The sequence below is a fragment of the Prosthecodimorpha hirschii genome (genome assembly GCF_001305515.1).
Taxonomy (GTDB): domain Bacteria; phylum Pseudomonadota; class Alphaproteobacteria; order Rhizobiales; family Ancalomicrobiaceae; genus Prosthecodimorpha; species Prosthecodimorpha hirschii.
This window is the reverse complement of the sequence record NZ_LJYW01000001.1, coordinates 4,346,948-4,402,428: the sequence shown is the minus strand read 5'-3', so window position 1 is coordinate 4,402,428 and position 55,481 is coordinate 4,346,948. Positions and strand designations below refer to the sequence as shown.

Here is a 55,481-nt window from a genome sequence, read left to right as displayed (position 1 = left end):
ACGCGCAGCGCCTGGATATTGAGCGACGAAGAGGTCGAGCTGCCGATCGAGAAGGAGCCTTCCGAGGTCGGCTCGGAGACTTCGGTGTTGACCTTCACGCTGATGCGGCCTTCGGCCAGGACGACCGGCACGAAGCTGAGCGCGATGCCGTATTTCTTGAACTCGACCGTGATCGAGCCGTTCTGCTGCGAGACCGGGATCGGGAACTCGCCGCCGACCAGGAAGGTCGCCTCCTCGCCCGAGATGGCGGTCAGCGTCGGCTCGGCCAGGGTCCGCATCAGGCCGTTCTGCTCCAGGGCCTGGACGGTCGCCGAGAAGCGGTTGTTGCCGTTGACGTTGGAGAAGGTCGGCGTGCCGCTCGAATAGGGCACCAGGCCGGCGCCGGAGGAGCCGTTGACCGCGAAGGGATTGGAGGTCGCGAAGGCGGTCGTGAAGCTGCCGCCGGTGGCGACGGCGGCCAGATCGATGCCGAGCTGCTTGACGACCGAGCGCTGCACTTCGGCGATGGTCACCTTGAGCATCACCTGGTCCTTGCCGCGGATGGTCAGCGCATTGACCACTTGCAGCGAATCGCCGGTCGAACTGGCCGAACCGCCGCCGCCCGCCGCGGCCGTCGAGCCCGTGGTGCCGCCGCCGACCGGCGCACCGACGAAGCGGCTGGCGACTTCGAGCGCCTGCATGGCGTCGGACGGGCTGCGCACGGACCCGCTCAGCACGACCGTGCCGGCGACCGCCTCGACCTTGATATCCCCGGTCGGCACCAGCCGGCGCAGCAGGCCTTCCAGCGTCGCGGTATCGGGCTGGACCTGGAGTTCGTAATTGGCGATCTGGCGGCCGTTGCCGCCGAACACGACCACGTTGGTGGTGCCGAACTTGTTGCCGAGCAGATAGAGGCGCCGGTTGGTGCGCACCACCGCATCGGCGATCTGCGGGTTGGAGACCAGCACGTCGCGGATCTCCTCGTCGAAGTCGATGATGGTCGACTTCGAGACGGCGAGCTTGAGGGGCCGCGGCGCGGCATTCTGTCCGCGCCAGGCGCCGCCGGTCTCCGCCGCCAGGACGGTTCCGCCTGTCAGGCCCGGGCCGGCGGCCAGCGCGGCCACTGCCAGGAAAGCCGCTGAAAGGAATGTGCGAACCATGATTTCCTCTCGGATCGTAGCGGACCGGACCGTCGGCCTCAGCGCGTCGTCACCCGGCTGGTGACGCCGTAGCGCACCACCCGGACGGCGCTCGTCGCCTCGTTTCGGTTGCCGTCATCGGCGATCGGCGTGTCGGCATCCCGGATCGAGCGCAGGACCAGCGAGATGGTGCCGAGCTGCTGGGCCTGCGCGACGATCTCGACCTGGCGCGGGGTCAGTTCGAGCGTCGCGGTATCGCGCGCCACCACCGCCGGCTCGCCCTTCTCGATCACCTGCTGGTCGATGGCGAGCACGCGGATATTGGTCAGCAGGGTCTCGGAGACGAACGGGTCGCCGCCCGAGGACCCTGCGGTCTTCGGCGCGGCGCGGGTCAGGATGATGTCGACATGGTCGTTCGGCAGGACGAAGCCGCCGGCCGTGGAGACGGCCTTGACCTCGACCGCCAGGGCACGCATGCCCGGCGACAGGATCACCGACATGTAGCCGCGATCCGACTTGATCAGCCGGCCCTCGCGCACCGGCTCGCCGGCCGCGATCGGCTGGCGGGCGATGGTGCCGACCAGTTCGAGCGTCGCGTTGGGGCGGTTGGCCTTGGCGATATAGGCCTCGCTCATGCCGCTCTTCGGCCAGGGCTGCCAGATGAGATCGGCCGCCGCGACCTTGCCGCCCATCGGGATGTCGCGGCCGAGCACCAGGACGTCGACCGTATCCATCCGCGGCGCGGGGGCGTCGGCGACCGGCGTGGACGGCGGGGCCTCGTTGGTTCCGATCATGCTGGTCGCCACCATGGCGGCGGCCAGCCCTGCGCCGATGGCGACGGTCAATACCAGGAGACGCGCGACTTTCATGGCTTCGACTCTTCGGGCGACAATTCGGGACCCATGCCCCTTTCGCCCGTGAGTTTCGATCAGCAATGGTTCAAGTATGGTTAATGAGACGTTTTGAAGTTTACCTAAGCAATCGTGAACCGCCCGTCATGCACAGGTTCGTCCGCAGCGCTGCGGCTCAGTGGCGACGGTCGTCGGGTCGTCAGATGATGCTCTGCACCCAGATCGACTTCGGGTAGACCGTCAGGGCGGCCGCCGCGAGGGCAATTCCGTACGGAACAGTCCGCTTCTCGGCGAACTTGGCCAGGAAGCCCAGTTGCAGCACCGGCAGCGGCTCCAGATGCTTCGAGATCACCAGCACGAACAGGGTCAGCGCGCCGCCGTAGAGCGAGAACAGGATCATGAATTCGAGCAGGTGCGGCATGCCCAGCCAGAGCGCCACCGCGGCGCCGAACTTCACGTCGCCGCCGCCCATCCAGCCGCACACGAAACAGATGTAGCCGGCCGCGAAGACCGCGAAGGCCGCAGCGAAATGCAGCCCGAAGGCCGCCGGCGTCATGCCGACGAAGGGCGCGAGCAGCAGGAAGAAGGCGACGAGCAGGATCGAGACCCGGTTCGCGATGGTCATGGTCAGGAAGTCCGTCACCGCCGCATAGGCGACGAGCAGCGGGAAGACCACGGCAACAGCCGGCTCGAGCATGGCTCCACTCCATACGATCACGCGGGCGATCATCGCCCCGGGCGGCTGAAGGCCGGGTTAACCCGACCGGACCGATGCGCCGATGCGGTCGCGCAGCAGGCCGTAGGCATCGGACAGGCTGGTCGACAGGGCCGTCACTGCGACCACGATCGCGACCGCGATCAGGGCGCCGACCAGACTGTATTCGACGGCGGTCGCCGCCCGGTCGTCGGCGAGGCAGCGCAAGAGCTTGCGTGTCATGGCCACTCCGCCGGCAGGAAGACGATCCGAAGGCTCGCGACCCTGGCAGCCTGATCGAAATCGGTTGCGCATTGGTAACGGCCTTCGCGAAGACTTGAACCGTTGCCGATATCGCCGACTTCGGCAGTCAAAGAGACGTTGGTTTGGACCGACGCGACGGACGGATGACTTCCGTCCCGATCGCCCCCCGGAGACGCAAACGGCGGCAGGTTGCCCTGCCGCCGCTTGTCGAGGGCCCGATCGCCCCTCGGATTACGAGGTCTTGATCTTGCTCTTGATGTAGTTGAACGAGTCGTTCAGCGTGGTGCCGAGGGCGGTCGCACCAGCGATGATCGCGATGGCGATCAGCGAAGCGATCAGGCCGTACTCGATCGCGGTGGCGCCCGACTCGTCCTTCAGGAAGTGAGCGAACTTGGTCATGACATGCTCCTAGTACACGGTTTGCTCGACTTTTTCGGGGAGAGCCGCCGTCGGGCCCGTTCTCCGGAAGTCATCGTGACCATACCGGCCAGCTTCTAAGCCTCGGTAAAGACGATTGGTTATTTTTTCCCTCCAGAATGTCTCACCACCACGACCCCCAACAGGGTATTCGAATTGTTAATTCGATCGAATTTTTTAGATTTTCGCGGATATTAACTCGAACAATATGGCCGCATTCATTCGTCTCAACTTTGCTTGCAGCCGTGACGGCAATCCAGTCCGCCCGGCCGGCGCGGTGACGGGCGACTAGACGGGCATGGCGGGGCGCCCAAGACCGGGCCGGGCCTCGGAACCGGCCGGAGCGGCCGGGACTAGACATCGCTGCCGATGAATACCCGCCCGCCTCACCTTGGGGCACCCACGGCAGCCTGCAGCCTCAGATCGTCCCGCATTCTGACCGGCACCGAACGCGAGCCGAAAGCTCGACACACCCCGTTAGTCCTTCATTCACCAAGGCGCCGGATGATGGGGGCCGTTCCAAGACGGATCCCGATCGCCATGCGTACCGCCCTGGCCGTTCTCCTGGCCGCACTCCCGTTCCTCGCCGGACCCGCCGGCGCGAAGGATCCGATCCTGGTCACCATGGATCGTGCCAAGGTGATGCGCATCTCCACGCCGGCCGACACCGTGATCGTCGGCAATCCGGGCATCGCCGATGCGGTCGTGCACGACCGGCAGACCCTGATCATCACCGGCCGCATGGTCGGCGTCACCAATCTGGTCATCCTGGACAAGAAGGGCGAGCCGATCGCCGACGAGACCATCACGGTCGAGAAGATCCAGCAGAACCTGGTCACGGTTCAGCGCGGCAACCAGCGCTCCAGCTATTTCTGCACGCCCCATTGCGCGTCCATGATGGAAGTCGGCGACTCGCCGGAATCCTTCGGCACCGCGCAGGCCCAGATCAGCCAGCGCAACTCCCTCGGCGCCCAGTTCACCGGCGGCCCTCCCGGCCAGCAATGACCCGCGCCCGCCCTACGGGCTGAACCGGATGGCAGGGGCCGCCGCCGTGACAGGGCGCGATTCGCTTCGGTGCCTGGCCAGATTCATTGCCGGAACGTTAACCGATCGGCGAAATTTGTCCCTGTCCAAAAACTTTTCCTCAAGCCTTCCGAATTAGTCTTCGGATCGAACGCGAATTGCGGCTCTTTCGGAGGACTGCATGCAGACCCCGCACCCATCGGCCCGAGCCGGACGCTGGCGCCTTCTGCGCCGTCTGGCGCGCGACCGCGACGGCGCCGCGGCGGTCGAGTTCGCCTTCGTGGCCCTGCCCTTCTTTGCCCTGATCGGCGCGATCATCGAAACCTCGATGGTGTTCCTGGCCAACCAGGTGCTCGAGACGGCCGTCTACGACGCCTCGCGGCTGATCCGCACCGGCCAGGCGCAGCAGTCCGGCTATGACTCCGCCGCCTTCAAGACGCAGGTCTGCAACCGGCTCTACATCCTGGTCGACTGCGCCGGCGTCTCCGTCGACGTGCGCACCGTGTCGACCTTCAGCGCGGTGACGACCACCGCGCCGGTCGACGAGAAGGGCAACTTCGTCAACACGAGCTTCACCTACAGCGCCGGCAAGGCCTCCGAACTGGTCATGGTCCGGGCCTACTACCAATATCCGCTGATCTTCAGCAGCCTGGGTCTCGACCTGTCCGACCTGTCCAACGGCAAGCGGCTGATCGGCACGGTCACGGCCTTCCGCAACGAGCCCTTCCCGTGGTGATGCCCATGCGCGCCCGCCTCGCCGCGGCGATCCGCCGTCTCGGCCGAAAATCCGGTCTCGCCGCCCTCGGCCGCGACCGGCGCGGCGTCTCGGCGGTCGAATTCGCCATCCTGCTGCCGCTGATGATCACCCTGTTCTTCGGCGGCACCGAGCTCAGCCAGGCGATCACGATCTATCGCAAGGTCGGCCACACGGCGACCGTGCTCGGCGATCTGGTCACCCAGTCGAGCACGATGAACACGACCGACATGAACAACATCTTCGACGCCGCCAAGGCGATCATGTCGCCCTATTCCAGCTCCGACGCCAAGCTCCTGGTCGCGGCCCTGAGCTGGAGCGGTTCGGCCTGGAAGATCGAGTGGGTCAAGAGCCAGGGCACGGGTGCTTCGACCGGCTGGACCGCCGGCTCTGCCCCGCCGACCAGCGGCACGCCGCCATCGAACCTGCAGAGCACGGCCCAGTGGGTGATCGTCTCGAAGGTCGACTACACCTATACCAGCGCCTTCTCGGCGGTCTGGAACACCACCTCGATCGCGCTCGGCGACATCGCCTATCTGCGGCCGCGCCTGTCCGCGACCATCCCGTTCACCTGATCGACCCGGCGACGGCGGCCGCGCCGCGGCAGGGCGCGGCGATCAGCCCTGCCAGGGCACCGTCGGCAGGCCGCGACCCAGCCAGCCCGGGCCGGCGGGCGAGCCCATCATGCCCTCGTCGACATTGTGGACGGTAGAAAAGCCATGCGCCGAGAGTGCGCGGGCGACCTGCGCGGAGCGGCCGCCGGCCGCGCAGACGATCGCCAGCGGGCGGTCCCGGTCGCCGTCGACGAGGTCCAAGAGCGTGTCCAGGAAGGCCGGATCCTGCATCGACAGCGGGTGGGCGCCCTCGCCGATGCCGGTCCGCAGCCATTCGTCGGGATTGCGCACGTCGATCAGGACGACACTGCCGTCGAGGGCGGCACGGCGGGCGGTCTCGCTATCCATCGGTCGGTTCCTTCAGGGGGTCGAAAGGGTCGGGAAGCCCGGGCCGTCGGGGTCCTCGGGGCCCCCGGGGTCGTGCGGGCGGCGGGCCGAGGTCCGTCTCAGCCCGGCGGCTTCGGTGTCGCCGGCGGCCTGGCTTCGCCGTCCGGCGGGGTCACGAGCACCAGCAGGGGCTGATAGGCGGCGTGGTCGATGGTCGCGAAGCCGCCGCCCATGACCGGCTCGACGGCGTCGTAGGCGTCGGGATCGTCCTGGCGCAGGTGGGTCAGGACCTCGCGGATGCGGTTGCGCATCTGCGCAGGCAGATCGGTCCGGACGGCGTGCGGGCCGTGCGGGATCGGCGCGGAGGTCCAGACGATGCGCACGTCGGTCATCGCGAAGGCCTTGCGGTCGACCATGTCGCGCAGGGTGCCGCGCGAATAGCCCGCCTCCATCGCGCCGTCGAGGCTCGACCAGGCGAGCGCGGCGTCGACCTTGCCGGCCAGCATCAGGCGCACCGCCGCCTCCGGCCCGGTCGTGGTCTCGATCCGGCCGAAATGCGCCGAGGGCGGCAGGCCGGCGGCGGCGAGTTCGGCGAAGGGCAGCAGGCGGCCGGCGACCGAGCGACCGTCCGAGGTCGCGATGCTGGCGCCCTTCAGGTCCTCGACCCGTTCGGCCTTGGCGCCGCTCTTGACCAGCATCACGGCCCGGAACGACAGCGTGCCGTCGGCCGAGCGCGGTGCCGCCGCCGGCTCGATGCACTGGCACAACTTCCAGGCCATCGCATAGGCGCTCGCCGACAGGATCGCATAGTCGACCCGCTTGGTGGCGATGGCGTCGATCAGCGTCTGGCCGTCCTTCATCGGTACGATCTGGACCGAGGTGCCGACATCGTCCGAAAGCCGGCGCCGGAACGGCTCCAGCCGGGTGCGCAGGACCTGCGGCCGCTCCGCGCCGACCACGCCGATCTTGATGCCCGGAATGATCACGACCGAATTCTGCGCCAGGGCATGCGCCGCACCGGCCAGCGAAAGGCCCCAGGCGAGGAGGACGGTGCGGGCCGCCGGACCGGCTCGAAACCGGGCGCGCCGGACTATCTTGGGGATCATGGCTCCGGTTCCGGGCTCGAACATGCGGGAGCGCACGGAACCGGACCGCCCGCCATCCGTCAAGAGGAAGCTCGCGCCAGCGCCGCATCGGCGCCAGGGCCGCACCGGCTTCAGGTCTGGACGCAATCGTCGGACGCCCGCCGCCTCATTCGACCAGCAGCAGCCGGTCGCCGCGCATCTCGACCTTGCCGAGCCGCTTGATGAAGCTCATGCCGAGCAGGTTGGTGGTCAGAGCGCGCGCCGGCACCACCAGGGCCTCGACCTTGGACACGCGCACGTCGCCGATTCGCACCTCGCCGAGCGTCACCCGGGCCGCCTTGGTGGTGCCGTTCGCGGTCGCGATCGGCACGTCGAATTCGGAGGGCAGCGGACGCAGGCCGAGCCGCACGGCATCCTCGTAGCGCAGGGCCACCGAGGTCGCCCCGGTATCGACCATGACCGGCACCGGCGTGCCGTTGATGCGCGCATCGACCTCGAAATGGCCGCGGATATCCGCCCTCAGCGATACGCTGCGGCCCCGCCCGGCCGGGGCCGGGGCGCGGTCCGGCGCGGCGGTTTCCTCGGCCCGGTAGCCGACCGCGGTCGGGATGCTGCCGTCGGGCCGGTCGGCGATCCATGACAGCGCGTCGACCAGATACGGGACCGCCGCAGGCGCCAGGAGGATGGCGAAGCAGCCGACGAGGATGGAGCGGAGCACGACCTGCAGCATGGCGATCCCGGATGCGATGCGCCGAGGCTACGGAACGGCTCCTAACGAGTGCTGAAACCATTCGGCCGAATTCGACCGTCCGGACGGACCGTGGCCGGAATGCATCAACCGGGCGGCCTCAGAGCGGCCGCAGCACGATGCCCGCCGCCAGGGCGCGGATCTCGGCGAGATCGCGGAAGCTGGTCTGCGCGCCGCTTTCCCGGCAGGCGAGGCTGCCGGCGGCCACCGCCTGGCGCAGGGCCGTCTCGCTGGTCTCGCCGCGGTCGAGCGCGGCGGCGAGCGATCCGCAGAAGGCATCGCCGGCGCCGGTCGTGTCGACCACGGTCACCGCCGGCGGGGCCGCAGCCAACGCCCGCCCGTCGACCACGCCGACGATCCCCTGCGCACCCAGGGTCGCGACCACGTTGCGGCCGAATCGGGCGGCGGCGGCGCGGCAGAAGGCCTCCGGCTCGCCCGGCAGGTCGGTCAGCTCGCCGTAGCGGCGCGCCTCGTGCTCGTTGACGATGATCCAGTCGGCCGCCGCGAAGGTCGCCTCGGCGACCGGCTCGGCCGGGGCGGCATTGTAGACGATGCGGGCGCCGGCCGCCCGGGCCATCGCGATGGCGGCCTCGACCTCCACGGTGCCGAGCGAATTCTGCGTCACGAAGGTCACGCCGGGGCCGAACAGGCCGTCGAGCCAGGCGGCCCGGGCGGTGTCATTGGCCGCATTGGCGCCGATCATCAGGTTCTCGCCGCCCGGGCCGATCGCGATCATGTAGAGGCCGGTCGGCGAGGTCGAGGTCCGGACGCGCGAACAGTCGACGCAGGCCGCCTTCAGATTGGCGAGCGCGGGTTCGGCGAAGCCGTCGCGCCCGACTGCCCCGACCAGGACGGCGCGGGCGCCGGCCCGCGCCGCGGCGAGCACCTGGTTGGCGCCCTTGCCGCCGGCGAAAAGCTGGTAGTCGCGCCCCTTCACGGTCTCGCCGGGCACCGGGAAGCGCGCCACCACGGTGACCAGGTCGACATTGATGGTGCCGAAGCCGACGATCACCGGCCGCCCCGTCCGCCGCCGGTCACTTGGTGCCGTACATGCGGTCGCCGGCATCGCCGAGGCCGGGCATGATGTAGCCCTTCTCGTTCAGCCGCTCGTCGATCGCCGCGCAATAGATGTGCACGTCCGGATGCGCGTCGCGCATATGGGCGATGCCCTCCGGGGCGGCGAGCAGGCAGACGAAGCGGATGTTCCGGGCGCCGCGCTCCTTCAGCCGCTCGACCGCGGCGACGGCCGAATTGGCGGTCGCCAGCATCGGGTCGAGCACGATGACCAGCCGGTCGCCGATATCCTCCGGCGCCTTGAAATAGTATTCGACCGCGACCAGCGTCTTCGGATCGCGGTAGAGGCCGATATGGGCGATGCGGGCCGACGGCACCAGCTCCAGCATGCCTTCGAGGAGCCCCATGCCGGCGCGCAGGATCGGCACGAAGACGAGCTTCTTGCCGGCGATCTTGGGCGCCATCATCTTGGTCAGCGGCGTCTCGATCTCGACCAGGGTCAGTTCGAGATCGCGGGTCGCCTCGTAGCAGAGCAGCAGCGCGATCTCGCGCAGCAGCTGGCGGAAGCTCTTGGTCGAGGTCTCCTTGTCGCGCATCAGCGTCAGCTTGTGGCTGACCAGCGGATGGTCGATGACGGTCACGCCGTCCTGGTGCATGCCTCGCTCCTCGCGCCCGATTGTCCTGCCGCCGACCCTAAACGACGCCACGGCCTGCGCAATCGCGAATCGTCGGCAATCCACCGCGCCTGCCGCGTCGCCGGGCGCTGCGCCGGCCCGGTCCGGTGCGTCGTCTTCAGGAACTGGCATAGTTGACGGCAGCCCGGCGGGCAATCGATCGGCGCCGGATACTGCCGCTCTCTTGGCACCGGCACCGGGTGCTCGCCGCGCGACCCAGGCTCCGGCCGTCGTGATCAATCGTCATGGAAAGTTGTTTGATCCTTAACCTTGATGGTGCAATCTGGTCGTTTCCTCAGGAGAGCCCCATCCCGGGGTCGGTCGCGACGATGAACACGCCGAACAAGCCCTCCCACATCCGCCTCACCTCCCATCCCGGCGCCGGCGCGCCGCAGCGCTTTCCGATCCACTGGGGCGCGGCCGATCCGCGCGAGCGCGGGCCGGTGATCGGCACGCTGAGCCGCCCGAACGAGCGCAACGTGATCGGCACCCATGGCGGCGCCTATGCGCTCTACCGCGCGCTCGCCGTCGCCTCCGGCGCGCTCAACCCGATCCAGCGGCCCGACCTGACCAACACCTCGCCGACCACCGAGATCGGTCCCCATCCGCAATGGTCGGATCCGGGCCGGATCGTCTCGCTCGATCCGTTCGGCCACCGGGCGGCGCAGATCTTCGGCCGCGAGATCGCCGAGGGCCACGACATCCGCCCGACCATCGCGATCACCAAGGCGCGGCTGACCGTGCCGGAACTGCGCATCGGCACGCCGGAGAGCCGCCTGCCGATCGACGGCCAGATCGTGCGGCAGCAGGGCGACATCGCCGTCACCAAGGCGGCGGTCGATCCGGTCTGGTACCTGCCCGGCATCGCCGAGCGCTTCGGCACCAGCGAGGATGCGCTGCGCCGGACGCTGTTCGAGCAGACCGGCGGCATCTATCCGGAACTGGTCACCCGGCCCGACCTGCAGGTCTTCCTGCCGCCGATCGGCAACATCACGCTCTACATCTTCGGCGATCCCGCCTCGCTCGCCGACCGGCGCAAGACGCTGGCCTGCCGCGTCCACGACGAGTGCAACGGCTCGGACGTGTTCGGCTCGGACATCTGCACCTGCCGGCCCTATCTGGTCCACGGCATCGAGGAATGCGTGCGCGAGGCCCAGGCCGGCGGCGCGGGCCTGATCGTCTACAACCGCAAGGAAGGCCGCGCGCTCGGCGAGGTGACCAAGTTCCTGGTCTACAACGCGCGCAAGCGCCAGGAGGGCGGCGACCAGGCGGCGACCTATTTCGAGCGCACCGAATGCGTCGCCGGCGTCCAGGACGCCCGCTTCCAGCAGCTCATGCCGGACGTGCTGCATTGGCTCGGCATCACCCGGATCGACCGCTTCGTCTCCATGTCGAACATGAAATACGACGCGCTGGTCGACAGCGGCATCGAGATCGTCGAGCGCGTGCCGATCCCGGACGGGCTGATCCCCGACGATGCCAAGGTGGAGATGGAGGCCAAGAAGGCGGCCGGCTACTTCACCCCGACCGGCGCGCCGAGCGCCGAGCAGCTGAACGCCACCGTCGGCCGCCCGCTCGACCGCTATTGACCGACCGCGGGACGCGCAGGCGACGAGCGCTGCGCGCCCCGATCCGCCGCTGGGCCACGCTGCAGCCTTGATCGCATGGCTGTCTCGCCGCCTCGATCCGCGCCCGTCCCGGCGCGCCGCCGTCTCTCCGCCCGTCAGTTGTCCGACCCTCATCCGTCAGCCGCCGCCGTCCCGCGTATCGCGTCCAGGAACCGTTCATGACCAATACGAAGATCACGTCTTCGATCCCCAAGGAGCGGCTCAATATCGTCGGCCGCAAGCTGCTCTCCGCCCGCGCCGTGCGCGAACGCGCCGCCCAGCTCCTCTCCTACGGTCAATCCGATCGGTTGGACAATTTCACCGTCGACATGAGCCGGCTCGACCCGACCTCGGACTTCGTCCTCAGGGTGATCCGCTCCAACTACCCCAATCTCGGCGTGCCGCCGCATTCGCGCTGGCGGCATTTCGAGCTCGGCGAGTTCGACCGCTGGGGCATGATCGCCGGCACGCGCGACTGGCGCGATCCGGTCGAGCTCGGCCGCGCCGCCTTCGATCTGGCCTTCGTCTCGGTGCTGCTCGATGCCGGCGCCGGCACCAAATGGGCCTATGCGGAATCGGCGACCGGCGAGACCTTCTCGCGCTCCGAGGGCCTGGCCATCGCCAGCCTGGTGATGTTCACCAGCGGCGCCTTCTCGAGCGACCCCTACGATCCGCTGCGCGCCGACGCCCGCGCGCTCGCCGGCCTGACCTACGAGGAACTGGCCGACGGCTTCCAGGTCTCCAACGGCAACCCGCTGATCGGGCTGGAAGGCCGGCTCGGCCTCCTGAACCGGCTCGGCAACGCCATGCAGGAGCGGCCGGACGTGTTCTCCGCGCCCGACGGCATCCGCCCCGGCGGCATGGTCGACATGCTGATCCGCCAGGCCACCGGCACCGGCAAGATCGGCGCGCCGGTGATCCTGGAGGTGCTGCTCGAATCGCTCGGCTCGATCTGGCCGGGCCGCTACATGATGGGCGACGTGGCGCTCGGCGACACCTGGAAGCACCCGAAGGTGATCGCCGGCGACGCCTCCGACGGCCTGCTGCCGCTGCACAAGCTGTCGCAATGGCTGGCCTATTCGCTGATCGAGCCGCTGGTCTGGTCGGGCATGACGGTGACCGATCTCGACGGGCTGACGGGCCTCGCCGAATACCGCAACGGCGGCCTGTTCATCGACATGGGGCTCCTGAAGCCGCGCGACCCGACCGCTTTGCGCCGGCCGCAGAAGCCGGAATCCGAATTCGTGGTCGAATGGCGCGGGCTGACCGTGGCGCTGCTCGACCAGATCGCCGAGGGCGTGCGCAAGCGCCTGTCGCGCACCGCGCAGACCTTCCCGCTCGCCTGCGTGCTGGAAGGCGGCACCTGGTCGGCCGGCCGCCGCATCGCGCGCGAGAAGCGCCCGGACGGCAGCCCGCCGATCATCATCGACAGCGACGGCACGGTGTTCTGAGCCGTTTCTTAGGAGACCGACCCGCGCGCGGCGGCGAGGCCCGCGCCGGGGCGATCACCACATCGCCGCGCCGTGCCGGCCGGGCGCCAGTCCCAGATGGGCGGCAAGCGTCTCGCCGACATCGGCGAAGCCGCGGCGGCCGTAGCCCTCGGGCGTGAGGCCGGGACCATAGGCCAGCACCGGGACCTGCTCGCGGGTGTGGTCGGTGCCGGGCCAGGTCGGGTCGCAGCCGTGGTCGGCGGTCAGCACCAGGAGATCGCCGGCGGCCATCCGGTCGAGGAAGGCCGGCAGCTTCGCGTCGAAGGCCTCCAGCGCCGCCGCATAGCCGGCGACATCGCGGCGGTGGCCGTAGAGCGTGTCGAAATCGACGAAATTGACCAACACAAAGTCGCCGTCGCGCGCGGTCTCCAGCGTGCCGAGCGCGGCTTCGAACAGGGCGTCGTGGCCGGAGGCCTTGACGGCGCGGGTGACGCCCGAGCCGGCGAAGATGTCCGAGATCTTGCCGACCGCGATCACCTGCCGGCCGGCGGCCGCGGCGCGGTCGAGCAGGGTGGGTTCCGGCGGCGGCACGGCATAGTCGCGCCGGTTGCCGGTGCGCGTGAAATGTCCGGCCGTCTCGCCGACGAAGGGCCGTGCGATGACCCGGCCGATGCCGAGCGGATCGCACAGGCCGCGGGCGATCCGGCACAGGTCGTAGAGCCGGTCGAGCCCGAAATGGGTCTCGTGCGCGGCGATCTGCAGGACGGAATCGGCCGAGGTGTAGACGATCGGCCGGCCTGTGCGCAGATGCTCTTCGCCGAGCCGGTCGAGGATTGCGGTGCCCGAGGCGTGGCAGTCGCCGAGGATGCCCGGCAGGCCGCCGCGGCGGATCAGGTCGGCGACCAGCTCCGGCGGGAAGGCCGGCACGGTCGTCGGGAAATAGCCCCAGTCGAAGGTGACCGGCACGCCGGCCAACTCCCAATGGCCCGACGGCGTGTCCTTGCCCTTCGAGCTTTCGACGCCGACCGCCCAGCGGCCGAGATCGGCGCTCCCGTCGAGCCCAGGCGGCCGGCGCCCGGTCGAGGCCTCCGCCGCCGCGCCGAGGCCGAGCCGGTCGAGCCGCGGCAGGCGCAGCGGCCCGGCGCGCAGGTCCGGCCGGTCGGCCGCGCCGCGGGCGGCGGCCTCGGCGATATGGCCGAGCGTGTCGGCGCCGGCATCGCCATAGGCCGCGGCGTCGGGTGCCCCGCCGATGCCGAAGGAATCCAGGATGAACAGGAAGGCGCGGGCCATCACGGCGCCCCGATGCGCGCGGCGACGACCGGATCGGCGGCCGGCGCCTCCGTGCCGACGCGGTAGGCGGCCCGCACGGCGGCGGCCGCGCGTGCGGCGGCGGCGGCGTCACGGGCATGGACGCGCGCCAGCGGCTGGCCGGGCCCGACGGACGCGCCGAGGCCGGCCAGTTCGGTGAAGCCGACCGTCGGGTCGATGGCATCGGCGGCGCGCATCCGGCCGCCGCCGAGTTCGATCACGGCGACGCCGACCGCGCGGGTGTCGATCGCCGCGACGATGCCGGCCTCCGGCGCCTCGACGGCGATCTCGACCGCGGCCCGGGCGAGATGGTCGCCGGGGCGCTCGACCAGATCGCTCGGTCCGCCGAGCGCGGCGACCATGCGGGCGAAGCGCTCCGCCGCGCTGCCGTCGTCGAGCGTGCGGACGAGACGCGCCTGCGCGGCATCCCGGTCGGTCGCAAGGCCGCCGGTCATCAGCATCTCGATGCCGAGTTCGACCGTGACCGCCTCGACGCGCGCGTCGCGCCGGCGCCGGGTCAGGAAGTCGATCGCGTGGCGGACCTCGACCGCATTGCCGGCGGCCGGGGCGAGCGGCTGGTTCATGTCGGTCAGCAGCGCCGTGGTGGCGAGGCCGGCACCGTTGGCGACCGCGACGAGGCTCTCGGCGAGCCCCCCAGCCGCCGCGAAGCTCGCCATGAAGGCGCCGTTGCCCCATTTCACGTCGAGCACCAGGCCCTCGAGGCCGGCGGCGAGCTTCTTCGACAGGATCGAGGCGGTGATCAGGTCGATCGATTCGACCGTCGCGGTCACGTCGCGGATGGCGTAGAAGCGCCGGTCCGCCGGGGCGAGGTCGGGGGTCTGGCCGATGATCGCGGTGCCGACCGTGCGCACAGTTCGGGTGAAGGTGGCGCTGTCGGGCTGGCTGACATAGCCCGGGATGGCGTCGAGCTTGTCGAGCGTGCCGCCGGTATGGCCGAGGCCGCGCCCCGAAATCATCGGCACGAAGCCGCCGCAGGCGGCGACCATCGGGGCCAGCATCAGCGAGACATTGTCGCCGACGCCGCCGGAGGAATGCTTGTCGAGCACCGGCCCGGGCAGGTCCCAGGCCAGCACGGTGCCCGATCCGGTCATGGCGCGGGTCAGCGCGACGCGCTCGGGAAGGGTCATGCCGCGGAAGAACACCGCCATCGCGAAGGCCGCGATCTGGCCCTCCGTGATCGAGCCGTCGGTCAGGCCGGCGACCATGAAGGCGATCTCGGCCTCGCTCAGCGTGGCGCCCTCGCGCTTCTTTCGGATCACTTCCTGCGGCAGCATGGCGGCGACCTCAATAGGAGGCAGGCTGGCCGGCCGCGGCGGCAGTGCCGCCGAGCCGGGCGAGGAGATCGTCGAGCAGGCCGCTCGCCCCGAAGCGGAAGGTGGCCGGCGCGACCCAGTCGGGGCCGAGGATGCGGTCGGCGATGTCCAGATAGTGACCGGCATCTTCCGTTGTGCGGATGCCGCCCGCCGCCTTGAAGCCGCAGGGCCGGCCGGCGTCCCAGATCGCCTGCAGCATGATCTCGGCGGCCTCCGGCGTCGCGTTGACGTCGACCTTGCCGGTCGAGGTCTTGATGAAGTCGGCCCCGGCCGCGATGGCAAGGTCGGCGGCCTGGCGGATCAGCGCCGGGTCGACGAGCCGGCCGGTCTCCAGGATCACCTTGAGCCGGACCGGCGGCGGCGGAAACAGCGCGCGCACGGCCGCGATCATCGCCTCGGCGGCCGCCACATCGCCGGCCATCAGCGCGCGATAGGGCAGCACCAGATCGATCTCGTCGGCGCCGTCGCGCAGCGCCGCCTCGGTCTCGGCGACGACTGCGGCCCGGTCGGTGCCGCCGTCCGGGAAATTGACCACCGTGGCGATTTTGATCGGGCTCGCCGCATCGAGCCGCGCCCGGGCGCGGGCGACGAAGCGCGGCCAGAGGCAGACCGCCGCGACCGGCCCGAACGGCGTCGAGGCCCGGTCGACGAGCGCGTCGACGGCGGCCGGCGTTGAGGCCTCGCCGAGGTCGGTCAGGTCCACGAGCGGCAGGGCGCGGGCCGCGATGGCGGCGAGGCGGACGGTTTCGGGCATGTCAGGCGCCTCCGGTCGGGCCGGCCAGATCGGCCAGGATGGCGAGAAGGAGCGTGCGGAACCGGTCCGCGCCACGCGCCGCCTCGGCCTTGGTCTCCTCGTGGGAGAGCGGGCGGCCGGTCATCCCGGCCCCGAGATTGGTGATCATCGAGAGGCCGAGCAGCCTGAGACCATGATAGCGGGCAAGGATCGCCTCCGGAACCGTCGACATGCCGACCGCGTCGGCGCCGAGCCGGCGCGCCATGCGGATCTCGGCCGGGGTCTCGAAGGACGGGCCGGTGAACCACAGATAGACGCCCTCGCCGAGCGGAATGTCGAGCGCCTTCGCCCGGGCATGGGCGAGCGCGCGCAGTTCGGGATCCCAGGCGTCGACCATGTTGACGAAGCGCGCGTCGCCCTCCCGGCCGATCAGCGGGTTGGGACCGAGCGCGATATGGTCGGCGATCAGCATCGGCGTGCCGGGCGGCATGGCCTCGTCGAGCGAGCCGGCCGCATTGGTCAGGATCAGCGTGTCGGCGCCGAGCGCCTTCAGGGTCGCGATCGCCGGTTCCATCACGTCCGCCCGGCCGGATTCGTAATAGTGCGCCCGACCGGCCATGACGGCGACCGGCACGCCGGCGAGCCGGCCGAGCACCAGTGCGCCGCTATGGCCGGAGACGCCGGTGCGCGGAAAGCCCGGCAGGTCGGCATAGGCGATGCGGGCGGCATCCGCGACCGCGTCGGCGAGGCCCGACAGGCCGGATCCGAGCACGATCGCGACCTTCGGTGCGGGCGCGGCGGGCGCCCAGTCTCGGATGACGGCGGCGAGTTCGTGCGGGGTCATGGCTGAACCGGTGCGGGGTGGAGCGTCACAGATGCTCGGGTCCGAAGGAGATCGGCAACAGTTCGTCGAGGGTCAAGGTCCGGATCCGGCCATCGGCCTCGCGCAGATGGACCCGGGCGGTCAGCCCGCCGAATTCCCGGATCTTCTGCCGGCAGCCGCCGCAGGGCGGGCAGAGCAGTTCCGCGCCGTGCTCGGGGCCGCCGACCACGGCGATCTCGGCGATCTCGGTCGCGCCGGCCAGCACCATGGCGGCGATGGCGCCGGCCTCCGCGCAGGTGCCGAGCGGATAGGCGGCGTTCTCGACATTGCAGCCGGCATGGATGCGGCCGTCGCCGTCGCGGATGGCGGCGCCGACCAGGAAGCGCGAATAGGGCGCATAGGCACGGGCACGCGCGGCGGCGGCGGCGGCGAACAGGGCCTCGAGCGCGACGGCCGATTGCGGCATGATCAGCGGTCCTTCGTGTAGGGGACGCCGGAGGCCCGCGGCGGGATGGCGCGGCCGATGAAGCCGGCCAGCAGCACCACCGTTAGCACATAGGGCAGCGCCTGGAACACCTGCACGGGCACCGGGCCGACCACCGGCAGCGGCGTGCCCTGCAGGCGGATGGCGACGGCATCGAGCAGACCGAACAGCAGGCAGGTCAGCATCGCCGGCACCGGGCGCCATTTGGCGAAGACCAGCGCGGCGAGCGCGATGAAGCCCTTGCCGGCGGTCATGTCGCGGATGAAGCCGGCCGACTGGGCGATCGCCAGATAGGTTCCGGCCAGGCCGCACAGCAGGCCGGCGATCACCACCGCGGCATAGCGCAGGCCGGCGACCGAGATGCCGGCGGTATCGACCGCGTGCGGGTTCTCGCCGACGGCTCTGAGACGCAGGCCGAAGCGGGTCCGGCCGAGCGCGTACCAGGTCACCGGCACCGCCAGGAAGGCGAGATAGACCAGGATGTTGTGGCCGGAGACGACCTCCGACCAGAGCCGCCCGAAGCCGCCGGCCGCGCGCGCGGCGACCTCGCCGGGCAGATCGATCGGCTGGAAGCGGGCGTCGCCCTGCACCGGCGGCGTGCGTCCGCCCTGGGCGAACCAGGCCTGTCCGAGCAGCGCGGTCAGCCCGGCGGCGACGAAATTGATCGCCACGCCGGAGACGATCTGGTTGCCGCGCTGGCTGATCGAGGCGAAGCCATGGACCAGCGAGAAGGCGATCGCGGTCAGGATGGCGGCGAGGAGGCCGAGCCAGGCCGAGCCGGTCACAGCCGCGGCGGCCCCGGCCGCGAAGGCGGCGGCGAGCATCTTGCCTTCGAGACCGATGTCGACGACGCCCGAGCGCTCCGACCACAGCCCGGCCAGACAGGCGAGCAGCAGCGGCACGCTCAGCCGGACGGCGGAACCGAGGACCAGGGCCGCGCTCTCGACGAACTCCATCGCGGGTCCCCTCAGGCTTCGGCGGCGAGCCGCGTGCGGCGGAACAGCCGGACGAGCGGCGGTCGGGCGAGATGTTCGAGCGCGCCGGCGAACAGGATCACCAGCCCCTGGATGACCACCACCATGTCGCGGCTGATCTTCGGCCGCTCGAAGGAGAGTTCCGCCCCGCCCTGGTAGAGCACGCCGAACAGGAAGGCGGCGAGCACGATGCCGAGCGGATGGGCCCGCCCCATCAGCGCCACCGCGATGCCGACGAAGCCCGCCCCGCCGACGAATTCGAGCAGCAGCCGGTTCTGCACGCCCATCACCTCGTTGACCGCGAGCAGGCCGGCGAGCGCGCCGGAAATCATCATGGCGATCATCACCACCCGGGCCGGGTCGATGCCGGCATAGACCGCCGCCGTCGGATTGAAGCCGAAGACGCGCATCTCGTAGCCGAGCCGGGAATGCCAGATCAGCAGCCAGACCAGGAGCGCGGCGAGGCAGGCGAGGAAGAAGGACGGGTTCAGCGGCGAGGTGCCGACATCGAAGCCGAGCGGCAGCAGCATGTCGCGGATCGGCGGCAGCCGGGTCGCCTCCGCGAAGGTGCGCGTCTCCGGGTTCATGGCGCCGGGTTTGCCGAGCACGTTGACCAGCAGATAGACCATCACGGTGGCGGCGATGAAATTGAACATGATCGTCGTGATGACGATGTGGCTGCCGCGCCGGGCCTGCGCCCAGCCGGGCACGAAGGCCCAGCCGGCGCCGAACAGCGCGGCGGCGGCGACCGCGAAGGGCAATACCAGCCACCAGGGCGCACCGTCGAAGGCCAGGCACACGACGGCGACGCCGAGCCCGGCCATGGTCGCCTGCCCCTCCGCGCCGATGTTGAACAGTCCGGCATGGAAGGCGACCGCCACGGCGAGGCCGGTGAAGATGAAGTTGGTCGTGTAGTAGAGCGTGTAGCCGACGCCTTCGGCATAGCCGAGGGCGCCGGAGAGCATGATCCGGACCGCGGCGAGCGGGTTCTCGCCGATCGCCAGCACGACCAGGCCGGAGACCAGGAAGGCGAGCGTCAGATTGACGGCCGGAACCACCAGATAGTCGACCAGCGGGGGCAGTTCGCCGCGGGACCCGCTCATGCCGCCACCCCCGCCATCATCAGGCCGATATCGGCCTCCGGGGTCTCGGGCCGGCATTCGCCGACGATCCGCCCGCCGCACATGCACAGCACCCGGTCGGCGAGGCTGCGGATCTCGTCGAGTTCGGCGGAGACCAGCAGGATCGCCTTGCCGCGGTCGCGCAGCGCGATCAGCCGGCGGTGGATGAACTCGATCGCCCCGATATCGACGCCGCGGGTCGGCTGGCCGACCAGCAGCACGTCCGGATCGCGCTCCATCTCGCGGCCGATGACGATCTTCTGCTGGTTGCCGCCGGAGAAGAGGCCGGTGCGCAGGCGGATGTCCGGCGGGCGCACGTCGTAGCCGCGGAAGCGGTCGGTCGCAGCCGCCCGCACCGCCCGGCCGTCGATCAGGACGCCGGCCTGATAGGCCGGGTCGTCCTGGTAGCCGAGCATGACATTCTCCCAGGCCTCGAGCGCCAGGACGAGGCCCATCCGATGGCGGTCCTCCGGCACATGGGCGAGACCGAGGGCGCGGATCGCGGCCGGATCGAGCCCGCCGATCGCCTCCGCACCGAGCCGGATGCTGCCCGCCGACGGGCGCCGGATGCCGGCGATCGTCTCCAGAAGCTCCGACTGGCCGTTGCCCGCGACGCCCGCGATGCCGACGATCTCGCCGGCGCGGACGTCGAACGTCACCCCCTCGACCAGCCGCGCGCCGCGGCCGTCGCGCACGTCGAGCCCCTCGACGGCGAGCAGCGTGCGGCCGGGCACGGACGACGCCTTGGGCACATGCAGCAGCACGCGCCGGCCGACCATGGCCTCGGCGATCCGCTCCACCGTGGTGGCGGCGGTCGGCCAGGTCGCCACCACCTCGCCGCGGCGCATGACCGAGACGGTGTCGGTGACCGCCATGATCTCGCGCAGCTTGTGGGTGATGATCACCACGGTCTTTCCCTCCGCCTGGAGGCGCCGGAGGATGCGGAACAGGTGATCGGCCTCGGCGGGGGTCAGGACGGCGGTCGGCTCGTCGAGGATCAGCGTCTCGGCGCCGCGGAACAGGGCCTTCAGGATCTCGACGCGCTGCTGCTCGCCGACCGAAAGCTCGCCGACGATCCGGTCCGGATCGACCGTCAGACCGTAGTCGCGGGCGAGCCGCTCGATCAGGCCGCGCGCCCGCGACTCGGCGGCGGCGAGCCGGGGCGCACCCTCCGCGCCCAGGATGACGTTCTCCAGCACCGTGAAGGTCTCGACCAGCATGAATTGCTGGTGGACCATGCCGATGCCGAGCCCGATCGCGTCGGCGCTCGAGCGGATGCGCACCTCGCGCCCGTCGACCAGGATGCGGCCGTGATCGGCCTGGTAGAAGCCGTAGAGGATCGACATCAGCGTCGACTTGCCGGCGCCGTTCTCGCCGACGATGCCGTGGATCGAGCCCTTGTCGACGGTCAGATGGATGTCGCGGTTCGCGTGAACGCCGCCGAAGCGCTTGTCGATGCCGACGAGTTCGATCGCCGGCGGCAGGGCCGGAACCTGGGCATCGGGGATCGGGGCGATCGGCATGCGGCAGGCGGCCTCTCGGCAGGAAACGCGGCCGGCAACCGGTCCGGCATCCGGACCGTCCGGCCCTTCGGTCAGGGTAGCGCCGTTCCGATCTCGATCGTCAAGCCGTCATGGGCCATCTCGTGGCGGATATCCTCCGGGTGATCGAGCATGTCGCGGCTCATATGGGTGAGCACGACGCGCCGGGCGCCGATCTCGGGGAGCTTCGCGGCGAGCGTCGCATAGTCCATGTGGACCGCCATCGGCCGCGCCCGCGTGTAGCATTCGACCGCGAACAGGTCGGCGCCCTGCGCCAGCGGGATCAGGGTGTCGGTCCAGGTCGTGTCGCCGGAATAGACGAAGGTGACGCCGTCCGCGGCGATCCGGTAGCCGTAGCAGCAGGCGAGGTTAGGGTCGTGCTTGACCGGGCGGGCCGTGACGGTCGCCCCGGCGATCGCTGTCGGCTCGGCCGCGGCGATCTCGACGAACCGGATCTCGTAGACGCGCGGCGCAGCCATGAAGCCCGGATAGCAGGCCTCCAGCAGCCGGAGCACGGCCGCCTCCACGCCGGGCGGGCCGGCGATCAGCAGGGGCGCCTTGCGGTTTGAGACGTAGTGCGCGTCGAGGATGAAATAGGGCAGCCCGCCGAAATGGTCGCCGTGAAAATGGGTCAGCAGGATCGCGCCGATCCGGTTCAGGTCGAGGCCGGACGCCTTCAGCCCGTGGAACGCGCTGGCGCCGAGATCGACCAGCATGTCGGTCGCCGCGGTGGCGACATGGATGCAGGTATGGAACCGGCCGCCGGAACCGAAGGCGTCGCCGGAGCCGATGAAGCGGATGTGCATGGGACGTCCTGGATGGGGGAGGCGGAGAGACTTTACGCAGCGGGCAGCGGGCAGCGGGCTGTGGGCCGTGGGCCGTGGGGGAGCCGGGCGCGGGGCGGCGGGCAGGTGCTTAGGCACCGGATGCGAGAAGACGGCGCCCGAACCGGACGCCTCTCCGCTGCCGACTGCCTATTGCCCACGGCCTTCTGATCGGCCGAACCGCCCGCTCCTGTCCTCGCTACCCGATCAGAACGGGCACTTCTTGTCGGCCATGTAGTCGTGCACCTTGATGGTGCCGGCGACGATGTCGGCGGCGGCCTTGTCGGCGGCGGCCTTCATGGCGGCGGTGACCAGCGGCGCGTTGTTGTCGTCCATGGCGTAGCCGACGCCGCCTTCGGCGAGGCCGAGCACCTTGACGCCGGCCGAGAAGGTGCCGGACTTGGCATCCTTGAGGCTGTCATAGACCGCCACGTCGACGCGCTTCAGCATCGAGGTCAGCACCTTGCCGGGATGCAGGCCGTTCTGGTTGGAATCGACGCCGATGCCGAGCTTGCCGGCATCCGCCGCCGCCTGCAGCACGCCGATGCCGGTGCCGCCGGCCGCGTGATAGACCACGTCGGCGCCGCGATCGATCTGCGAACGGGCCAGTTCGCCGCCCTTGACCGGGTCGCTCCAGGCCGCCCCGGTGGTGCCGGTCATGTTCTGGTAGACCTCGATCTTGCCGTTGGTCGCCTTGGCGCCCTGCACGTAGCCGCAGGCGAAGCGGCTGATCAGCGGGATGTCCATGCCGCCGACGAAGCCGATCTTGCCGGACTTGGAGGCCATCGCGGCGAGCACGCCGACCAGATAGGAACCCTCCTGCTCGCGGAACAGGATCGAGCGGACATTGGGCAGGTCGACCACCATGTCGACAATCGCGAACTTGATGTCCGGGAACTCCTTGGCGACCTTCTCGACCGCCTGCGCCTGGCTGAAGCCGATGGCGATGATCGGGTTCTGGCCGCGGCGCGCGAAATTGCGCAGGGCCTGTTCGCGCTGGGCGTCGTTCTGGATTTCGAAGTCGCGATACTCGGCGCCGGCGTCCTTCTTGAACTTCTCGGCGCCCATGAAGGCGGCCTCGTTGAAGGATTTGTCGTTGCGGCCGCCGAGGTCGTAGAGGATCGCGGGCTGGAACTGCTGCGCCGCCGCCGGAGCCGACAGCGCCGCCATGGCCAGGAACAGCGCGGTGACGAATTTCGACATGTCTCACTCCCTCATGCAGCGGCCCGTTACCGCCCGGATGGGCAATGTTGGCATGAAGCGCCGACGCTTGGCGAGCCCCCAGCATGCCGTAGCGGCGTCGCCGGCCGGCCGGCCGAACCGCGCCCGCCGTTAAGAAATGTTGCACGATTGCCACCCAGACTCGGTGAGCCGTCTCAGGGATCAGGAGTTGCTTGAACAGAATCGAGGCATGAGGAAAGATTGTGCAGGTGAAACGACGTGACCCGATCCAGGCCGGCCCGCCGAGGTCTTCCGCCAAGGATCGGATCGAAAGGCGGTGCCGAGTACCGGTCCGGTCCTGACGCCAGACCCGTGCCTTGCATCGTCCGGGAGGAATAGCCGGGAGCCCTCGCAGCCAATGGAGGCTTGCCGTGCATGCTCTCGTCTCTTCGTCGACCCGCCTCATGTCGTGGTCGCACCTCGCGTCTCGGCTCCGCTCCGGATACGCCGCCACCATCGGGCCCCGGACCGTCCTCGCCGTCCTGCTTGCGGCCCTCGCCGCCGGTCCGGCCGCCGCCCAGCGCGGCTATGCCGGCATCGCGCCGGTCGAAGTCGATGTCGCCCTGGTGCTGGCCGTCGACGCCTCGCAAAGCATGGACGAGGACGAACAGCACCTGCAGCGCGACGGCTATGTCGACGCCCTGACCGCCCCGGAGGTCATCCAGGCGATCCGGTTCGGCCGCCATCACCGCATCGCGGTCGCCTATTTCGAATGGGGCAGCATGGACCAGCAGGTCCTGATCGCCCCCTGGACGATCATCGACGGCGAGGACGCCGCGCGCGACTTCGCGGCACGCATCCGCGCCGCCCCGCTCAACAACCTGCAGCGCACCTCGATCAGCGCCGCCCTCGATTTTTCCGGCCAGCTGTTCGCCCGCGCCGGCTTCCGCGCCACCCGCAAGGTGGTCGACGTCTCCGGCGACGGCCCGAACAACCAGGGTCTGGTGGTCTCGGACGCCCGCGACGCGCTGGTCGCGCAGGGCGTGACCATCAACGGCCTGCCGATCGTGATGAAGGACACCACCCTCGACTGGTCGCCGGCCCCGCAGCTCGATCGCTACTACGAGGACTGCGTGATCGGCGGCGAGGGCTCGTTCATGATCCCGGTCCGCGGCATGGAGAATTTCGGCAAGGCGCTGAAGATGAAGCTGATCATCGAGATCGCCGGGCTGCAGCCGGCCCTGCGGGTCGTGCCGGCGGCGGCGACGGGCGCGCCCGCCTGCCGGTTCTATGAGTAGGATCACGCATGCGTGACGGCGCAGGCGGCTGCACGGGCCGCCACGCCCTTCGCGATGCGACCGTTCCGTGACACAGTTTCGATGGCGCCGCCGAAGGACGGGTCCCGGAAGGGTCCGCCGCTTCGCGACGATCCGCCTGGAATTGCGCCGGTTTCGGGGAGGTCCGCCTTGCCAGTCCGCGTCTTCGCCTTGCTTGCCGCCCTCCTCCCGGCCCTGGCCGGGCTTGCCGTCGCGCCGGCCCGCGCCGAGACCCGGGTCGATGTCGAACTGGTTCTGGCGGTCGACATTTCCTATTCGATGGACGAGGACGAGCAGCGCCTGCAGCGTGCCGGCTATGTCGAGGCGATCACCTCCCCGGAGGTCCTGGAGGCGATCCGGCGCGGCCCGAACCAGCGCATCGCGGTCGCCTATGTCGAGTGGGCCGGCGCCGGCGAACAGCGGCTGACCGTCGACTGGACGCTGATCGACGGCAAGGCGACCGCCGAGGCCTTCGTCGCCAAGCTGATGGCCCAGCCGATCCGGCGCGCCTACCGCACGTCGATCTCCGGCGCGCTCGGCTTCTCGGCGCCGCTCTTCGACCGCAACGGCTATGACGGCCTGCGCCAGGTGATCGATGTCTCCGGCGACGGGCCGAACAACCAGGGCCTGCCGGTCGAGGAGGTCCGGCGCGAGGTGCTGGACCGCGGCATCGTCATCAACGGCCTGCCGATCCTGATCAAGCGGCCGAATTTCGGCACCATGGACATCACCGATCTCGACACCTACTACAGCGAGTGCGTGGTCGGCGGCGAGGGCTCCTTCATGGTGCCGATCAAGACGCGCGAGGCCTTCTCGGCGGCCACCCGCATGAAGCTCCTGATGGAGATCGCCGGCGATTTTCCGGCACCTGGGCCGAGCCCGCCCCCCGGCGCGCCGCGCGTCATTCTCGCAGCCGAAAAGCTGAACCCGCTCTGCATGGTCGGCGAGAAGCTGTGGATGGAACGCCAGGACTGGATGCGCAACTGACGGCGCGCCGGCGCCGGCCGGCCCGGACCCACGGTCGTCGACCGCCCGCCGTCGCCGCCTCCGGCGACCGTCCTGCGGAAACCGCCCTCCATCGACCGACATCCGCAGGCCGCCGATCGTCGATGACCCGAGGATGCGGACGGCGCGGCTTCGGTGCATCATAGCGACGGTTCGGGGGGACCGGTCGGCATCGCGGCCGGGCCAGGCCGGATCGCTCCCGCAACTCCGAAGGAATCGGCCGGCCGTGCCCTCTCCCGACCTCTCCCGCGACAGTTTCCCCTTCCCGGTCCTCGTCGCCGATATCGGCGGCACCAATGCCCGCTTCGCGCTGATCGCCGATCGCGGCGCCGACATCGCCGGCTTTCGGACGGTCCACACGGCCGATTTCGCCGACCCGATCGCCGCCATCGAGAGCCTCGGCCATGTCGATCCGGCGCCGCGCAGCGCCGTGATGGCGCTGGCCGCGCCGGTCACCGGCGACGAGGTCGCGCTGACCAACTGTCCCTGGGTGATCCGCCCGCGCGCGATGATCGAGCGCCTCGGTCTCGACGACGTGCTCCTGATCAACGATTTCGAGGCCCAGGCGCTCGCCCTGCCCTCGCTGAAGCTCGACGGGGCCGACCTGATCCAAATCGGCGGCGGAACGGAGCGTGCTTCGGCGACCAAGGTGGTGGTCGGACCCGGCACGGGGCTCGGCGTCGCCACGCTGGTCCACGCGCTCGGGCTCTGGATTCCGGTGCCGGGCGAAGGCGGCCATGTCAGCCTGGGGCCGGAGGCGCCGGACGAGACGCCGGTCTGGGCCGCGATCGAGCGGATCGGCGGGCGCGTCACCGGGGAGACCATCCTGTCCGGCTCCGGCATGCTGCGGCTCGCCCGCGCGGTCGCCGCCGCCCGCGGCCTGCCCTGCCCGTACCGGCATCCGGAAGAGGTCACCGCCGGCGCCGAGGCCGGCGAGGCGATCGGTGTCGAAACGCTGCGCCTGTTCGCCCGCTCGCTCGGCCGCATCGCCGGGGATTTCGCGCTTTCGAGCCTCGCCCGCGGCGGCGTCTACATCGCCGGCGGCATCCCTCAGAAGATCGAACGCTTCCTGACCGACGGCACCTTCCGCGCCGCCTTCGAGGCCAAGGCGCCGCATGCCGCGCTGGTCGCCGGCATCCCGACCTATCTGGTCCGCCATCCGCGTGCCGCCCTGGTCGGCCTCGCCGCCTATGCGGCCCATCCGGAGCGCTACGGCCTCGACCTCGAAGGCCGGCACTGGCGGCGCGGAGGGTGAGCCGGCGGGCGGCGCGGCGACCGCGAGCGCGCCGGTACCGCAACCGGAAGGGCCACAGTCCCCAGCTTTATGCGCCGCGATGGGTTTCGGGGCTGCGGCTGGTCCGCCTCTTGCTTGACGTGACCGGGAAGTCAGGCATTGCGTGACGGCAGCAGCCGGCTCACCATGCCGGTCCGGGCGGATGGGGACGATCGACGATGGCCTTCGTGGAACTCAAGGACATCTGGCTGCGCTACGGCGGCGCGGAGGGCACGCTCGCGCTCAAGAACGCCTCGATGTCGGTGCGCGACGGAGAGTTCGTCGCCGTGGTCGGCCCGTCCGGCTGCGGCAAGTCGACCCTGATGAAGGCGGTGACGGGCCTCTGGCCGCCGACCCGGGGCGAGGTCACGGTGGCCGGCAAGGCGGTCAAGGGACCGGTCGGCATCGTCGGCATGGCGTTCCAGAACTCGGTCCAGCTGCCCTGGCGCAACACGCTCGACAACATCATGCTGCCGCTCGAGATCGTCGAGCCGCACGCCTCCCGGCTCCACGCCCACAAGTCCGACTATGTCGCCAAGGCACGCGAGCTGATGGGTCTGGTCGGGCTGACCGGCTTCGAGAAGCGCTATCCCTGGCAGCTGTCCGGCGGCATGCAGCAGCGCGCCTCGCTGTGCCGCGCCCTGATCCACGATCCCAAGCTCCTGATGCTCGACGAGCCGTTCGGGGCGCTCGACATGTTCACCCGCGAGGAATTGTGGGGCGTCCTGCAGGATCTCTGGATGGCCCGGAAGCCGACCGTGATCCTGGTCACCCACGACCTGCGCGAGGCGGTGTTCCTGGCCGACCGCATCCTGGTCATGAGCGCGCGCCCGGGCCGCTTCGTCGCCGAATACAACGTGCCCTTCCCGCGCCCGCGCACGCTGGAGACCACCTACCTGCCCGATTTCATCGAGATCACCCACATGCTGCGCAGCCTGATCCAGTCGGCGCGGCAGGATGCGGCCTGAGGAGACGATCATGAGCGCCACCGACGGCCCAACCCGCGTCGCCGCCCGCCGCATCCGACGAGATCGATCTCGACCGGGTCGCCCCGCGGCCGTTCTGGAAGCGACCGAAGGTGATCGAGCGGGCGATGCCCTGGATGGTCATCACCGGCTTCATCCTGGTCTGGGAGCTGATCTGCCTGATCTTCCCGATCAAGACCTTCATCCTGCCGGCGCCGCACGTCATCGTGCAGTCGATGATCACTTGGTGGCCGCAGATCCTGGAGAATTCCGGCCAGACCCTGTTCACCACCGTGGTCGGCTTCCTGATCGCGGTCGCGTTCGGGCTCGCCGGCGGCGTGGTGATCGGCTCCTCGACGCTGATCTACAACGGCTTCTATCCGCTGCTGATCGGCTTCAACGCCATCCCGAAGGTCGCCATCGTGCCGATCCTGGTGCTGTGGTTCGGCATCGGCACCGTGCCGGCGATCATCACCGCCTTCATCATCTCCTTCTTCCCGATCCTGGTGAACGTGGCGACCGGCATCGCCACCGTCGAGCCGGAACTGAAGGACGTGCTGCGCGCGCTCGGCGCCTCCAATCGGCAGATCATCATGAAGGTCGGCCTGCCGCGCTCGATGCCCTATTTCTTCGCCAGCCTGAAGGTCGCCATCACGGTCGCCTTCGTCGGCTCGATCATGTCGGAGACGGTCGCCGCGAATGTGGGCATCGGCGCGCTCATGATGGCGGCACAGGGCCGCTTCGAGGTGCCGCTGGTCTTCGCCGGGCTGATCGCCACGGCGGTGATGGGCATCATGCTCTATGTGATCGCCGAGACGATCGAGCGGCGGGTGATCGGCTGGGCGACCCGCGGCATCAACGGCCCCGGCAGCGTGTGAACGGCATCCGATGACACTCAATCCCGACATCCGGCGGATCGAGACCGCCCGCACCATCCTGCGCCCGCATGCGCCGGACGATTTCGACGCCTATGCGGCGCTGTGGGCCGACCCTGAGGTGACCCGCTTCATCGGCGGCAAGCCGTTCACGCGCGAGGCCGCCTGGTCGCGCTTCCTCAACCGGACCGGCCTCTGGCCGCTGCTCGGCTTCGGCTTCTTCGCGGTCACCGACCGGGAGACCGGCGCCTTCCTGGGCGAGGCCGGCTTCCACGACATGAAGCGCGACCTGACGCCCTCGATCGAGGGCAGCCTGGAATGCGGCTGGGGGCTGAGCTCGGCCGTCGCCGGCAAGGGCCTCGCCACCGAGATCGTCACCGCGCTGGTCGGCTGGGCCGGCGAGCATTTCCCGGGCCGGCGGCTGACCGCGATGATCGAGGTCGGCCATGTCCGCTCGGTCCGCGTCGCCGAAAAGAGCGGCTTCACGGCCTTCGCCGAGACCACCTATCTCGGCAAGCCGGTGACCCTGTTCGAGCGCCGACCGTAAGGCGCGGCGCCCGGGGGATCTAACGGCGGTGCCCGTGCGGCCATGGCGGCGGGTGACCGGCGGGGCAATTCGCGGCATCAGCGGCCCCGGCGAAAACGAGGCCGCCGTCGGCGTCTGCGCCGCGTCACTGTCGTCTGGATATCGCCGTGGTTGCAACCTGTCGCGGCGGCGCCGGCCCTGTGCTAGGCTTGTTTCGAGGAGCATCGCCATGAACAAGCGCGTCACCGTCGACCTCGCCGACGACGAAGCCCGGGCCATCGAAGCCGCCGTCGCGGACGGTCGCTTCGCCAGCGAGGCCGAGGCGGTCAGGGCCGCGGTCGCCGCCTGGGCGGCGAACGAAGCCGACGACGCGGATATGCGCGAGGCGGACATCCCGCGCCTGCGCCGGATGGTGGAAGAAGGGCTGGCGAGCGGGCCTTCGCTCGATGCCGACGCCGTTTTCTCGCGGCTGCGCGAGCGCGTTGCCCTCAGGACGTCCGGCCAGTGAGGCTCCGCGTCTCGCCGCGGGCCGCGGACGACCTGGACGCCATAGTCGACTATCTGGCCGAGAACAGTCCCGCTGCGGCCGCCCGCGTTCTGCAGAGGATCGAAGCGCAGGCCCGACAGTTGCTCGAACAGCCCTTCGCCGGGCGCGCACGCCCAGAGCTTGGTGCCGGTCTGCGACACCGGCCCGTCGGCGCCTATCTCATCCTTTACCGCGTCGCCGGCGACGGCGTCGAAATCGTCCGCGTCGTCCATGGCCGGCGCGATCTTGGCGACCTGTCGCTCACCGAAGAGCGCGAATGAGCCGCTGCGCGCGATGGACCCGCAAACCAAGCCACCGCTGCGCTGCCTGCTCCTCCCCGGCCTCGACGGTAGCGGCCTGCTTTTCGAGCCCCTTCTCGGCGTGCTGCCGCCCGATCTCGCGCCGGAGGTCGTCGCCTATCCGGCCGACCGCCCGCTTGGCTATGACGACCTGACACCGTGGGTCGAGGCGCGGCTGCCGCGGGACGAACCCTTCGCCATCATCGCCGAATCCTTCTCCGGGCCGCTGGCAATCCGTATCGCCGCGCGCCGGCCGCCCGGCTTGGTCGCGCTGGTCCTCGTCGCCACCTTCGTCCATCGCCCGGTGCCTTGGCTGCCGGCGGTTCTCGCCCCGCTCGCCCGCCCGCTCCTGTTCCGCCTGCCGCCCTTCGCCGCAGCGGTCCGCTGGTTCCTCGCCGGCGACGACGGCGACGAACTCGCCGCCAAGGTCGCCCGTGTCGTCCGGCGGATCGCGCCCGCGGTGATCGCCTGCCGCGTCCGCGCGGCGCTGACGGTCGACGCCCGCGCCGACCTCGCCGCGGTGGCGGTGCCGATCCTCATCGTCTCGGCGCGGCGCGACCACCTGCTCGGCCCGGGCGCCCCCCACACGATGACCGCCCTCCGCCCCGATGCCGCCCATTGCGAGATCGACGCGCCGCACATGCTCCTGCAGCGACGGCCGCGAGAGGCGGCGGACGCGGTGGCGCCCTTCCTCCGGTCGCTCGGAGCTCGTTGAGCGGCGTGCCCGGTATCACGTTCCGCGCGGCTTGGCCCGGGTGGTGGCCTCGGCCGTGGCCGGGTCGTCCGGCCAGACATGGCGCGGATAGCGGCCCTTCATCTCGGTCCGGACCTCCTTCCAGGAGCCGCGCCAGAAGCCGGGCAGGTCGCGCGTGACCTGGATCGGCCGGTGCGCCGGCGACAGGAGCTCGACCAGCAGCGGCACGCGGCCGTCGGCGATGGCCGGGTGCCGGTCGAGGCCGTAGAGTTCCTGCACGCGGATCGACAGGACCGGCCCGTTCTCGGCCTCGTAGTCGATCGTCGCGTGGGTGCCGGAGGGCGCGGCGAAATGGGTCGGCGCCAGCCGCTCCAGGTCGCGTTTCAGCGACCAGCCGAGGAGATCGTCGAGCGCGGCGCCGAGATCCTCGGCGCGGATGTCGGCGATCGACCGGCGGCCGGCGACATGCGGGGCGAGCCAGGTCTCCAGGCTGTCAGACAGCGCCGGGTCCGAAAGATCGGGCCAGGCCTCCGGATCGGCCCGGCGGGCGAAGCCGACGCGCATGCGCAGCTGGTGCGCCGACTTCGACCACGGCAGCACGGCGAGCCCGCGCCGGCGCACGCCCTGCATCAGGGCCGCCGCGACCCGGTCGGCCGGCGGGTCGGCGACCGGCGTCTCGCCGAGCACCAGGGCGCCGAGGCGGCGCACCCGGCGCGCGCGAACCGCGCCGGCGGCCTCGTCGAAGCGGACATCGACCTCCTCGCGGATATGGCCGGCGAAATCCGCCTCGATCGCCTCGATCGACAGCGGCGCGGCAAGCAGGATGCGGGCGCGCGCCGCCGTCCCCTGCACCTCGGCGACCGCCAGCCAGGGCCGGCGGGCAAGCGCCTCGTGCGGCTCCAGCATCGCGCCGCGCCCGTTCATCAGGCGGAAGCCGCCGGGGGCGCCGCGCGCCTGCGCGACGCGGTCCGGATAGGCGAGTGCGAGCAGGCGCCCGGCATCGGCGGGATCGTTGGAGGCCGACGAGGCCGGCGCGGCTCCGGTGCGACCAGTTCCGGCAAGCCGGGCCCAGCGCTGCGCCAGCCGGCGGGCATCCTCGGCGCGCGGCGAACGGTCCTGGCGCAGGCGGCGGATGCGGTCTTCGAGATCGACCGCCGTGCCGCCGAGCCCGTGTTCGCTGAGGACGGCGGCGATCTCGGCGGCGAGCCGCGCGGCGCCCAGATCGGCGGCCCGCAGGACCATGTGGGCGAGCCGCGGGTGCAGCGGCAGGCGCTGCAGCGCGCGGCCGTCGGCGGTCAGCCGGCCGTCGCCGTCGAGCGCGTCGAGATCCTTCAGGAGCGCGACCGCCTCGTCCCAGGCCGGCTTCGGCGGCGGATCGAGAAAGGCCAACCCGGCCGGGTCGGCGACGCCCCAGGCGGCGAGATCGAGCACGAAGCTCGCAAGATCGGCCTCCAGGATCTCCGGCCGGTCATAGGCGGGCAGCGCAGCCGTCTGCGGCTCGTCCCAGAGCCGGTAGCAGAAGCCCGGCCCGGTGCGGCCGGCGCGGCCGCGGCGCTGGTCGGCGCTGGCGCGCGACACGCGCACGGTCTCCAGCCGGGTCATGCCGGTCGCCGGCTCGTAGCGCGGCACGCGGGCGAGCCCGCTGTCGACCACGATGCGCACGCCCTCGATGGTCAGCGAGGTCTCGGCGATCGAGGTCGCCAGCACCACCTTGCGGCGACCGGGGGCGGCCGGGCGGATCGCCGCGTCCTGTTCGCGCGGGGTCAGGGCGCCGTAGAGCGGCGCGAGGTCGACATCGGCACCGAGCCTGCCGTCGAGCTGTTCGGCTGTGCGCCGGATTTCGGCCTGGCCGGGCAGGAAGGCGAGCACCGACCCGGTCTCCTCGGCGAGCGCCCGCCGCACCGCCGCCGCCATGGCAGCCTCGATCCGCTCGCCGGGATCGCGGCCGAGATGGCGTGTCTCGACGGGGAAGGCGCGCCCCTCGCTGGTCACGACGGCCGCGTCCCCGAGCACCGCATCGCCGAGCACCGCCGCGACACGGGCGCCGTCGAGGGTCGCCGACATGACCAGGAGCCGCAGGTCCGGCCGCAGCGCGCCCTGCGCGTCGAGCGCCAGGGCGAGGCCGAGATCGCCGTCGAGGCTGCGCTCGTGGAACTCGTCGAACAGCACGGCGGCGACGCCGGTCAGTTCCGGATCGTCGAGGATCAGCCGCGTGAACACGCCCTCGGTGACGACCTCGATCCGGGTCCGCGCCGAGACCTTCGCCTCCATGCGCACCCGGAAGCCGACCGTGCCGCCGACCTCCTCGCCGAGCACCGAGGCCATGCGGGCCGCCGCCGCCCGGGCCGCCAGCCGGCGCGGCTCCAGAACGAGGATGCGCCCGTCGCCGCGCCAGCCGGCCCCGAGCAGCGCCAGCGGCACCCCGGTCGTCTTGCCGGCTCCGGGCGGGGCGACCAGCACGACCCGCACCGCCGCATCGAGGCGGGCGAGCAGGTCCGGGAGAACGGCGTCGATCGGCAGCATGGCCGGGGTTCTAGACCATGTCGCGCAACCCCGGCAACGTGTCGCCCGCCACGATCCGGTCGCCTCCGGCACCCCGGACGCGACCCGCGGCGACGATCAGTCCGGCCGTCGATCGGACGCCTCGTCGACCGGCCAACTGTCAGCCTCCGCCGGCGCTTCCCCACCGGATCGAGACAGAAACCGCAGGGCTGCGTCGAGATCGCCTGCACCGGCGCGTTCCGCGAAGAAATCGGCCGTTCGGAGTGCCGATACCTTCTCGGCAACGGCCGAGACGATGAACTGATTGAGGGTCGTGCCGTCCTTGCGGGCGGTATCCTCGGCCGCCTTCTTCAGCGAATCCGGCAGACGCAGGGCATAGTTGCTCGTCCGGGCCAAGATCAGATCCTCCGTACACATTCGGCCGGCAGCAGGACATCGATCCCGAACCCGCTTCGCGTTCCATGAAAATCGCGAGGGTTGAAGGTCACGATTGCCTCCGCCTGCCCATTCACGGCCGCTTCCAGCACCATATCGTCGTCCGGGTCGCGCAACTGCGGACGCCACAGGAAACTCACTTCGACCTGGACCGCCACCCCGGCCAGGGCGTTCATGAGATTGGAGACCTCCGCGAGACTCGCTCCCGCGGCAGCCAGATGCTCCGGGCGGGACAGCACGGCTTCATATTCCAGGAACAGCGCGACGCTGACCGCCATTTCCAAACGTCGCAGCAAAGCCAGCCGCACAAGATGCGCTGACACGCCCTTTGGCGAGCGGACTGCCGAGACGAGGACGCTGGTATCCAGAACCACCCTCATATCGCTGACGATATCAAGAACAAGGCCGGACACAAGGGTTCAGAGAGCCAATGATGGCCGACTTCTTCTCATGTCCGAAAACCATCAGGACGCCTGGAAGCTCTCCCAGGTGCCGCGTCGTCCCCCATCACTCCTCGCCCATGGCGATGAGGCTGGCATTGCCGCCGGCGGCGGCGGTGTTGGTGGAGATGGCCTGTTCGAGGGCGAAGCGCAGGAGATAGTCGGGGCCGCCGGCCTTGGGGCCGGTGCCGGAGAGGCCGGAGCCGCCGAAGGGCTGCACGCCGACGACCGCGCCGATCATGTTGCGGTTGACGTAGATGTTGCCGGTCGGCAGGCGCTCGCAGACGCGGGCGATGGTGGCGTCGATGCGCGAATGGACGCCGAGCGTCAGGCCGTAGCCGGTCGCGCCGATGCCGTCGAGCACGCGATCGAGATCGCCGGCCTTCCAGGTGACGACATGCAGCACCGGGCCGAACACCTCCTGGGTCAGGTCCTCGGCACGGGCGAGGCGGACGATGGTCGGTGCCACCCAGGTGCCGGCCGCATAGGCGCCGGCCGGCAGGGTGCCCTCGAACGCGACCCGGCCGGCGGCCTTCTCGCGCGCCACATGGGCGTCGAGCCGGTCCTTGGCCTCGGAATCGATCACCGGACCGATGTCGACCGCCGGATCGGACGGATCGCCGAGCCGCATCTCGCGCGCCGCGCCCTCGATCATCTCCAGCATGCGCGGCGCGACATCCTCCTGCAGGTAGAGCAGGCGCAGGGCCGAGCAGCGCTGGCCGGCCGAGCGGAAGGCGCTCATCACCACGTCGTCGGTGACCTGCTCGGGCAGCGCGGTGGCGTCGACGATCATGGCGTTGATGCCGCCGGTCTCGGCGATCAGCGGCACGATCGGGCCGGGCTTGTCGGCGAGCGTGCGGTTGATGATGCGCGCCACCTCGGTCGAGCCCGTGAAGGCGATGCCGGCGACCGCCGGATGGGCGACCAGCGCCGCCCCGACGCGGCCGTCGCCCGGCACCAGATGCAGCGCCTCCTCGGGAATGCCGGCGGCATGGAGCAGGCGCACGGTCTCGTGGGCGACGAGCGGCGTCTGCTCGGCCGGCTTGGCGACGACCGCATTGCCGGCGACCAGCGCGGCCGCGGTCTGGCCGAGGAAGATGGCGAGCGGGAAGTTCCAGGGCGAGATGGTCACGATCACGCCGCGGCCGCGATGGCGGAAGCGGTTCTCCTCGCCGGTCGGGCCGGCCAGCACGGTGCCGCCGTCGCGGAACACCCGGCGCGCCTCCGCGGCGTAGAAGCGGCAGAAATCGGCCGCCTCGCGCACCTCGGCGAGCCCGTCGGCGAGCGTCTTGCCGGCCTCGCGGGCGAGCAGCGCCAGATAGCGGTCGCGGTTGCCCTCGATCAGATCGGCCGCCCGCTCGAGCGCGGCCGCGCGGGTTTCGACCGGGGTCGCCGACCAGGCCGGGAAGCCGCGCCGGGCCGCCTCCATGGCGCGGATCGCGGTCGCCGCATCGGCCTCGACCACGCTGCCGACGCGGGTCTTGCCGTCGACCGGCGAGACGACCGGACGCGCGTCGCCGGCGACATGGCGGCCGTCGACGATCGGGGCGGCGGCGATCTCGTCGGCACGGAACGACCAGACCTCCTTCAGCATCAGGTCGCGGTCGGCCGCGACGCCGAATTCGACGCCGCGGGAGTTGCGCCGGGTGGTGCCGTAGAGATCGCGCGGCAGCGGGATGCGCGGATGCACCGCGCGGGCGCCGCCCTCGAGCCATTCGGACGGGCGGGTCAGGAGCGTGCGGATCGGCACCGCATCGTCGCCGACCTTGGCGACGAAGGACGAGTTGGCGCCGTTCTCCAGGAGGCGGCGGACCAGATAGGCGAGCAGGTCGCGATGGCCGCCGACCGGGGCATAGATCCGGCAGGGCACGCCCTCCTGCTCGGTCACGGCGCGGTAGAGGCTCTCGCCCATGCCGTGCAGGCGCTGGAACTCGAAGCCGAGCGAGGCCGCCGCGGCCCGGCCGCCGGCGCGCGCGTCGTGGCCGCCGAGTTCCATGATCTGGGCGACGGTCAGCGCGTTGTGGGTCGCGAATTGCGGATAGATGCGGTCGCGCCGGGCGAGCAGGCGGCGGGCGCAGGCCAGATAGGAGAGATCGGTCGCCGCCTTGCGGGTGAAGACCGGATAGCCGGCGAGCCCGCGCTCCTGCGCGCGCTTCACCTCGGTATCCCAATAGGCGCCCTTGACCAGGCGCACCATCAGTCGCCGGCCATAGGCCTCGGCGAGGCCGCCGATCCACTCGACCACCTCCGGCGCGCGCTTCTGGTAGGCCTGGATGGCGAGGCCGAAGCCGTGCCAGCCGGCCAGCGTCGGGTCGGCCAACACGGCGGCGATCACGTCGAGCGACAGTTCCAGCCGGTCGGCCTCCTCGGCATCGACCGTCAGATTGAGGTCGTAGGCCTTGGCGGACCGGGCGAGATCGATCATACGCGGCACCAGTTCGCGCATCACGCGCTCCTGGTTGACCGCCTCGTAGCGCGGATGCAGCGCCGACAGCTTGACCGAGATGCCCGGACGCGCCGGCAGCGCGGACGACCCCGCGGCCTTGCCGATCTTCTCGATCGCGCCGGCATAGGAGGCGAGGTAGCGGTCGGCATCGGCGGCGGTGCGGGCGCCCTCGCCGAGCATGTCGTAGGAATGGCGGTAGCCCTTGGCTTCGAGCGTGCGGGCCCGGCCGAGCGCGTCGTCGATCGTCTCGCCGAGCACGAACTGGTGGCCCATCACCCGCATCGCCTGGCGGGCGGCGGTGCGCACCGCCGGCTGGCCGAGCCGCTTGACCAGGCCGCCGAGAATGCCCTCCGGCGTGTCGCCCGGCTGCAGGATGCGGGCGGTCAGGCCCATCGCCCAGGTCGAGGCGGAGACCAGCCAGCCGTCGGACTTGCGCTCGTGGCCCTCGAAATTGGCCTGGCGCAGCTTGTCCTCGATCAGCCGGTCGGTCGTCTCCGGATCCGGCACGCGCAGGAGCGCCTCGGCGAGCACCATCAGGGCGAGGCCCTCCTTGGTGGACAGCGAGTATTCGCGCAGGAACTCCTCGACCCCGAAGGCATTGCGGTCGGTCCGGATCGCCTCGATCAGCCGGGTCGCCTCCGCATCGATGCGCGCCTCGGCGGATTCGACCAGCCGGGTCTCCTCGATCAGGCGCGCGACCAGACCGCGGTCGTCGGGCGCGAAGGCGGCGCGGAACGGTGCGGGACGGGCGGCGGAAAGGTCGGCGGCTGCGGCCATGGTCGGCTCCGGACGGTCGGGCAATGAGGATGTCCCATCATACGCCAGGAATGGCCGCGGCTTTCACCAAAGATGGAGACATCGGTCCGGCAATTTCGCTATGATCGGCGGTATGAATAGTGAAATCCCCATAGACCGAATCGACCGCCGCATCCTCTCCATCCTGCAGATGGACGGGCGCATCACGACGACCGATCTCGCCGAGCGGGTCGGACTGTCGGCGACGGCCGTCTCGGAGCGACTGAAGCGGCTGACCCGCGACGGCTTCGTGCGCGGCTACGGCGCCCGGCTCGATCCGCAGAAGCTCGGCCGCGGCCTCCTGGTCTTCGTCGAGGTCATGCTCGACCGGACCAGCCCGGACGTGTTCGATGCCTTCGCGGCGGCCGTCGCCCGCGCGCCCGAGGTGATGGAGTGCCACATGGTCGCCGGCGGGTTCGACTACCTGATCAAGTCCCGGGTGCGCGACATGGCCGCCTACCGGCATTTTCTGGCCGACGTCATCCTCGCCCTACCGGGCGTGCGCGAGACCCGCACCTATGCGGTCATGGAGGAGGTCAAGGCGACCGACATGCTGCCGATCTGACGGAACAACGGAACAGAAGGCTTGGCGGCGACACGCGGCCATGGCGGCACGGCATACCGCGGACCGCGGCACCGGACGCCGCGGATCACGCAACTGACCGCCGTTCGGACACGGAACCGTGCAGCCCCGCGCGGCTTGACCGCGGCGACGACGCGCGATCTATCCGGTGGGCGGCACGGCCTGCCGCCGACCCGGAGACCCGCCCGATGCTCGCCCGCCTCCTCGCCGCCCTGATCGGAAGTGCCCTCGGCCTCGGCCTGACCGCCGCCCGCGCGGCCGATCCCGATCCGGCCGACTGGCCCGCCGTGCTCGGCGCCGCCCGGGGACAGACGGTCTATTTCCACGCCTGGGGCGGGGAGACGCGCATCAACGACTATATCGCCTGGGCCGGCCGCGAGGCGAAGGCGCGCTTCGGGGTCGAGGTGGTCCACGTCAAGGTCGCCGAGACCGCCGCGGTGGTTTCGCGGGTGCTCGCCGAAAAGTCGGCCGGGCGCGACCGCGACGGCAGCGTCGACCTGGTCTGGATCAACGGCGCGAATTTCGCCGCCATGAAGACCGCCGGCCTGCTCTGGCCGACCGGCTGGGCGACGCGCCTGCCGAACTGGCGCCATGTCGACGTGGCCGGCAAGCCGACCACCGTCGCCGACTTCACCCTCCCGACCGACGGCATGGAGGCGCCCTGGGGCATGGCGCAGCTGACCTTCTATGCCGACACCGCCCGCGTGCCGAGCCCGCCGGCCTCGCTCGAGGCGCTGGCCGATTTCGCCCGCCGCCATCCCGGCCGCTTCACCTATCCGGAGCCGCCCGACTTCCTCGGCACGACCTTCCTGAAGCAGATCCTGGTGACCCAGACCGCCGACCGCGCCGCCCTCGCCCGCCCGCTCGACCCGGCCGAGGCGCAAGCGCGCTTCGCGCCGGTCTTCGCCTATCTGGACGCGCTGCACCCGCATCTCTGGCGTCAGGGCAAGGTGTTCCCGGCCACGGTCGCGGCCTTGCGGCGGCTGGTCGCCGACGGCGAGACCGATATCGGCTTCACCTTCAATCCGGGCGATGCGGCGACCGCCGTCCGCTCCGGCGAACTGCCGGCGACGGTGCGAAGCTTCACGCTCGTCGGCGGCACGCTCGGCAACACGCATTTCGTGGCCATCCCGTTCAATGCCAAGGCCAAGGCCGGCGCGCTGGTGCTGGCCGATTTCCTGATGTCGCCGGAGGCGCAGGCCGCCAAGCAGGACCCGAACCGCTGGGGCGACCCGACCGTGCTCGCCGTCGACCGGCTGCCGGAGGCCGACCGGGTCCGGTTCCGCGCGCTCGATCTCGGCGCGGCAAGCCTCGCGCCGGAAGCGCTCGGTCCGGTCCTGCCCGAACCGCATCCGAGCTGGACGACCGCCCTGGCGGCGGCCTGGGCGCAGCGCTACGCCGTGCGCTGAGAGGATGCGCCTCGCCGCCATCCTGGTGCTGGCCGGACTTGTCGGGACGGTCGGGCTCGGACTGGCCGGGACGCTGCTGCCGGCCTTCGGGCACCTGCCCGCGATCGGCGCGCACGGCCCGTCGCTCGACGCCTGGGTCCGCCTGCTCGCCATGCCGGGCCTCGCCCGTTCGGCCGCGACCGCGCTGGCGCTCGGCATCGCCGCCGCGACGCTGTCGCTCGCCATCGTGCTGCTCGGGCTGGCCGCCTGCCACGGCACGCGGCCGTTCCGGCTCCTCGTCCGGCTGATCGGCCCGCTGCTCTCGATCCCGCATGCCGCCGCCGCCTTCGGGCTTGCCTTCCTGATCGCGCCGTCGGGCTGGCTCCTGCGCCTGCTGTCGCCCTGGGCGACCGGCTTCGACCGGCCACCGGACCTGACCCTCGTCAACGATCCGCTCGGCCTCGCCCTGCTGGCCGGACTGGTCGCCAAGGAGGTGCCGTTCCTCCTGCTGGTCGCGCTCGCCGCCCTGCCGCAGATCGCTCCGGATCAGGCCCGGGAGGTGGCGGCGGGCTTCGGCTACGGGCGCATGAAGGGGTTCCTGGTCGCCGTCGCGCCGCGGCTCCTGCCGCGCATCCGCCTGCCGCTGCTGGCGGTCGCCGCCTATGCCAGCGGATCGGTCGACATGGCGCTGATCCTCGGCCCGACCGGCCCGGCGACCCTGCCGGTCCGGGTGCTGCGCTGGTTCGCCGAGCCCGATCTGTCGATGCGGACGGTCGCCGCCGCCGGTGCGGTCCTGCAGGCGATGGTGACCGGAATCGCCGCGCTGGCGGTCCTCGGCGTAGAGGCCGCGATCCGGCGCCGGCTCGCGGCCGCGGCCGTGTCGGGGCGGCGGCGGATCGACGATCGCGCGGCGCGGGTCCTGGTCGGCCTCGTGGTGCTGCTGCCGGTCGCCACGATCGGCCTCGGGGCCGCGGCGCTGGCGCTGTGGTCGGTCGCGACCGCCTGGCGGTTTCCCGCGGTGCTGCCCGACGGCTGGTCGCTCGCCACCTGGTCGGGCCTCGCCCCCGTCCTGGCCGGCCCGATCCGGACCAGCGCCGGGCTCGGCCTCGCCGCCGCCGCGATCGCGCTGACGGCGGTGATCGTGCTCCTCGCCGGGACGCCGCCCGGCGCCCGCCCGGCCGGGCGCGTGGCGGTGCTTCTGTTCCTGCCGATCCTGGTGCCGGAAACGAGCTGGCTGTTCGGCCTCGATGTCGCCCTGGCGGCGGCCGGCCTGCCGCCCGGGCCGGCGACGGTCCTGATCGGCCATGTCGCGCAGATCGTGCCCTACGTCCATCTCTCGCTCGCCGGTCCCTGGAGCGGGCTCGACCCGCGCCTGGAGCCGGTCGCGGCGAGCCTCGGGGCCGGGCCGCTCAGGCGCCTCGTCGCCGTCCGCCTGCCCCTGCTGGCCCGCCCGATCCTGACCGCCGCGGCGGTCGGCTTCGCGGTCAGCATCGCCCTCTACCTGCCGACCCTGGTGCTCGGCGGCGGGCGCGTCGCCACCATCACGACCGAGACCGTGGCGCTCGCCGGCGGCGCCGACCGGCGCGTCACCGGCGCCACGGCCCTGGTCCAAGCCCTGCTGCCCTTTGCCGGATTCGCCCTGGCCGGGCTCGCCGTCCGGGCCATCGCGCGCAGGCGCAGACGTCCCGTTTCCGCCTGAGCGATCTCTCCAAAGCGATTTCCTGAAGCGCGCAAAATGCTCTAAGGTCCGGCCGAATGCCGGTCGCGCTCCGCCGCCGCCGCCCCCATATCACACCCAGATTTCCAGACTTCCGAGGACCGACATGGCCGCGCCCGCGCTCGACGAACGCAAGACCATCGTGCTGACCGGAGCCAGCCGCGGCATCGGCCATGCCACGGTGAAGCGCTTCTCGGCCGCCGGCTGGCGGGTGATCACCTGCTCGCGCCAGCCCTTTTCCGACAAATGCCCCTGGCCGATGGGGCCGGAGGATCACATCCAGGTCGACCTGGCCGATCCGGTCAATGTCGGCATCGCCATCGCGGAGATGCGGCGGCGGCTGGAATCCTCCGGCGGCAAGCTGCACGGCCTCGTCAACAATGCGGCGATCAGCCCGAAGGACAAGAACAAGCAGCGGCTCGATTCGCTGTCGACGCCGATGGACATGTGGCACTCGGTCTTCCACGTGAACTTCTACGCGCCGGTCCTGCTCGCCCGCGGCCTGTTCAAGGAACTGAAGGCGGCCGGCGGCTCGATCGTCAACGTCTCGTCGATCGCCGGCACCCGGGTGCATCCCTTCGCCGGCACCGCCTATGCGACCTCGAAGGCCGCGCTGGCCGGCCTGACCCGCGAGATGGCGCACGATCTCGGCCCCCATGGCGTGCGCGTCAACGCCATCGCGCCCGGCGAGATCGACACCTCGATCCTGTCGCCCGGCACCGAGAAGATCGTCGAACAGATCCCGATGCGCCGCCTCGGCCGGCCCGAGGAGGTCGCCGACATCATCTACTATCTGTGCTCGGATTCGAGCTCCTACATCACCGGCTCGGAAATCCACATCAACGGCGGCCAGCATCTCTGAGGCCGCCGTCGCGGGGCCGGCTCACCGGATCCGGGCCGGCCAGGGCGCGCCTTCCGCGATGCGCAGATAGACCCGGCCGCGCATGCCGGCGGCGAGCGGCAGGCTGCGCGTGTCGGTCACCTCCACGGTGACGGTGACCATGCGTCCGGAAACCGCGGTGCCGTCCGCCGGCTGCGGCGCCGTGGCGCCGCCGTCCTGGGCGACCACCGAGACGACGCGGGCCGGGATCGCATTGGTCTTGAAGCCAAACAGCTCCAGCCGCGCCTCCGCGCCGATCGGCAGGTGGCCGACCGTCTCGGCGGGAAACGGGGCGATCATGGCGAGATCGGCCAGATCGGTCAGGGTCGCGACGACGCGGCCGGCCTCGATGTCGTCGTTCGGCTGCACCGCGAGACGGTCCAGGCGGCCCGCGCGCGGGGTGACAACCAGGAATTCGCCCGTCCGGCCGCGCAGGCGCAGGATCGGCGTTCCCGCCGTGACCGCCGTGCCGGGCGGAACCAGCACCTGCAGCGCCGTGCCGGCGCCGGGGCTGGCCACCGGCACCTGCGTGGCGGTGAGCACGCCCGACGCGACGGCGATGCCCGACGGCAGGGCGCGGTCCTCCCGCTCCAGCACGACCCAGTACAGCACCATGCCGGCCAGCAGCACGAGACCGAGCACGAAGGCGAGACCGGGCGCCGTTCTGCGCCGGAACTGCGATGTCTTGTCGCCCTTCAAGTCCAGCCCCTCGGCCGTTGCAGCCGGTTCGTGCGCCCCGGCCGGACCCTAATCCAGGACGGGGTGCGGGGAAATCACCAAAACGCCGGATCCCCGCTATGCCCAGGCCGCTTGGCCGGCCCGCGCCGGCGACCGGCCGCGCCGGCAACCGGCCTTCGCCGGCACCCGGCACCCGGCGTCGCGCGCGCCCGGAACCCCGGCGGCCGGGCGACGGTCCACCGGCCGGTGCGCCGGCCTCAGAGCTTCAGCCGCGGGCGGCGCATCTCGTAGAGCATCACCGCGGTGGCAACGGCGAGATTGAGGCTGTCGGCGCGGCCGGCCATGGGGATTTTGACGGTGTGGTCGCAGGCGGCGACCAGATCGTCCGGCAGGCCGGACTGCTCGTTGCCCATCAGCAGGATGCCGGGTTCGGCATAGCGCAGGCTGCGATAGTCGACCGCCCCGGCGAGATGCGTGCCGATCACCGGCACGCCGGTGCGCCGCTTCCAGGCGACGAACTCCTCGGCGGTCGCGGCGGCGAGGCCGATATTGAAGATCGACCCCATGGTGGCGCGCACGGCTTCGAGCGCGAAGGGATCGGTCGTGTCGCCGATCAGGATGACGCCGGAGGCGCCGACCGAATCGGCGGTGCGGATGATGGTGCCGAGATTGCCCGGATCCTTGACGGTCTCCAGCGCCACCCAGACGCTCGACCGGTCGAGATCGATGTCGTCGAGCCCGATCAGCCGCTGCTCGAACACGGCGACCACCATCTGCGGATTGTCGCGCCGGCTGATCTTCTCCAGCACGTCCTCGCTGACCACCAGCACCAGCGCGCCGCGGTCGACCGCCGCCCGGGCGATGCGGCGGACCATCGGCTGGTCCTTGACCTTGGCCGCATAGGCGAGCACGCGGATCGGCCAGTCCTGGTCGATCGCGTCGGCGATCAGTTTCAGGCCCTCGGCCAGGAACAGGCCGGTGCGCTGGCGCTCCTTCTTGAGCTGAAGCGCGCGCATCTCCTTGACGACCGGATTGGCGAGGCTCGAGACCTCCTTGATCTGGCCGGCACGCTGGGGCGCGGGCGGACGCGGCGGGTTCGGCCGTCTCATGGGCACCACCGGGAGAACAGCGAGGTGGCGAGACGCCGGCCGCCGGCTTCCTCGACCAGCAGCAATTCGCCCGATTCCAGCCGCCCGCCGCGCGGCGCCATCACCTCGGCGGTCAGTTCGTGGAACGACACGAAGGAGGCGCGCATGGCGTAGACGGTCAGGATCAGGAAGGACGGATCGGCCGACAGGAGATCGCGGCAGGCGGTCAGCATGGCGGGCAGGTCGGCGAACAGCTGCCAGACCTCGCCGCCGGGGCCGCGGCCGTATTTGGGCGGATCGAGCAGGATCGCGTCGTAGCGGCTGCCGCGCCGGCCCTCGCGGGCGACGAACTTGCCGGCATCCTCGCAGATCCAGCGGATCGGCAGCGCCTCCATGCCGGAGGCGGCCTGGTTCTCGCGCGCCCAGGCGATCGCCTTCTTGGAGGCGTCGACATGGGTCACCTGCGCGCCCGCGGCCGCGGCGACAAGCGAGGCGATGCCGGTATAGCCGAACAGGTTGAGGAGCTTCAGCGGCCGGCCGGCGGCGCGGATGCGCTCGGCCATCCAGGCCCAGTGGGCGACCTGCTCGGGGAAGACGCCGGTATGGCGGAACGACGTGAAGCGGCAGCCGAAGGCGACATCGCCATAGGCCATCGGCCAGGTCTCCGGCACCTGACGGGGGAAGCGCCAGCGGCCCGGCCCCTCCTCCTCGACATCGCCGGTGAAGACCGCGTCGGCCCGCTCCCAGACCGCCTCGCCGAGGCGCGGCGTCCAGATCGCCTGCTCCTCGGGCCGGACGAGCTTCATCCGCCCGTAGCGCTCCAGCTTGCGGCCATGGCCGGAATCGATCAGCGCATAGTCGTCCCAGCCGGTGGCCTCGAGCATGAGGGGCCGGGTCGGGCTGCCGAGCGGCGGCTCGGGGCGGGTCTCGTCGTGGGCGGTCATGCCTTTCCATCGCGGATCGCGCGGGCGCGGTCAACGGGCGGAATGATCTCCGCGGCAGGTCCGAAAGCAAAAGGCCCGCCCGGTCGCGAAGACCGGGCGGGCCGTGATCGGGATCGGGTCCGGCACGGCCGGCGCCCCGGGATCAGGGCACCGGTCAACCAATCAGTCAGCCGATCCGTCGGCCGATCACTCGGCCGCCGAGCGCAGCTGCGGGGCGGCGTCGCGCACGGCGCCGTCGACATGGCGCTCGAACTTCTCGAAGTTCTTCACGAACATTTCGACCAGCTTGGCGGCCTGACGCTCGAAGCCGAGCTTGTCCGCCCAGGTCTTGACCGGATAGAGCACATGCGGCTCGATGCCGGCGACCGCGGTCGGCACCTCGAAGCCGAAATAGCGGTCGCGGTAGAAGGTTGCGGTCTTCAGCGAGCCGTCGAGGGCGGCCGACAGCAGGCGGCGGGTGACCTTGATCGGCATGCGCCGGCCGACCCCGTAGGCGCCGCCGGTCCAGCCGGTGTTGACCAGCCAGCAATCGACGCCGTGCTCGGCGATCAGCCGCTTCAGGAGCGCACCGTATTCGGCCGGATGGCGCGGCATGAACGGGGCGCCGAAGCAGGTCGAGAAGGTCGCCTGCGGCTCGGTCACGCCCTTCTCGGTGCCGGCCACCTTGGCGGTATAGCCGGACAGGAAGTGATACATGGCCTGGTCGGGCGTCAGCTTGGCGATCGGCGGCATCACACCGAAGGCGTCCGCCGTCAGCATGATGATGTTCTTCGGCTGGCCGGCGCGGCCGGTCGGCGAGGCGTTCGGGATATAGTGCAGCGGATAGGCGACGCGGGTGTTCTCGGTCAGGGAGCCGTCGTCGAAATCCGGCACGCGGGTGACCGGATCGAGCGGGACATTCTCCAGCACGCTGCCGAAACGCTCGGTCGTCGCATAGATTTCCGGTTCCGCCTCGCGCGACAGGCGGATGGTCTTGGCGTAGCAGCCGCCTTCGAAATTGAAGACGCCGTCCTCGCTCCAGCCGTGTTCGTCGTCGCCGAGCAGCGTGCGGGTCGGGTCGGCCGAGAGGGTCGTCTTGCCGGTGCCCGACAGGCCGAAGAACACCGCCACGTCACCCGCGTCGCCGACATTGGCCGAGCAGTGCATCGGCATGACGCCCTGCGCCGGCAGGAGGAAGTTCAGCATGGTGAAGACGGACTTCTTCATCTCGCCGGCATAGGAGCTGCCGCCGATCAGCACGATCTTGCGCGAGAAGTCGCAGGCGATGATGGTCTCCGACCGGCAGCCGTGGCGGGCCGGATCGGCCTTGAAGCTCGGCAGGTCGATGATCGTCATGTCGGGCACGTAGTGGCGCAGGGCCGCGCGCTCCGGACGCCGCAGCATGTGCCGGATGAACAGCGAGTGCCAGGCATATTCGGTCACCACGCGCGCGGGCAGCGAATAGCGCGGATCGGCGCCGCCTTCGAGATCCTGCACGAACAGGTCCATGCCCTCGGCATGCTTGATGAAGTCGTCGTGGAGCAGCGCGAACTGCTCGGGGGTGAACTTCTTGTTGTTGTCCCACCAGACGCTGTTCTCGGTGAGGGCGTCGCAGACGACATACTTGTCGTTGGGCGACCGGCCGGTGTGCTGGCCGGTATAGGCGACCAGCGCCCCGCCGGCCGCGATCTTGGCCTCGTCGCGCCGGATCGCCTCCTCGTAGAGCTCGGGCTCCGACAAATTCCAGTGGACCGAGCCGAGATTCTTCAGCCCGATCGCATCGAGCCCCTGAGCTTCGTTCCAGGTGCCGGTCTGTTTCACGCGTTAACCCTCCGGATGCCCGCCGGCTGCCGCGGCGGGTCGATCTGCAATATCTTGCTGCGACGACGTGTCCATGCCGAATGAACAGCTCAAGTCCTCCAAATCCTTGAGACCGCTCTCGGCACGACGACGCTAGTCACACGACGCGGCTATAACAAGACATCCGAAGGTCGACAGAAGTTCCAAAGACGATTCAATCGATTGAATACCTCACCCGGATCGCGCCGTATCTGCAAGTTTCTTCAGAACTGCACGAAGTGGACCGGTATGGCGGATCGGCTCGGGATAGGCGATGCGACGGACCAGCGTTCCGGCCGGCGTGTCGAGGGCCAGGTCCAATCCCTCCGGGTCGGACCCGATCGCCCGCCAGGCCCCGTCCGGCGCACCGGCCAGCCGGGTCGCATAGAGGGCGAGCGCATCGGCATGGTCGGCATTGAGATGCTCGAGGATTTCGGTCTCCGCCCCGACGATCTCGCCGGCCTCGGCGAGATCGAGCAGCAGGTCGGCGGCCTTGAGATCGACGATCCGGCCGAAGCCGGCGACCAGGTGCCCGGTCTCGACCGCCATCCGGTAGAAGGCGAAGTCGCGGAAGCCGGCATAGCCCTCGGCCTCGGGATGGCGGGCGAGGAAGCGGCGGCGGGCCTCGGCCGGCTCGGCCAGCCGTTCCATCCGGCCGGTCAGCGTGACGCGCGCGCCGGTCAGCGGGTCGCCGGGCAGGATCGCACCGGGGCCGCGCTCGTCGAAGAGCAGCGAGGCGCGCGGATCGGCCTTCAGGTTGCGGGTATGGGCGGCGAGATCGGACAAGAGCAGCAGCGGCGCCCCGTCGGCGGCGCCCGCCACCGTCACCAGCGTCGCGAAGGGCATGCCGGTGCCGGCATCGAGCGTGGCCAGCGCTGCGCTGCGCGCCTCGCGCATCAGGCGTCTTGAGGCCGAAACGGGCGTGAATGCGGGCTTCGTCATGCGAAATTCCTCCGAATCCGGCTCTGAAGCCGGAAAATGGGCTGCTCTGCACCCCGCACCATGGGCGGGCGGCTCTCTCTCCTCTATAACGCCGCGCTTCGGAGCGGGAGCGGCTCCTCCACCCTGGCGACCGGTTTTCGACCGGTCCGATCGGGCCGGTGCCGCTGTCCCGGTCGGCGCGTCGGTATGGTCCGGCGCGTTCCGGCTCCGGGAGCGCAGGCATCATGGCGGTCGACGGCGTGGGGATCGGAAGCGGAATGCGAAGGGACGCCGGCGCCATGTCGGTCGGCCGGCATGCCATCGAGACGCTGCGGCTGGCCGGCCCGATCATCGTCGCGCGCGCGATGCTCCTGGTCATGTTCGTGGTCGATACCGCCATGGCGGGTTGGGCGGGCGCCGCGGAACTCGCCTATATGGGGCTCGGCGTCGCCCCCCAGATGGTGCTGATGCTGGTCGCGGTCGGCGCGCTGCAGTCGGTCGTGGTGCTGTCGGCCCAGGCCCAAGGGGCCGGCGACGCGACCGGCACCGGGCGGGTCTTCCGCGCCGGGCTGATCCACGCGGTCGCCCTCGGCCTGCTGGTCGGGCTGCTGTCCGTCTTCTCCGAGCCGTTCTTCCGCGCCACCGGCCAGGCGCCCGACCTCGCGCGCGGCGCCGCCCGCGTCACGGCCGCCTTCGGCTGGGGCCTGCCGGGCATGCTCGCCTTCACGGCCGTCAACCTGTTCCTGGAGGCGACCGGCCGGCCGCGCGCCGGGATGGTCATCCTGATCCTGGTCAACATCGCCAACGTGCCGCTCAACGGCATCTTCGGCCTCGGCTGGTTCGGACTGGCCGAGCCGGCCGGGGCGGTCGGCTGCGTCGCCGTCTCGGCCGCCCTGCGCTGGGTCGCCTTCCTGGGCGCGATCGGCTACCTCCTCGCCGACGAGGCGCGCCGCGGCGATCCGCGCCGGCTGGTCGTCCCGGCGTCGACCTGGCTCGCCGAGATCGCCACCCTCGGCGGCGCGGCCGGGCGCCAGATCCGCGCCGTCGGCCTGCCGATGGGCATCGCGCAGGGCGTCGAAAGCGCGGCCTTCACCACCATCGTCTTCGTCGCCGGCACGCTCGGCACCACGACCCTGGCCGCCCACCAGATCACCATGACGGTGGTCAGCCTGATCTTCATGATGGCGATCGGCACGGCGAGCGCGACCGCGATCCGGGTCGGGCGCGCGGTCGGCGCCGGCGCGGGCGCCGATGCGGCGCGGGCCGGGCGGGTCGGCATCGTCATCGGCGCCGTCATGGCGCTGCCCTTCTCGGTCTGGTTCCTGATCAACCCCGATCCGATCGGGCGGCTCTATACCGACGATCCCGCCGTCCTGGCGCTGACCCGGCAGACCTTCCTGGTCGCCGCCTTCTTCCTCAGCATCGATGCCGCCGCCGCCGTGCTGATGGGGGCGCTGCGCGGCGCCGGCGACGTCTGGCGGCCGACCATCCTGCAGACCTCCGCCTACTGGCTGGCCGCCGTGCCGATCGCCGCCGTCCTGGCCGGACCGGTCGGGCTCGGTCCGGTCGGTCTGATGGGCGGCATCGTCGCCGGCGCGGCGGTCTCGGTGGCGCTGCTCGATCACCGCTTCCGCAGGGTTTCGCGCGGCCCGCTCGGCCGCCTGTGAAGCGCCGTCACGGTTTGCGGTTCCCCGCCGGAGGCAGATGGGCTAGACCAGGGCCTGTTTCGACGCGCACGCATCACGCCTCTGTCTATCCGTCGGACGGCGCGCCACGGCGTTCGGACGATTTCGTCCAACGGGAACCGGGGCGGGAACCGGGGATAGACTGGGACGTCATGATTTGAGCGCATTCGCAGCGCTCCAAGCAGGAACCAGGCCGCGGCGCCACCGTCGCGCCCGCTCATCGCGAGGACCCATCGACGATGCCGACTATCGCTCTGGTCGACGACGACCGGAACATCCTGACCTCCGTCTCCATCGCGCTCGAAGCCGAAGGCTACCGGGTGCAGACCTATACGGACGGGGCGTCCGCGCTCGACGGGCTGAGGGCCAATCCCCCGGATCTCGCGATCTTCGACATCAAGATGCCGCGCATGGACGGCATGGAGCTGCTGCGCCGCTTCCGCCAGAAATCTGAACTGCCGGTCATCTTCCTGACCTCGAAGGACGACGAGATCGACGAGCTGTTCGGCCTCAAGATGGGCGCCGACGACTTCATCCGGAAGCCGTTCTCCCAGCGCCTGCTGGTCGAGCGCGTCAAGGCCGTGCTGCGCCGCGCCGCGCCGCGCGGGGAAGGCGTGCCGAAGCCGACCGACCAGGCCAAGATGCTGGAGCGCGGCAACCTGTCGATGGACCAGGAGCGCCACACCTGCACCTGGAAGGGCGAGCCGGTCACCCTGACGGTGACGGAATTCCTGATCCTCTATGCGCTCGCCCAGCGCCCGGGCGTGGTCAAGAGCCGCAACGCCCTGATGGACGCGGCCTATGACGATCAGGTCTATGTCGACGACCGCACCATCGACAGCCACATCAAGCGGCTGCGCAAGAAGTTCAAGGCCGTCGACGACGATTTCGAGATGATCGAGACGCTCTACGGGGTCGGATACCGCTTCAAGGAGGCGTGACCGTCCCGCCATGGACATGCGCGCCTCCGAAAGCCGGCCCGTCAAGCCCCAGAAGCCGGCGCAGAAGCGCCGGCGCGGCTGGCAGACGGCGCTCTGGCGCCTCTGGCGATCGTCGGGCACGGCCGTCTTCTCCAGCCTGACGCGCCGCATCGTCATCCTGAACCTGTTCGCGCTGATCGCGCTCCTGTCCGGCATCCTCTACCTGAACCAGTTCCGCGCCGGCCTGATCGACGCGCGGCTGGAAAGCCTGATGGTCCAGGGCGAGATCATCGCGGCCGCGGTCGCCTCCTCGGCCACCGTCAACACCGACCAGATCCTGCTCGATCCGGACGAGCTCCTGAAGCAGGACCTGACCGAGAAGCCCGAGCCGCCCGGCGACGACACGCTGTCCTCGCTCGACTTCCCGATCAATCCGGAGCGCGTCGCCCCGGTGCTGCGCCGGCTGGTCTCGCCGACCAAGACGCGCGCGCGCATCTACGATCGCGACGGCTTCATGGTGATCGATTCGCGCAATCTCTACCGGCGCGGCGACTTCGGGCCGGCAATTCCCGCCGTCGAGCCGCCGGAGACGGCGCGCTGGTTCGACCGCTTTGCCGAGGAGGTCGCCGGCTGGTTCCGCGGCACCGGCCTGCCGGTCTATCGCGAGCTCGGCTTTTCCGACGGCAAGGACTATCCCGAGGTCGCCCAGGCCCTGACCGGCGCCTCCGCGTCGGTGGTGCGGCGCACCGTCAAGGGCGAACTGATCGTCTCGGTCGCCGTGCCGATCCAGCGCAATCGCACCGTGCTCGGCTCGCTGATGCTGTCGACCCAGGGCGGCGACATCGACGCGATCGTGCGCGCCGAGCGGCTCGGCATCATCCGCGTCTTCCTGGTCGCCGCCGGCGTCACCATCCTGCTCTCGGTGCTGCTCGCCGGCACCATCGCCGGGCCGATGCGCCGGCTCGCCGCCGCCGCCGACCGGGTGCGCCGCTCGGTCAAGGCGCGCGAGGAGATCCCCGACTTCTCGGCCCGCCAGGACGAGATCGGCCACCTGTCCCGCGCCTTCCGCGACATGACCAACGCGCTCTATCTGCGCATGGACGCGATCGAGCATTTCGCCGCCGACGTGGCGCACGAGCTGAAGAACCCGCTGACCTCGCTGCGCAGCGCGGTCGAGACCCTGCCGCTGGCCCGCTCGGACGAATCGCGCGGCCGGCTCCTGGAGGTCATCCAGCACGATGTGCGCCGGCTCGACCGGCTGATCTCGGACATTTCCGACGCCTCGCGGCTCGATGCCGAGCTCGCCCGCGAGGAGGCCGCACGCATCGACGTGGTCCGGCTGGTCGAGGCGGTGGTGTCGGTCCAGCACGAACTGGCGCTGAAGCGCGACCAGGAGGTCCGCCTGATCGTCGCCAAGGATGCCGAGGGCCGGCCGCACCGGGTGATGGGCCACGACAGCCGGCTCGGCCAGGTGGTCACCAATCTGGTCGACAATGCCCGTTCCTTCTCGGCGGAGGGCGCGGAGGTGCGCGTCACCGTGCGCCGGGTCGACGACGCCATCGAGATCCTGGTCGACGACGACGGCCCGGGCATCCGGCCGGACGCGATCGAGCGCATCTTCGAGCGCTTCTACACCGACCGGCCCGAGCAGGAGGGTTTCGGCAACAATTCGGGCCTCGGCCTCGCCATCTCGCGCCAGATCGTCGAGGCCCACCAGGGCACCATCGAGGCCACCAATCGGCTCGGCCCGGACGGGGAGACGGTGCTCGGCGCCCGCTTCACCGTGCGGATCCCGGCGGCATGAGCCCGCCCCGGCCCGCCAACCTGCACGGAACGGTGGTGCTGGTCGGCGCCGACGGCATCCTGATTCGCGGCGCCTCGGGCAGCGGCAAGTCGCGCCTCGCGCTCGATCTCGTCGAGCGGGCCCGGGCGGCGGGGCGATTCGCGGCCCTGGTCGCCGACGACCGGGTCGACCTGACGGCCGCGGGCGGGCGCCTGGTGGCGCGCGTGCCGGCGGTCCTTGCCGGGCTCGTCGAAATTCGCGGCTTCGGCATCGCCCCGGTCGACTTCGAACCGGCCGCGGTGATCCGCCTGGTGGTCGATCTCGGACCCGAAGAGGCCCGGATGCCGGCCCCGGAAGCGCTGACGACCGACATTCTCGGCGTCCGGCTGGCCCGCCTGGCGGTTCCGTCCGCCGACCCCGGGGGCGCCGCCCTGGTCCTTCGGTCCATGCCGGGCCTCTTGCGATAAGTCGCGGAAACGGCTTTATGGTGCGGCACGGGAGGGAGTTCGCCCTTGAACGCCCCGCCCGCCGCAACCATCTAAGCGCCTCGGTCGAGGCGCGGGCGCAACGAGAGAAGACGGCCCGGAAGGGCAGGACCCGCGTCTCATGTGGAGCATGGCCCGATGATCGGTCTCGTCCTCGTGACTCACGGGGAGCTCGCCAAGGAATTCGTGAAGGCTCTCGAACATGTCGTCGGGCCGCAGCAGCAGATCCAGACGATCTGCATCGGTCCCGAGGACGACATGGAGCAGCGCCGGCAGGACATTCTCGATGCCGTCGCGAAGGTCAATGACGGCTCCGGCGTGGCGATCCTGACCGACATGTTCGGCGGCACGCCGTCCAACCTGGCCATCTCGGTCATGAACGGCGGCACCGTCGAGGTCGTCGCCGGCGTGAACCTGCCGTTGCTGGTCAAGCTCGCCAAGGTGCGCCAGGAGAAGCCGCTGCTGGCGGCCGTTTCCGAGGCCAAGGACGCCGGCCGGAAATATATCAACGTCGCCAGCCAGGTGCTGCAGGGCCAGTAGGCGCCGGTCGGACGTGGGCACAATCCGACTTTTGCGTCCCGCGAATGTCAGATTGACTTGACCCCGGACTCAAAGAGCGAGGGGTTCGGATTCACGAAACGGATGGAGACCATCCGTCTCGATCGAACCACCGGCGCGCGAATCGCTCGTCGATTAGGCGTAGAGACGCCACGGCATCTCGACACCGACACGATTTCACGTCTATTCGTAGCGCCGTTGCGGAAAGCGGAGAGCGGGGTCCGATGGGCGGTCCCCAGTTGAGTGAGGGCGCCGTGTCCATGGCAGATGCAGAGACTGTCGACGGGCATCTGGTCCGCGATCTGCTGATCACCAACAAGCGCGGACTTCATGCCAGGGCCTCGGCCAAGTTCGTGCAGACCGTCGAGGGCTTCGACGCCGAAGTCGAGGTCACCAAGGACAATCAGACCGTCGGCGGCACCTCGATCATGGGCCTGATGATGCTGGCCGCGAGCCCCGGCACGACCATCCGCGTCGCCGCCAAGGGCCGGCAGGCCGCCGACGCGCTGGCCGCGATCACCACGCTGGTCGAAGCCAAGTTCTACGAGGAATAGGTCCGACGCCCGACGGACGGGCCGTCTGCGCCGCCCGGGGGATGCAGGCTTGCGGGATGCGGGCTTGCGGGATGCGGGCATGCTTCGGCGCCGCCATCCCGGCCTTTCGATGTCCGGCCCGCCGTCGTCCCAGGCTGTCGAATCCCAGATTGCCGAAATCCCGGACTGCCGACATCCCAGACTGCCCAGGCTCCAGATGCCCCACCTCCCGGCCGGCCGGCATTGCGCAGATCGGCCGCCCCAAAGGGGGTGTCGTGGCCGCAGTGCCCGGCGCCCGCGGATGGACGGCCATCGGAACAAGGTCCGAACGGCGCGGCCGGCCCCGCTCGGACAGCGCTCCCGCAAACACGAACAGGCAGGGCACCATCGCGCGGCGGGCCTTGCCGCCGTGCCGACATCGGACGAGCGGCGCTCAGCCGCGCTCGCGGCCGAAATCCCGGACCAGGCCGGCCATCGCCGCCCCCGCCGCGCCTTGCGCCGCAAAACCTTCGGCGACGCCGCTGCGGTCGGCTTCCGGGCGGTTCTGGCTGACCTTCCACTTGCCCTCGATGCGCGCGATCGGGATCTCGATCCCGACGATGCCACGCATCTGCGCCGCAATGAACGGCGCCGGCGCGTCGTCGACCGCCCAGGGCTCGGGCCGCGCCGCCTCCTGCAGGGCGGTCAGGTCGGCGATCTGGGTGGCGATCCAGTCGGTGTCCTCGATCGCCCGCGCGCGGCCGTGGACCTGGACCAGCGCATAGTTCCAGGTCGGCACGACCTTGCCGGTCTCGCGCTTGGTCTCGTACCAGCCGGGCGTCACATAGCCCTCCGCCGCCTGGAACACGACCAGCACCTCGGCCCCCGCCCCGATCGTCCGCCAGACCGGATTGGCCCGCGCCACATGGCAGCGCAGCCGCCCGAACGGCCCCTCCCCGGCATCGAGCAGGAACGGAATCGGATCCGCCGTCAGCCCGCCCGGCCCGGCCACGACCAGAAGCCCGAGCGGATGCGCCCGGATCAGCGCCTGCTGGGTCGGCAGGTCGTCGACGGCAAAATGCGGCGGACGGTACATGGCGGGCTCTGGGTTCGAGGAACCCGGCGAGACTAGCGATCCCAGCAAGGCCATGAAAGGGCATCTTGAATTCGGGCATCGCCGGTGACGGCCGCAACCGACCGCAAAACGACTGACCCGGCGATCGGGAGATCGCCGGGCCCTTGTCGCGGTCGACGGGCATCAGCTGGGGAATCCGACTGCCTGCCGGCCGGACCTGGTCGCGCCCCGTGGGCGAAGCTCAGGCCTCGCTGGCGAAGCCCAGGCCTCGCTGGCGAGGCTTACGCCTCGCGGTAGAGGACGTGGTAGCGGGGGCCGTTGTCGCCGAAGGCCATGTGGGCGCCGGCGAGGAGGTGCACGGCGACGATGCGTTCGGAGGCGATGCCCTTCTCGGCCAGGGCGCCGTTGAGCGCCTCGACATTGGCCGGGGTGGTGAAGTCGCCGACCCGGAAGGCGGCGGAATTGGAACGGTGGATGTCGTGCGGCATGGCGGTCACTCGGCGGCGGTGGAGAGGGGCTGCGGATCGATGTTCATGGCATCGAGCTTCATGCGCAGGGCGACGCCGAGGCCGTAGGCCGGATCGGCGCGGTGGAAATGCACGACCTGGCGGCGGACGATCTCCTCCGGCACGCCCTGCATGGCCTCGGCGATGTTGTCCATCAGACGCTCACGCTGATCGGGGCTCATCAGGCGGAACAGGGCGCCGGCCTGGCTGTAGTCGTCATTGCCGTCGCGATGGTTCCAGCGGTCGGCATCGCCGGAGATCTTGAGCGGCGGCTCGGCGAAGCGACGGTCCTCGGCCGGGCCGCCCATGCTGTTCGGCTCGTAATAGGCGTCGCCGCGCTCCGGGATGTCGTGCAGCATCGACCCGTCGGCGTGATAGTGGGCGACCGGGCAGCGCGGCCGGTTGACCGGCAGGGCTTCGTAATGGGTGCCGACGCGGTAGCGATGCGCATCCGCATAGGCAAAGATGCGGCCCTGCAGCATCTTGTCGGGCGAGAAGCCGATGCCCGGCACGATGTTGGACGGCGAGAAGCTGGCCTGCTCGACCTCGGCGAAATAGTGCCGCGGATTGCGGTTCAGCTCCAGGATGCCGACCTCGATCAGCGGATAGTCGGCATGCGGCCAGACCTTGGTCAGGTCGAAGGGATTGTAGGCGGTCTTCTCGGCGTCGGCCTCCGGCATGATCTGGACGCACATGCGCCAGCGCGGGAAGTCGCCGGCCTCGATCGCCTCGTAGAGGTCGCGCTGGGCGCTCTCGCGGTCCTTGGCGACGACCGCCTCGCCCTCGCGGTTGGTCCAGGTCTTGATGCCCTGCAGGGACTTGAAGTGGAACTTGACCCAGAAGCGCTCGCCGCCCGCGTTGATGAACGAATAGGTGTGCGAGCCGTAGCCGTTCATGAAGCGGTAGCCCTGCGGCAGGCC

The 55,481-nt window shown here is 70.6% G+C and carries 56 protein-coding genes (2 of these 56 running past the window's edge); 24 read left to right on the top strand and 32 right to left on the bottom strand.

The window, feature by feature from the left end; all coding sequences use genetic code 11:
* The 5 genes from ABB55_RS19335 to ABB55_RS19315 form a co-directional block, all read right to left on the bottom strand.
* A protein-coding gene (locus ABB55_RS19335) for a type II and III secretion system protein family protein (RefSeq protein WP_054360267.1) crosses the window boundary here: on the bottom strand, positions 1–1,139 show its 5' portion. The gene continues 361 nt to the left of window position 1, outside the view; 1,139 of the gene's 1,500 nt are visible here — the first part of the coding sequence; its start codon is at positions 1,137–1,139; its stop codon lies beyond the left edge, outside the window.
* A 38-nt stretch (positions 1,140–1,177) separates the two neighbouring features.
* The gene (gene cpaB / locus ABB55_RS19330) at positions 1,178–1,987 is read right to left on the bottom strand and encodes a Flp pilus assembly protein CpaB (RefSeq protein WP_054360266.1); all 810 of its coding nucleotides are present in this window, start codon (positions 1,985–1,987) and stop codon (positions 1,178–1,180) included.
* A 181-nt stretch (positions 1,988–2,168) separates the two neighbouring features.
* Positions 2,169–2,666 carry an A24 family peptidase gene (locus tag ABB55_RS19325; protein WP_054360265.1) on the bottom strand — a complete coding sequence of 166 codons (498 nt, stop codon included), beginning with the start codon at positions 2,664–2,666 and terminating at the stop codon, positions 2,169–2,171.
* Positions 2,667–2,723: 57 nt separating this feature from the next.
* Positions 2,724–2,906 carry a Flp family type IVb pilin gene (locus tag ABB55_RS19320; protein WP_054360264.1) on the bottom strand — a complete coding sequence of 61 codons (183 nt, stop codon included), beginning with the start codon at positions 2,904–2,906 and terminating at the stop codon, positions 2,724–2,726.
* A 252-nt stretch (positions 2,907–3,158) separates the two neighbouring features.
* Positions 3,159–3,326: a Flp family type IVb pilin gene (locus tag ABB55_RS19315; protein WP_054360263.1), complete on the bottom strand. Its 168-nt coding sequence runs from the start codon at positions 3,324–3,326 to the stop codon at positions 3,159–3,161.
* A gap of 558 nt (positions 3,327–3,884) precedes the next feature.
* On the opposite strand from ABB55_RS19315, the gene ABB55_RS30660 reads away from it, so the two are divergent.
* From ABB55_RS30660 to ABB55_RS19300, 3 genes are all read left to right on the top strand, one after another.
* Positions 3,885–4,349, top strand: coding sequence for a pilus assembly protein N-terminal domain-containing protein (locus ABB55_RS30660; protein WP_054360262.1), 465 nt, complete (start codon positions 3,885–3,887; stop codon positions 4,347–4,349).
* Between the two features lie 199 nt (positions 4,350–4,548).
* Positions 4,549–5,103 (top strand): TadE/TadG family type IV pilus assembly protein, encoded by a 555-nt coding sequence (locus ABB55_RS19305; protein ID WP_054360261.1) that lies wholly within the window; start codon positions 4,549–4,551, stop codon positions 5,101–5,103.
* On the top strand, positions 5,103–5,696 hold the full coding sequence (locus tag ABB55_RS19300; RefSeq protein WP_244472184.1) for a TadE/TadG family type IV pilus assembly protein: 594 nt from the start codon (positions 5,103–5,105) through the stop codon (positions 5,694–5,696). Before ABB55_RS19305 ends, ABB55_RS19300 begins: the two co-directional genes overlap by 1 nt.
* Positions 5,697–5,738: 42 nt before the next feature.
* On the opposite strand, the gene ABB55_RS19295 is transcribed toward ABB55_RS19300, so the two are convergent.
* From ABB55_RS19295 to upp, 5 genes are all read right to left on the bottom strand, one after another.
* Positions 5,739–6,083, bottom strand: a complete 345-nt coding sequence (locus tag ABB55_RS19295) for a rhodanese-like domain-containing protein (protein WP_054360259.1) — start codon at positions 6,081–6,083, stop codon at positions 5,739–5,741.
* A 98-nt stretch (positions 6,084–6,181) separates the two neighbouring features.
* The gene (locus ABB55_RS19290) at positions 6,182–7,168 is read right to left on the bottom strand and encodes a phosphate/phosphite/phosphonate ABC transporter substrate-binding protein (RefSeq protein WP_054360258.1); all 987 of its coding nucleotides are present in this window, start codon (positions 7,166–7,168) and stop codon (positions 6,182–6,184) included.
* 145 nt (positions 7,169–7,313) lie between these two features.
* Positions 7,314–7,877 carry a TIGR02281 family clan AA aspartic protease gene (locus ABB55_RS19285; protein ID WP_054360257.1) on the bottom strand — a complete coding sequence of 188 codons (564 nt, stop codon included), beginning with the start codon at positions 7,875–7,877 and terminating at the stop codon, positions 7,314–7,316.
* A 118-nt stretch (positions 7,878–7,995) separates the two neighbouring features.
* Entirely contained in the window at positions 7,996–8,907 is a 912-nt protein-coding gene (locus ABB55_RS19280; RefSeq protein ID WP_054360256.1) for a PfkB family carbohydrate kinase, read from the bottom strand.
* Between the two features lie 22 nt (positions 8,908–8,929).
* On the bottom strand, positions 8,930–9,565 hold the full coding sequence (gene upp / locus ABB55_RS19275; RefSeq protein ID WP_054360255.1) for a uracil phosphoribosyltransferase: 636 nt from the start codon (positions 9,563–9,565) through the stop codon (positions 8,930–8,932).
* Positions 9,566–9,912: 347 nt separating this feature from the next.
* Here upp and ABB55_RS19270 point away from each other — a divergent pair, with 347 nt between their 5' ends.
* Both ABB55_RS19270 and ABB55_RS19265 read left to right on the top strand, forming a co-directional pair.
* Positions 9,913–11,172 carry a GTP cyclohydrolase II gene (locus ABB55_RS19270; protein WP_054360254.1) on the top strand — a complete coding sequence of 420 codons (1,260 nt, stop codon included), beginning with the start codon at positions 9,913–9,915 and terminating at the stop codon, positions 11,170–11,172.
* Between the two features lie 197 nt (positions 11,173–11,369).
* Entirely contained in the window at positions 11,370–12,641 is a 1,272-nt protein-coding gene (locus ABB55_RS19265; RefSeq protein WP_054360253.1) for a URC4/urg3 family protein, read from the top strand.
* Between the two features lie 54 nt (positions 12,642–12,695).
* Here ABB55_RS19265 and ABB55_RS19260 read toward each other — a convergent pair whose 3' ends face one another.
* The 10 genes from ABB55_RS19260 to ABB55_RS19215 all read right to left on the bottom strand — a co-directional run bounded on the left by ABB55_RS19260 (position 12,696) and on the right by ABB55_RS19215 (position 22,965).
* On the bottom strand, positions 12,696–13,910 hold the full coding sequence (locus ABB55_RS19260; protein ID WP_054360252.1) for a phosphopentomutase: 1,215 nt from the start codon (positions 13,908–13,910) through the stop codon (positions 12,696–12,698).
* Entirely contained in the window at positions 13,910–15,223 is a 1,314-nt protein-coding gene (deoA, locus tag ABB55_RS19255) for a thymidine phosphorylase (RefSeq protein WP_054360251.1), read from the bottom strand. Before deoA ends, ABB55_RS19260 begins: the two co-directional genes overlap by 1 nt.
* 10 nt (positions 15,224–15,233) lie before the next feature.
* Positions 15,234–16,016: a deoxyribose-phosphate aldolase gene (gene deoC, locus ABB55_RS19250; protein ID WP_054360250.1), complete on the bottom strand. Its 783-nt coding sequence runs from the start codon at positions 16,014–16,016 to the stop codon at positions 15,234–15,236.
* Position 16,017: 1 nt separating this feature from the next.
* A complete protein-coding gene (locus tag ABB55_RS19245; RefSeq protein WP_054360249.1) occupies positions 16,018–16,839 on the bottom strand; it encodes a purine-nucleoside phosphorylase in 822 nt (273 codons plus the stop codon).
* A gap of 25 nt (positions 16,840–16,864) precedes the next feature.
* Complete coding sequence (locus tag ABB55_RS19240) at positions 16,865–17,284, bottom strand: cytidine deaminase (RefSeq protein WP_054360248.1); 420 nt, start codon at positions 17,282–17,284, stop codon at positions 16,865–16,867.
* Between the two features lie 2 nt (positions 17,285–17,286).
* Complete coding sequence (locus tag ABB55_RS19235; RefSeq protein ID WP_054360247.1) at positions 17,287–18,258, bottom strand: ABC transporter permease; 972 nt, start codon at positions 18,256–18,258, stop codon at positions 17,287–17,289.
* 11 nt (positions 18,259–18,269) lie between these two features.
* A complete protein-coding gene (locus ABB55_RS19230; protein ID WP_054360246.1) occupies positions 18,270–19,379 on the bottom strand; it encodes an ABC transporter permease in 1,110 nt (369 codons plus the stop codon).
* Positions 19,376–20,920 carry an ABC transporter ATP-binding protein gene (locus ABB55_RS19225; protein WP_054360245.1) on the bottom strand — a complete coding sequence of 515 codons (1,545 nt, stop codon included), beginning with the start codon at positions 20,918–20,920 and terminating at the stop codon, positions 19,376–19,378. The genes ABB55_RS19230 and ABB55_RS19225 overlap by 4 nt, the downstream gene beginning before the upstream one ends.
* 71 nt (positions 20,921–20,991) lie before the next feature.
* Complete coding sequence (locus ABB55_RS19220; RefSeq protein ID WP_054360244.1) at positions 20,992–21,744, bottom strand: MBL fold metallo-hydrolase; 753 nt, start codon at positions 21,742–21,744, stop codon at positions 20,992–20,994.
* Positions 21,745–21,969: 225 nt separating this feature from the next.
* Positions 21,970–22,965, bottom strand: coding sequence for a BMP family lipoprotein (locus ABB55_RS19215; RefSeq protein ID WP_054360243.1), 996 nt, complete (start codon positions 22,963–22,965; stop codon positions 21,970–21,972).
* Between the two features lie 422 nt (positions 22,966–23,387).
* Here ABB55_RS19215 and ABB55_RS19210 point away from each other — a divergent pair, with 422 nt between their 5' ends.
* From ABB55_RS19210 to ABB55_RS19170, 9 genes are all read left to right on the top strand, one after another.
* Positions 23,388–24,221: a DUF1194 domain-containing protein gene (locus ABB55_RS19210; protein ID WP_083463759.1), complete on the top strand. Its 834-nt coding sequence runs from the start codon at positions 23,388–23,390 to the stop codon at positions 24,219–24,221.
* Between the two features lie 168 nt (positions 24,222–24,389).
* Positions 24,390–25,226: a DUF1194 domain-containing protein gene (locus ABB55_RS19205; protein WP_054360242.1), complete on the top strand. Its 837-nt coding sequence runs from the start codon at positions 24,390–24,392 to the stop codon at positions 25,224–25,226.
* Between the two features lie 244 nt (positions 25,227–25,470).
* Positions 25,471–26,499 carry a glucokinase gene (locus ABB55_RS19200; protein WP_054360241.1) on the top strand — a complete coding sequence of 343 codons (1,029 nt, stop codon included), beginning with the start codon at positions 25,471–25,473 and terminating at the stop codon, positions 26,497–26,499.
* A gap of 197 nt (positions 26,500–26,696) precedes the next feature.
* A complete protein-coding gene (locus ABB55_RS19195; protein WP_152982109.1) occupies positions 26,697–27,485 on the top strand; it encodes an ABC transporter ATP-binding protein in 789 nt (262 codons plus the stop codon).
* 110 nt (positions 27,486–27,595) lie between these two features.
* Positions 27,596–28,360 (top strand): ABC transporter permease, encoded by a 765-nt coding sequence (locus tag ABB55_RS19190; RefSeq protein WP_054360240.1) that lies wholly within the window; start codon positions 27,596–27,598, stop codon positions 28,358–28,360.
* 10 nt (positions 28,361–28,370) lie between these two features.
* A complete protein-coding gene (locus tag ABB55_RS19185; RefSeq protein WP_054360239.1) occupies positions 28,371–28,904 on the top strand; it encodes a GNAT family N-acetyltransferase in 534 nt (177 codons plus the stop codon).
* A 208-nt stretch (positions 28,905–29,112) separates the two neighbouring features.
* Positions 29,113–29,391, top strand: a complete 279-nt coding sequence (locus ABB55_RS19180) for a type II toxin-antitoxin system ParD family antitoxin (RefSeq protein ID WP_054360238.1) — start codon at positions 29,113–29,115, stop codon at positions 29,389–29,391.
* The gene (locus ABB55_RS19175) at positions 29,388–29,690 is read left to right on the top strand and encodes a type II toxin-antitoxin system RelE/ParE family toxin (RefSeq protein WP_054360237.1); all 303 of its coding nucleotides are present in this window, start codon (positions 29,388–29,390) and stop codon (positions 29,688–29,690) included. Before ABB55_RS19180 ends, ABB55_RS19175 begins: the two co-directional genes overlap by 4 nt.
* A 13-nt stretch (positions 29,691–29,703) precedes the next feature.
* Positions 29,704–30,423 carry an alpha/beta fold hydrolase gene (locus ABB55_RS19170; protein WP_054360236.1) on the top strand — a complete coding sequence of 240 codons (720 nt, stop codon included), beginning with the start codon at positions 29,704–29,706 and terminating at the stop codon, positions 30,421–30,423.
* Between the two features lie 15 nt (positions 30,424–30,438).
* On the opposite strand, the gene hrpB is transcribed toward ABB55_RS19170, so the two are convergent.
* The 4 genes from hrpB to putA form a co-directional block, all read right to left on the bottom strand.
* Positions 30,439–32,925 carry an ATP-dependent helicase HrpB gene (gene hrpB / locus ABB55_RS19165; RefSeq protein WP_054360235.1) on the bottom strand — a complete coding sequence of 829 codons (2,487 nt, stop codon included), beginning with the start codon at positions 32,923–32,925 and terminating at the stop codon, positions 30,439–30,441.
* Between the two features lie 96 nt (positions 32,926–33,021).
* Entirely contained in the window at positions 33,022–33,300 is a 279-nt protein-coding gene (locus tag ABB55_RS19160) for a YlcI/YnfO family protein (RefSeq protein WP_152982108.1), read from the bottom strand.
* Positions 33,301–33,302: 2 nt separating this feature from the next.
* Complete coding sequence (locus ABB55_RS19155) at positions 33,303–33,719, bottom strand: putative toxin-antitoxin system toxin component, PIN family (protein ID WP_054360233.1); 417 nt, start codon at positions 33,717–33,719, stop codon at positions 33,303–33,305.
* Between the two features lie 127 nt (positions 33,720–33,846).
* Positions 33,847–37,002 (bottom strand): bifunctional proline dehydrogenase/L-glutamate gamma-semialdehyde dehydrogenase PutA, encoded by a 3,156-nt coding sequence (gene putA, locus ABB55_RS19150; RefSeq protein WP_054360232.1) that lies wholly within the window; start codon positions 37,000–37,002, stop codon positions 33,847–33,849.
* A gap of 112 nt (positions 37,003–37,114) precedes the next feature.
* Between putA and ABB55_RS19145 the strand changes: the two genes are divergently transcribed.
* From ABB55_RS19145 to ABB55_RS19130, 4 genes are all read left to right on the top strand, one after another.
* Positions 37,115–37,585, top strand: a complete 471-nt coding sequence (locus ABB55_RS19145; RefSeq protein WP_054362174.1) for an Lrp/AsnC ligand binding domain-containing protein — start codon at positions 37,115–37,117, stop codon at positions 37,583–37,585.
* 206 nt (positions 37,586–37,791) lie between these two features.
* Positions 37,792–39,012 carry an ABC transporter substrate-binding protein gene (locus ABB55_RS19140; protein ID WP_054360231.1) on the top strand — a complete coding sequence of 407 codons (1,221 nt, stop codon included), beginning with the start codon at positions 37,792–37,794 and terminating at the stop codon, positions 39,010–39,012.
* A 4-nt stretch (positions 39,013–39,016) separates the two neighbouring features.
* On the top strand, positions 39,017–40,690 hold the full coding sequence (locus ABB55_RS19135; RefSeq protein ID WP_054360230.1) for an ABC transporter permease: 1,674 nt from the start codon (positions 39,017–39,019) through the stop codon (positions 40,688–40,690).
* Between the two features lie 124 nt (positions 40,691–40,814).
* The gene (locus ABB55_RS19130; RefSeq protein WP_054360229.1) at positions 40,815–41,570 is read left to right on the top strand and encodes an SDR family NAD(P)-dependent oxidoreductase; all 756 of its coding nucleotides are present in this window, start codon (positions 40,815–40,817) and stop codon (positions 41,568–41,570) included.
* 21 nt (positions 41,571–41,591) lie between these two features.
* On the opposite strand, the gene ABB55_RS19125 is transcribed toward ABB55_RS19130, so the two are convergent.
* From ABB55_RS19125 to ABB55_RS19105, 5 genes are all read right to left on the bottom strand, one after another.
* A complete protein-coding gene (locus ABB55_RS19125; RefSeq protein ID WP_054360228.1) occupies positions 41,592–42,287 on the bottom strand; it encodes a biotin/lipoyl attachment domain-containing protein in 696 nt (231 codons plus the stop codon).
* A 236-nt stretch (positions 42,288–42,523) separates the two neighbouring features.
* Positions 42,524–43,375: a TrmH family RNA methyltransferase gene (locus tag ABB55_RS19120; protein WP_054360227.1), complete on the bottom strand. Its 852-nt coding sequence runs from the start codon at positions 43,373–43,375 to the stop codon at positions 42,524–42,526.
* Positions 43,372–44,298 (bottom strand): class I SAM-dependent methyltransferase, encoded by a 927-nt coding sequence (locus ABB55_RS19115; RefSeq protein WP_054360226.1) that lies wholly within the window; start codon positions 44,296–44,298, stop codon positions 43,372–43,374. The genes ABB55_RS19120 and ABB55_RS19115 overlap by 4 nt, the downstream gene beginning before the upstream one ends.
* Before the next feature lie 186 nt (positions 44,299–44,484).
* A complete protein-coding gene (locus ABB55_RS19110) occupies positions 44,485–46,098 on the bottom strand; it encodes a phosphoenolpyruvate carboxykinase (RefSeq protein WP_054360225.1) in 1,614 nt (537 codons plus the stop codon).
* A 210-nt stretch (positions 46,099–46,308) separates the two neighbouring features.
* Positions 46,309–47,058, bottom strand: coding sequence for a HugZ family pyridoxamine 5'-phosphate oxidase (locus ABB55_RS19105; RefSeq protein ID WP_054360224.1), 750 nt, complete (start codon positions 47,056–47,058; stop codon positions 46,309–46,311).
* A 257-nt stretch (positions 47,059–47,315) separates the two neighbouring features.
* Between ABB55_RS19105 and ABB55_RS19100 the strand changes: the two genes are divergently transcribed.
* The 6 genes from ABB55_RS19100 to ABB55_RS19075 all read left to right on the top strand — a co-directional run bounded on the left by ABB55_RS19100 (position 47,316) and on the right by ABB55_RS19075 (position 53,022).
* The gene (locus ABB55_RS19100) at positions 47,316–48,704 is read left to right on the top strand and encodes an MATE family efflux transporter (protein WP_160321272.1); all 1,389 of its coding nucleotides are present in this window, start codon (positions 47,316–47,318) and stop codon (positions 48,702–48,704) included.
* Positions 48,705–48,961: 257 nt separating this feature from the next.
* The gene (locus ABB55_RS19095; protein ID WP_054360222.1) at positions 48,962–49,663 is read left to right on the top strand and encodes a response regulator transcription factor; all 702 of its coding nucleotides are present in this window, start codon (positions 48,962–48,964) and stop codon (positions 49,661–49,663) included.
* Between the two features lie 16 nt (positions 49,664–49,679).
* On the top strand, positions 49,680–51,446 hold the full coding sequence (locus tag ABB55_RS19090; RefSeq protein WP_054362173.1) for a sensor histidine kinase: 1,767 nt from the start codon (positions 49,680–49,682) through the stop codon (positions 51,444–51,446).
* Positions 51,443–51,892: an HPr kinase/phosphorylase gene (locus ABB55_RS19085; protein WP_054360221.1), complete on the top strand. Its 450-nt coding sequence runs from the start codon at positions 51,443–51,445 to the stop codon at positions 51,890–51,892. Before ABB55_RS19090 ends, ABB55_RS19085 begins: the two co-directional genes overlap by 4 nt.
* 156 nt (positions 51,893–52,048) lie before the next feature.
* Complete coding sequence (locus tag ABB55_RS19080) at positions 52,049–52,450, top strand: PTS sugar transporter subunit IIA (RefSeq protein ID WP_054360220.1); 402 nt, start codon at positions 52,049–52,051, stop codon at positions 52,448–52,450.
* A gap of 278 nt (positions 52,451–52,728) precedes the next feature.
* Positions 52,729–53,022: an HPr family phosphocarrier protein gene (locus ABB55_RS19075; protein WP_054360219.1), complete on the top strand. Its 294-nt coding sequence runs from the start codon at positions 52,729–52,731 to the stop codon at positions 53,020–53,022.
* 412 nt (positions 53,023–53,434) lie between these two features.
* Here ABB55_RS19075 and ABB55_RS19070 read toward each other — a convergent pair whose 3' ends face one another.
* From ABB55_RS19070 to ABB55_RS19060, 3 genes are all read right to left on the bottom strand, one after another.
* On the bottom strand, positions 53,435–54,076 hold the full coding sequence (locus tag ABB55_RS19070) for an FMN-binding negative transcriptional regulator (RefSeq protein WP_054360218.1): 642 nt from the start codon (positions 54,074–54,076) through the stop codon (positions 53,435–53,437).
* Positions 54,077–54,336: 260 nt separating this feature from the next.
* The gene (locus ABB55_RS19065; protein ID WP_054360217.1) at positions 54,337–54,543 is read right to left on the bottom strand and encodes a hypothetical protein; all 207 of its coding nucleotides are present in this window, start codon (positions 54,541–54,543) and stop codon (positions 54,337–54,339) included.
* Between the two features lie 5 nt (positions 54,544–54,548).
* On the bottom strand, positions 54,549–55,481 hold the 3' portion of the coding sequence (locus ABB55_RS19060; protein WP_054360216.1) for a catalase. Its footprint extends 543 nt past the window's final position; the window shows 933 of its 1,476 coding nt (coding positions 544–1,476); the start codon falls outside the window, past its right edge; it ends in the stop codon at positions 54,549–54,551.

Excerpts from the sequence above, each read along its gene's own strand:
- ABB55_RS19195 (WP_152982109.1), top strand. The coding sequence starts at position 26,697 with ATGGCCTTCGTGGAACTCAAGGACATCTGGCTGCGCTACGGCGGCGCG.
- hrpB (WP_054360235.1), bottom strand. The coding sequence starts at position 32,925 with ATGCTGCCGATCGACGCCGTTCTCCCGGACCTGCTCGCCCGCCTCGAT.
- ABB55_RS19180 (WP_054360238.1), top strand. The coding sequence starts at position 29,113 with ATGAACAAGCGCGTCACCGTCGACCTCGCCGACGACGAAGCCCGGGCC.
- ABB55_RS19115 (WP_054360226.1), bottom strand. The coding sequence starts at position 44,298 with ATGACCGCCCACGACGAGACCCGCCCCGAGCCGCCGCTCGGCAGCCCG.
- ABB55_RS19295 (WP_054360259.1), bottom strand. The coding sequence starts at position 6,083 with ATGGATAGCGAGACCGCCCGCCGTGCCGCCCTCGACGGCAGTGTCGTC.
- ABB55_RS19245 (WP_054360249.1), bottom strand. The coding sequence starts at position 16,839 with ATGACCCCGCACGAACTCGCCGCCGTCATCCGAGACTGGGCGCCCGCC.
- ABB55_RS19270 (WP_054360254.1), top strand. The coding sequence starts at position 9,913 with ATGAACACGCCGAACAAGCCCTCCCACATCCGCCTCACCTCCCATCCC.
- ABB55_RS19065 (WP_054360217.1), bottom strand. The coding sequence starts at position 54,543 with ATGCCGCACGACATCCACCGTTCCAATTCCGCCGCCTTCCGGGTCGGC.
- deoA (WP_054360251.1), bottom strand. The coding sequence starts at position 15,223 with ATGCTGCCGCAGGAAGTGATCCGAAAGAAGCGCGAGGGCGCCACGCTG.
- ABB55_RS19315 (WP_054360263.1), bottom strand. The coding sequence starts at position 3,326 with ATGACCAAGTTCGCTCACTTCCTGAAGGACGAGTCGGGCGCCACCGCG.
- ABB55_RS19305 (WP_054360261.1), top strand. The coding sequence starts at position 4,549 with ATGCAGACCCCGCACCCATCGGCCCGAGCCGGACGCTGGCGCCTTCTG.
- ABB55_RS19285 (WP_054360257.1), bottom strand. The coding sequence starts at position 7,877 with ATGCTGCAGGTCGTGCTCCGCTCCATCCTCGTCGGCTGCTTCGCCATC.
- ABB55_RS19265 (WP_054360253.1), top strand. The coding sequence starts at position 11,370 with ATGACCAATACGAAGATCACGTCTTCGATCCCCAAGGAGCGGCTCAAT.
- ABB55_RS30660 (WP_054360262.1), top strand. The coding sequence starts at position 3,885 with ATGCGTACCGCCCTGGCCGTTCTCCTGGCCGCACTCCCGTTCCTCGCC.
- ABB55_RS19290 (WP_054360258.1), bottom strand. The coding sequence starts at position 7,168 with ATGATCCCCAAGATAGTCCGGCGCGCCCGGTTTCGAGCCGGTCCGGCG.
- ABB55_RS19230 (WP_054360246.1), bottom strand. The coding sequence starts at position 19,379 with ATGAGCGGGTCCCGCGGCGAACTGCCCCCGCTGGTCGACTATCTGGTG.
- ABB55_RS19155 (WP_054360233.1), bottom strand. The coding sequence starts at position 33,719 with ATGAGGGTGGTTCTGGATACCAGCGTCCTCGTCTCGGCAGTCCGCTCG.
- ABB55_RS19070 (WP_054360218.1), bottom strand. The coding sequence starts at position 54,076 with ATGTACCGTCCGCCGCATTTTGCCGTCGACGACCTGCCGACCCAGCAG.
- ABB55_RS19120 (WP_054360227.1), bottom strand. The coding sequence starts at position 43,375 with ATGAGACGGCCGAACCCGCCGCGTCCGCCCGCGCCCCAGCGTGCCGGC.
- deoC (WP_054360250.1), bottom strand. The coding sequence starts at position 16,016 with ATGCCCGAAACCGTCCGCCTCGCCGCCATCGCGGCCCGCGCCCTGCCG.
- ABB55_RS19095 (WP_054360222.1), top strand. The coding sequence starts at position 48,962 with ATGCCGACTATCGCTCTGGTCGACGACGACCGGAACATCCTGACCTCC.
- ABB55_RS19090 (WP_054362173.1), top strand. The coding sequence starts at position 49,680 with ATGCGCGCCTCCGAAAGCCGGCCCGTCAAGCCCCAGAAGCCGGCGCAG.
- ABB55_RS19080 (WP_054360220.1), top strand. The coding sequence starts at position 52,049 with ATGATCGGTCTCGTCCTCGTGACTCACGGGGAGCTCGCCAAGGAATTC.
- upp (WP_054360255.1), bottom strand. The coding sequence starts at position 9,565 with ATGCACCAGGACGGCGTGACCGTCATCGACCATCCGCTGGTCAGCCAC.
- cpaB (WP_054360266.1), bottom strand. The coding sequence starts at position 1,987 with ATGAAAGTCGCGCGTCTCCTGGTATTGACCGTCGCCATCGGCGCAGGG.
- ABB55_RS19210 (WP_083463759.1), top strand. The coding sequence starts at position 23,388 with ATGTCGTGGTCGCACCTCGCGTCTCGGCTCCGCTCCGGATACGCCGCC.
- ABB55_RS19225 (WP_054360245.1), bottom strand. The coding sequence starts at position 20,920 with ATGCCGATCGCCCCGATCCCCGATGCCCAGGTTCCGGCCCTGCCGCCG.
- ABB55_RS19130 (WP_054360229.1), top strand. The coding sequence starts at position 40,815 with ATGGCCGCGCCCGCGCTCGACGAACGCAAGACCATCGTGCTGACCGGA.
- ABB55_RS19075 (WP_054360219.1), top strand. The coding sequence starts at position 52,729 with ATGGCAGATGCAGAGACTGTCGACGGGCATCTGGTCCGCGATCTGCTG.
- ABB55_RS19320 (WP_054360264.1), bottom strand. The coding sequence starts at position 2,906 with ATGACACGCAAGCTCTTGCGCTGCCTCGCCGACGACCGGGCGGCGACC.
- ABB55_RS19240 (WP_054360248.1), bottom strand. The coding sequence starts at position 17,284 with ATGCCGCAATCGGCCGTCGCGCTCGAGGCCCTGTTCGCCGCCGCCGCC.
- putA (WP_054360232.1), bottom strand. The coding sequence starts at position 37,002 with ATGGCCGCAGCCGCCGACCTTTCCGCCGCCCGTCCCGCACCGTTCCGC.
- ABB55_RS19135 (WP_054360230.1), top strand. The coding sequence starts at position 39,017 with ATGCGCCTCGCCGCCATCCTGGTGCTGGCCGGACTTGTCGGGACGGTC.
- ABB55_RS19140 (WP_054360231.1), top strand. The coding sequence starts at position 37,792 with ATGCTCGCCCGCCTCCTCGCCGCCCTGATCGGAAGTGCCCTCGGCCTC.
- ABB55_RS19260 (WP_054360252.1), bottom strand. The coding sequence starts at position 13,910 with ATGGCCCGCGCCTTCCTGTTCATCCTGGATTCCTTCGGCATCGGCGGG.
- ABB55_RS19300 (WP_244472184.1), top strand. The coding sequence starts at position 5,103 with ATGCCCATGCGCGCCCGCCTCGCCGCGGCGATCCGCCGTCTCGGCCGA.
- ABB55_RS19100 (WP_160321272.1), top strand. The coding sequence starts at position 47,316 with ATGCGAAGGGACGCCGGCGCCATGTCGGTCGGCCGGCATGCCATCGAG.
- ABB55_RS19220 (WP_054360244.1), bottom strand. The coding sequence starts at position 21,744 with ATGCACATCCGCTTCATCGGCTCCGGCGACGCCTTCGGTTCCGGCGGC.
- ABB55_RS19235 (WP_054360247.1), bottom strand. The coding sequence starts at position 18,258 with ATGGAGTTCGTCGAGAGCGCGGCCCTGGTCCTCGGTTCCGCCGTCCGG.
- ABB55_RS19085 (WP_054360221.1), top strand. The coding sequence starts at position 51,443 with ATGAGCCCGCCCCGGCCCGCCAACCTGCACGGAACGGTGGTGCTGGTC.
- ABB55_RS19185 (WP_054360239.1), top strand. The coding sequence starts at position 28,371 with ATGACACTCAATCCCGACATCCGGCGGATCGAGACCGCCCGCACCATC.
- ABB55_RS19145 (WP_054362174.1), top strand. The coding sequence starts at position 37,115 with ATGAATAGTGAAATCCCCATAGACCGAATCGACCGCCGCATCCTCTCC.
- ABB55_RS19325 (WP_054360265.1), bottom strand. The coding sequence starts at position 2,666 with ATGCTCGAGCCGGCTGTTGCCGTGGTCTTCCCGCTGCTCGTCGCCTAT.
- ABB55_RS19105 (WP_054360224.1), bottom strand. The coding sequence starts at position 47,058 with ATGACGAAGCCCGCATTCACGCCCGTTTCGGCCTCAAGACGCCTGATG.
- ABB55_RS19170 (WP_054360236.1), top strand. The coding sequence starts at position 29,704 with ATGGACCCGCAAACCAAGCCACCGCTGCGCTGCCTGCTCCTCCCCGGC.
- ABB55_RS19215 (WP_054360243.1), bottom strand. The coding sequence starts at position 22,965 with ATGTCGAAATTCGTCACCGCGCTGTTCCTGGCCATGGCGGCGCTGTCG.